The sequence below is a fragment of the Salipiger pallidus genome (genome assembly GCF_014643635.1).
GTDB classification, from domain to species: domain Bacteria; phylum Pseudomonadota; class Alphaproteobacteria; order Rhodobacterales; family Rhodobacteraceae; genus Salipiger; species Salipiger pallidus.
In genome coordinates this window covers 56830-112231 of sequence record NZ_BMJV01000001.1, presented here as the reverse complement: position 1 = coordinate 112231, position 55402 = coordinate 56830, and the positions used below count along the sequence as shown (strand labels likewise).

The 55402-nt window shown below is 64.8% G+C and carries 54 protein-coding genes (2 of these 54 running past the window's edge); 26 read left to right on the top strand and 28 right to left on the bottom strand.

The window, feature by feature from the left end; all coding sequences use genetic code 11:
• The 4 genes from IEX41_RS00525 to IEX41_RS00510 form a co-directional block, all read left to right on the top strand.
• Positions 1–576, top strand: partial view of a heme lyase CcmF/NrfE family subunit gene (locus tag IEX41_RS00525; RefSeq protein ID WP_188787784.1) — the end only. It extends 1401 nt beyond the left edge of the window; only the last 576 of its 1977 coding nucleotides appear in the window; its start codon lies off the left edge, out of view; its stop codon occupies positions 574–576.
• Positions 576–1046 carry a cytochrome c-type biogenesis protein gene (locus IEX41_RS00520; protein ID WP_188789198.1) on the top strand — a complete coding sequence of 157 codons (471 nt, stop codon included), beginning with the start codon at positions 576–578 and terminating at the stop codon, positions 1044–1046. Before IEX41_RS00525 ends, IEX41_RS00520 begins: the two co-directional genes overlap by 1 nt.
• Before the next feature lie 104 nt (positions 1047–1150).
• Positions 1151–1927: an enoyl-CoA hydratase-related protein gene (locus IEX41_RS00515; protein WP_188787782.1), complete on the top strand. Its 777-nt coding sequence runs from the start codon at positions 1151–1153 to the stop codon at positions 1925–1927.
• Between the two features lie 67 nt (positions 1928–1994).
• Complete coding sequence (locus IEX41_RS00510; protein WP_188787780.1) at positions 1995–2228, top strand: hypothetical protein; 234 nt, start codon at positions 1995–1997, stop codon at positions 2226–2228.
• Positions 2229–2412: 184 nt separating this feature from the next.
• Here the strand turns inward: IEX41_RS00510 and gltA are convergent, their stop codons facing one another.
• The gene (gltA, locus tag IEX41_RS00505) at positions 2413–3711 is read right to left on the bottom strand and encodes a citrate synthase (RefSeq protein ID WP_188787777.1); all 1299 of its coding nucleotides are present in this window, start codon (positions 3709–3711) and stop codon (positions 2413–2415) included.
• A 121-nt stretch (positions 3712–3832) separates the two neighbouring features.
• Positions 3833–5278 (bottom strand): glutamate--tRNA ligase, encoded by a 1446-nt coding sequence (gene gltX / locus IEX41_RS00500; protein ID WP_188787776.1) that lies wholly within the window; start codon positions 5276–5278, stop codon positions 3833–3835.
• 188 nt (positions 5279–5466) lie between these two features.
• On the opposite strand from gltX, the gene IEX41_RS00495 reads away from it, so the two are divergent.
• Complete coding sequence (locus IEX41_RS00495; RefSeq protein WP_188787774.1) at positions 5467–7626, top strand: ComEC/Rec2 family competence protein; 2160 nt, start codon at positions 5467–5469, stop codon at positions 7624–7626.
• Here the strand turns inward: IEX41_RS00495 and lexA are convergent.
• The 7 genes from lexA to IEX41_RS00460 all read right to left on the bottom strand — a co-directional run bounded on the left by lexA (position 7583) and on the right by IEX41_RS00460 (position 13051).
• Complete coding sequence (lexA, locus tag IEX41_RS00490) at positions 7583–8278, bottom strand: transcriptional repressor LexA (RefSeq protein WP_188787772.1); 696 nt, start codon at positions 8276–8278, stop codon at positions 7583–7585. The two genes, IEX41_RS00495 and lexA, sit on opposite strands and share 44 nt — an antisense overlap.
• An 83-nt stretch (positions 8279–8361) precedes the next feature.
• Positions 8362–9528, bottom strand: coding sequence for a molybdopterin molybdotransferase MoeA (locus IEX41_RS00485; RefSeq protein ID WP_188787770.1), 1167 nt, complete (start codon positions 9526–9528; stop codon positions 8362–8364).
• On the bottom strand, positions 9525–10001 hold the full coding sequence (gene moaC / locus IEX41_RS00480; protein ID WP_188787768.1) for a cyclic pyranopterin monophosphate synthase MoaC: 477 nt from the start codon (positions 9999–10001) through the stop codon (positions 9525–9527). The genes IEX41_RS00485 and moaC overlap by 4 nt, the downstream gene beginning before the upstream one ends.
• The gene (gene trpC, locus IEX41_RS00475; protein WP_188787766.1) at positions 9998–10801 is read right to left on the bottom strand and encodes an indole-3-glycerol phosphate synthase TrpC; all 804 of its coding nucleotides are present in this window, start codon (positions 10799–10801) and stop codon (positions 9998–10000) included. Before trpC ends, moaC begins: the two co-directional genes overlap by 4 nt.
• A complete protein-coding gene (locus tag IEX41_RS00470) occupies positions 10798–11454 on the bottom strand; it encodes a uracil-DNA glycosylase (protein ID WP_188787764.1) in 657 nt (218 codons plus the stop codon). The genes trpC and IEX41_RS00470 overlap by 4 nt, the downstream gene beginning before the upstream one ends.
• The gene (gene trpD / locus IEX41_RS00465) at positions 11451–12473 is read right to left on the bottom strand and encodes an anthranilate phosphoribosyltransferase (RefSeq protein ID WP_188787762.1); all 1023 of its coding nucleotides are present in this window, start codon (positions 12471–12473) and stop codon (positions 11451–11453) included. Before trpD ends, IEX41_RS00470 begins: the two co-directional genes overlap by 4 nt.
• On the bottom strand, positions 12470–13051 hold the full coding sequence (locus tag IEX41_RS00460) for an anthranilate synthase component II (RefSeq protein WP_188787760.1): 582 nt from the start codon (positions 13049–13051) through the stop codon (positions 12470–12472). Before IEX41_RS00460 ends, trpD begins: the two co-directional genes overlap by 4 nt.
• A gap of 191 nt (positions 13052–13242) precedes the next feature.
• On the opposite strand from IEX41_RS00460, the gene IEX41_RS00455 reads away from it, so the two are divergent.
• The gene (locus IEX41_RS00455) at positions 13243–14874 is read left to right on the top strand and encodes a polysaccharide deacteylase family 2 protein (protein WP_188787758.1); all 1632 of its coding nucleotides are present in this window, start codon (positions 13243–13245) and stop codon (positions 14872–14874) included.
• 97 nt (positions 14875–14971) lie between these two features.
• Here IEX41_RS00455 and IEX41_RS00450 read toward each other — a convergent pair whose 3' ends face one another.
• The 3 genes from IEX41_RS00450 to IEX41_RS00440 form a co-directional block, all read right to left on the bottom strand.
• Positions 14972–15652 carry a DUF1638 domain-containing protein gene (locus tag IEX41_RS00450; RefSeq protein WP_373285598.1) on the bottom strand — a complete coding sequence of 227 codons (681 nt, stop codon included), beginning with the start codon at positions 15650–15652 and terminating at the stop codon, positions 14972–14974.
• A 64-nt stretch (positions 15653–15716) separates the two neighbouring features.
• Positions 15717–15890 (bottom strand): hypothetical protein, encoded by a 174-nt coding sequence (locus tag IEX41_RS00445; RefSeq protein ID WP_188787756.1) that lies wholly within the window; start codon positions 15888–15890, stop codon positions 15717–15719.
• Positions 15891–16052: 162 nt separating this feature from the next.
• Positions 16053–16757, bottom strand: a complete 705-nt coding sequence (locus tag IEX41_RS00440) for a cobalamin B12-binding domain-containing protein (RefSeq protein WP_188787754.1) — start codon at positions 16755–16757, stop codon at positions 16053–16055.
• A gap of 178 nt (positions 16758–16935) precedes the next feature.
• Between IEX41_RS00440 and IEX41_RS00435 the strand changes: the two genes are divergently transcribed.
• Entirely contained in the window at positions 16936–18009 is a 1074-nt protein-coding gene (locus IEX41_RS00435) for a PA0069 family radical SAM protein (RefSeq protein WP_229672850.1), read from the top strand.
• Between the two features lie 61 nt (positions 18010–18070).
• Here IEX41_RS00435 and IEX41_RS00430 read toward each other — a convergent pair whose 3' ends face one another.
• The 6 genes from IEX41_RS00430 to IEX41_RS00405 form a co-directional block, all read right to left on the bottom strand.
• Positions 18071–18301 carry an N-(5'-phosphoribosyl)anthranilate isomerase gene (locus IEX41_RS00430; RefSeq protein WP_188787752.1) on the bottom strand — a complete coding sequence of 77 codons (231 nt, stop codon included), beginning with the start codon at positions 18299–18301 and terminating at the stop codon, positions 18071–18073.
• Between the two features lie 45 nt (positions 18302–18346).
• The gene (gene bmt / locus IEX41_RS00425) at positions 18347–19363 is read right to left on the bottom strand and encodes a betaine--homocysteine S-methyltransferase (RefSeq protein WP_188787749.1); all 1017 of its coding nucleotides are present in this window, start codon (positions 19361–19363) and stop codon (positions 18347–18349) included.
• 184 nt (positions 19364–19547) lie between these two features.
• On the bottom strand, positions 19548–20600 hold the full coding sequence (locus IEX41_RS00420) for a methyltetrahydrofolate cobalamin methyltransferase (protein ID WP_188787748.1): 1053 nt from the start codon (positions 20598–20600) through the stop codon (positions 19548–19550).
• A 6-nt stretch (positions 20601–20606) separates the two neighbouring features.
• A complete protein-coding gene (locus IEX41_RS00415) occupies positions 20607–21254 on the bottom strand; it encodes an HAD family hydrolase (protein WP_188787746.1) in 648 nt (215 codons plus the stop codon).
• 19 nt (positions 21255–21273) lie between these two features.
• Complete coding sequence (locus tag IEX41_RS00410; RefSeq protein ID WP_188789195.1) at positions 21274–22197, bottom strand: methylenetetrahydrofolate reductase; 924 nt, start codon at positions 22195–22197, stop codon at positions 21274–21276.
• 17 nt (positions 22198–22214) lie between these two features.
• Positions 22215–22520, bottom strand: coding sequence for a virulence factor (locus IEX41_RS00405; RefSeq protein WP_188787744.1), 306 nt, complete (start codon positions 22518–22520; stop codon positions 22215–22217).
• A 934-nt stretch (positions 22521–23454) separates the two neighbouring features.
• Here IEX41_RS00405 and IEX41_RS00400 point away from each other — a divergent pair.
• Complete coding sequence (locus IEX41_RS00400; RefSeq protein WP_188787742.1) at positions 23455–24567, top strand: Ppx/GppA phosphatase family protein; 1113 nt, start codon at positions 23455–23457, stop codon at positions 24565–24567.
• Positions 24568–24654: 87 nt separating this feature from the next.
• Here IEX41_RS00400 and ssb read toward each other — a convergent pair whose 3' ends face one another.
• Positions 24655–25203, bottom strand: coding sequence for a single-stranded DNA-binding protein (gene ssb / locus IEX41_RS00395; protein ID WP_188787740.1), 549 nt, complete (start codon positions 25201–25203; stop codon positions 24655–24657).
• Between the two features lie 264 nt (positions 25204–25467).
• Between ssb and IEX41_RS00390 the strand changes: the two genes are divergently transcribed.
• Together IEX41_RS00390 and IEX41_RS00385 are read left to right on the top strand one after the other, a co-directional pair.
• The gene (locus tag IEX41_RS00390) at positions 25468–26085 is read left to right on the top strand and encodes a lytic transglycosylase domain-containing protein (RefSeq protein WP_188789194.1); all 618 of its coding nucleotides are present in this window, start codon (positions 25468–25470) and stop codon (positions 26083–26085) included.
• 85 nt (positions 26086–26170) lie between these two features.
• Positions 26171–27319, top strand: a complete 1149-nt coding sequence (locus tag IEX41_RS00385; protein WP_188787738.1) for a cytochrome-c peroxidase — start codon at positions 26171–26173, stop codon at positions 27317–27319.
• A gap of 5 nt (positions 27320–27324) precedes the next feature.
• Here IEX41_RS00385 and IEX41_RS00380 read toward each other — a convergent pair whose 3' ends face one another.
• Entirely contained in the window at positions 27325–29007 is a 1683-nt protein-coding gene (locus tag IEX41_RS00380) for an ABC transporter substrate-binding protein (RefSeq protein WP_188787737.1), read from the bottom strand.
• Between the two features lie 665 nt (positions 29008–29672).
• Entirely contained in the window at positions 29673–30569 is an 897-nt protein-coding gene (gene miaA / locus IEX41_RS00375) for a tRNA (adenosine(37)-N6)-dimethylallyltransferase MiaA (protein WP_188787735.1), read from the bottom strand.
• Between the two features lie 113 nt (positions 30570–30682).
• Between miaA and pyrH the strand changes: the two genes are divergently transcribed.
• The 13 genes from pyrH (at position 30683) to lpxB (ending at position 43166) form a co-directional block, all read left to right on the top strand.
• Complete coding sequence (gene pyrH, locus IEX41_RS00370; RefSeq protein WP_188787733.1) at positions 30683–31420, top strand: UMP kinase; 738 nt, start codon at positions 30683–30685, stop codon at positions 31418–31420.
• 166 nt (positions 31421–31586) lie between these two features.
• A complete protein-coding gene (frr, locus tag IEX41_RS00365; protein WP_188787731.1) occupies positions 31587–32150 on the top strand; it encodes a ribosome recycling factor in 564 nt (187 codons plus the stop codon).
• Between the two features lie 143 nt (positions 32151–32293).
• Positions 32294–33019 (top strand): undecaprenyl pyrophosphate synthase, encoded by a 726-nt coding sequence (gene uppS / locus IEX41_RS00360; RefSeq protein ID WP_188787729.1) that lies wholly within the window; start codon positions 32294–32296, stop codon positions 33017–33019.
• Positions 33016–33801 (top strand): phosphatidate cytidylyltransferase, encoded by a 786-nt coding sequence (locus tag IEX41_RS00355; RefSeq protein WP_188787727.1) that lies wholly within the window; start codon positions 33016–33018, stop codon positions 33799–33801. The genes uppS and IEX41_RS00355 overlap by 4 nt, the downstream gene beginning before the upstream one ends.
• Before the next feature lie 21 nt (positions 33802–33822).
• Positions 33823–34998, top strand: a complete 1176-nt coding sequence (gene dxr / locus IEX41_RS00350; protein ID WP_188787725.1) for a 1-deoxy-D-xylulose-5-phosphate reductoisomerase — start codon at positions 33823–33825, stop codon at positions 34996–34998.
• Between the two features lie 76 nt (positions 34999–35074).
• Positions 35075–36418, top strand: coding sequence for an RIP metalloprotease RseP (rseP, locus tag IEX41_RS00345; protein WP_188787723.1), 1344 nt, complete (start codon positions 35075–35077; stop codon positions 36416–36418).
• Between the two features lie 243 nt (positions 36419–36661).
• Positions 36662–36787 carry a hypothetical protein gene (locus IEX41_RS21665; RefSeq protein WP_277874154.1) on the top strand — a complete coding sequence of 42 codons (126 nt, stop codon included), beginning with the start codon at positions 36662–36664 and terminating at the stop codon, positions 36785–36787.
• Between the two features lie 92 nt (positions 36788–36879).
• Positions 36880–39240 carry an outer membrane protein assembly factor BamA gene (gene bamA, locus IEX41_RS00340; RefSeq protein WP_188787721.1) on the top strand — a complete coding sequence of 787 codons (2361 nt, stop codon included), beginning with the start codon at positions 36880–36882 and terminating at the stop codon, positions 39238–39240.
• A 1-nt stretch (position 39241) separates the two neighbouring features.
• Positions 39242–39856 carry an OmpH/Skp family outer membrane protein gene (locus tag IEX41_RS00335; protein ID WP_188787719.1) on the top strand — a complete coding sequence of 205 codons (615 nt, stop codon included), beginning with the start codon at positions 39242–39244 and terminating at the stop codon, positions 39854–39856.
• Positions 39857–39958: 102 nt separating this feature from the next.
• Positions 39959–40420, top strand: coding sequence for a 3-hydroxyacyl-ACP dehydratase FabZ (gene fabZ, locus IEX41_RS00330; RefSeq protein WP_188787718.1), 462 nt, complete (start codon positions 39959–39961; stop codon positions 40418–40420).
• Positions 40417–41202 carry an acyl-ACP--UDP-N-acetylglucosamine O-acyltransferase gene (lpxA, locus tag IEX41_RS00325; protein WP_188787716.1) on the top strand — a complete coding sequence of 262 codons (786 nt, stop codon included), beginning with the start codon at positions 40417–40419 and terminating at the stop codon, positions 41200–41202. The genes fabZ and lpxA overlap by 4 nt, the downstream gene beginning before the upstream one ends.
• 6 nt (positions 41203–41208) lie before the next feature.
• Complete coding sequence (locus IEX41_RS00320) at positions 41209–41997, top strand: LpxI family protein (protein WP_188787712.1); 789 nt, start codon at positions 41209–41211, stop codon at positions 41995–41997.
• Entirely contained in the window at positions 41997–43166 is a 1170-nt protein-coding gene (lpxB, locus tag IEX41_RS00315) for a lipid-A-disaccharide synthase (RefSeq protein WP_188787710.1), read from the top strand. The genes IEX41_RS00320 and lpxB overlap by 1 nt, the downstream gene beginning before the upstream one ends.
• A 92-nt stretch (positions 43167–43258) precedes the next feature.
• On the opposite strand, the gene IEX41_RS00310 is transcribed toward lpxB, so the two are convergent.
• Positions 43259–43957 (bottom strand): invasion associated locus B family protein, encoded by a 699-nt coding sequence (locus tag IEX41_RS00310; RefSeq protein ID WP_188787708.1) that lies wholly within the window; start codon positions 43955–43957, stop codon positions 43259–43261.
• A gap of 373 nt (positions 43958–44330) precedes the next feature.
• Between IEX41_RS00310 and IEX41_RS00305 the strand changes: the two genes are divergently transcribed.
• Positions 44331–45911, top strand: a complete 1581-nt coding sequence (locus tag IEX41_RS00305) for a helicase HerA-like domain-containing protein (protein WP_373285597.1) — start codon at positions 44331–44333, stop codon at positions 45909–45911.
• A 14-nt stretch (positions 45912–45925) separates the two neighbouring features.
• Here IEX41_RS00305 and IEX41_RS00300 read toward each other — a convergent pair whose 3' ends face one another.
• From IEX41_RS00300 to IEX41_RS00280, 5 genes are all read right to left on the bottom strand, one after another.
• Positions 45926–48142: a hybrid sensor histidine kinase/response regulator gene (locus IEX41_RS00300; RefSeq protein ID WP_188787704.1), complete on the bottom strand. Its 2217-nt coding sequence runs from the start codon at positions 48140–48142 to the stop codon at positions 45926–45928.
• Complete coding sequence (locus IEX41_RS00295) at positions 48133–49341, bottom strand: FIST N-terminal domain-containing protein (RefSeq protein ID WP_229672848.1); 1209 nt, start codon at positions 49339–49341, stop codon at positions 48133–48135. The genes IEX41_RS00300 and IEX41_RS00295 overlap by 10 nt, the downstream gene beginning before the upstream one ends.
• Before the next feature lie 35 nt (positions 49342–49376).
• Entirely contained in the window at positions 49377–50078 is a 702-nt protein-coding gene (locus IEX41_RS00290; protein WP_188787702.1) for a response regulator, read from the bottom strand.
• Between the two features lie 175 nt (positions 50079–50253).
• The gene (locus IEX41_RS00285; protein WP_188787700.1) at positions 50254–50373 is read right to left on the bottom strand and encodes an entericidin EcnA/B family protein; all 120 of its coding nucleotides are present in this window, start codon (positions 50371–50373) and stop codon (positions 50254–50256) included.
• Positions 50374–50517: 144 nt separating this feature from the next.
• Positions 50518–52338 (bottom strand): extracellular solute-binding protein, encoded by a 1821-nt coding sequence (locus IEX41_RS00280; RefSeq protein ID WP_188787698.1) that lies wholly within the window; start codon positions 52336–52338, stop codon positions 50518–50520.
• A gap of 388 nt (positions 52339–52726) precedes the next feature.
• Between IEX41_RS00280 and IEX41_RS00275 the strand changes: the two genes are divergently transcribed.
• Entirely contained in the window at positions 52727–53500 is a 774-nt protein-coding gene (locus IEX41_RS00275) for a 3-hydroxybutyrate dehydrogenase (protein WP_188787696.1), read from the top strand.
• A gap of 93 nt (positions 53501–53593) precedes the next feature.
• Positions 53594–54625, top strand: a complete 1032-nt coding sequence (locus tag IEX41_RS00270) for a patatin-like phospholipase family protein (protein ID WP_188787694.1) — start codon at positions 53594–53596, stop codon at positions 54623–54625.
• 679 nt (positions 54626–55304) lie between these two features.
• On the opposite strand, the gene IEX41_RS00265 is transcribed toward IEX41_RS00270, so the two are convergent.
• On the bottom strand, positions 55305–55402 hold the 3' portion of the coding sequence (locus IEX41_RS00265; RefSeq protein ID WP_188787692.1) for a DUF502 domain-containing protein. The gene runs 598 nt beyond the window's last position; the window shows 98 of its 696 coding nt (coding positions 599–696); its start codon lies off the right edge, out of view; the stop codon is at positions 55305–55307.

Genomic DNA, 55402 nt, shown 5'->3' with positions numbered 1-55402 from the left:
ATCCTGTCGAAGCTTGGGCAGTCGCGGGACCTGCGCCGGCTTGCTCGGCTGCCGCGCGCTGACTGGGGCCGCGTCGTCGCCCATGCGGGCCTCGGGGTGACCATGGCGGGGATCGCCGGGCTCATGGCGTGGCAGGAGGAAGACATCCGCGCCGCGTCCCTGAACGAGCCGTTCACCGTGGGCGCTTACGAAATCACCCTTCTGGATGTGCAACGCATTCAGGGGCCGAACTGGTTCGCCGATCAGGGCGAGGTGTCGGTACGCAAGGCAGACGGGCAGGGCGGCGAGATCGCGCATCTCTACCCGCAAAAGCGCACCTATCCCGTGGCCAAGATGCCCACGACCGAGGCCGCCATCGACTACCGCTTCTTGCGTGACATCTATGTGGTGCTTGGCGACCGGCAGCAGGATGGCGGCTGGACCATGCGGGTCTATGTGAAGCCGCTTGCCAACTGGATCTGGGGGGGTGCGTTCCTGATGGCCCTCGGCGGCGCGCTGAGCCTGTCGGACCGTCGTTTCCGCGTTGCCGCGGGCGCGCGCAAGGCGGCCCCGGCAAAGGGAGTGCCCGCAGAATGATGCGCCGTCTCGTCACCGCCCTTGCGCTTGCCGCAAGCCTCAGCGGTCCGGTGTTCGCCGTGCAGCCCGACGAGATCCTCGACGATCCCGCGCTCGAGGCGCGGGCGCGCGAGCTGTCGAAGGGGCTGCGCTGCCTTGTCTGCCAGAACGAGAACATCGACGACAGCAATGCCGCGCTGGCGCGCGATTTGCGCCTGCTGGTGCGCGAACGGCTTGTGGCCGGGGACAGTGACGAAGAGGTGATCGCCTATCTCGTGGATCGTTATGGCGAATTTGTGCTGCTGTCGCCCACCACCGGCGGCTGGAACTGGCTGCTCTGGGCGGCCGGGCCACTGCTGTTCGTCGCGGCGGCTGGGGGCGGTGCGGTGTACCTGCGGGGCCGCGCAAGGGCCGATGCCCCCACCGAGGCGCGGCTCGATGCGGACGAGGAACGGCGCCTGCGCGAGATCCTCGATCGGTCCGACCGCTAGGCCTGACGTCATATCCTGACTTGCGAGCTGTGACGCCGCGTTTGGCTTTGTCCGGGCGCGTCGGCGGTGTTTCATGCCCCAACACGAGAGGCAGGAGACCCCCGATGAGCTATTCGACCATTCGCTATGACCTCACAGATGGCGTGGCGCAGATCACTCTCGCGCGGCCCGACGTGATGAACGCGCTCGACACCACCATGCGGGCTGAGATCACTGATGCCGTCAGCCGGGGTGGCCGCGAGGCGCGGGTGGTGGTGCTGACCGGCGACGGCCGGGCATTCTGCTCGGGGCAGGATCTGGGTGACCGGGACGCGGTGGCGAAGCTCGATCTCGAGGCAGTGCTGCGCGAGGAATACGAGCCGATGCTGAAGGCCATCGTGGACTGCCCGGTGCCGACCATTGCTGCGGTGAACGGCGCGGCGGCGGGGGCCGGCGCGAACCTTGCGTTGGTGCATGACGTGGTGATTGCTTCGGAAGACGCGTTCTTCATGCAGGCCTTCACGCGGATCGGCCTTATCCCCGACGCGGGCGGCACATGGGCCCTGCCGCGCCAGATGGGTCTTGCCAAGGCCATGGGTGCGGCGCTTTTCGCTGACCGCATTCCGGCGCGCAAGGCCGAAGCCTGGGGTATGATCTGGGAAGCGGTTCCCTCCGAAGAGTTCGACGCTGCATGGAAGGCACGCGCCGCACAGCTGGCGAGCGGGCCCACCGAAGCCTATGCCCGCATTAAGACCGCCCTTCGCGGCGCCTTCGAGAATGACCTTGCGGGCCAGCTTGCGCTGGAAGCGCAGTTGCAGGGGGACTGCGGCAGGACGCAGGATTTTCGCGAAGGGGTCGAGGCCTTCCTCGACAAGCGCGCCCCGCAGTTCGAAGGCCGCTGAGCCGCCTCGGGGTTTACCGCCCGTGCCAGCGGGCCTATCTCAATAGAAGCTCAGGAAAAGGTGCGCCATGCTGCAGGAAAAGAAATCCGAAACCGATGCCGAACGGCAGAAGGTGATCCTCACCCGGATGGTCGAGGAGCTGAGCCGCGAACAGCCCGACCTTTATTACCAGTCGACCAGCCAGATCGCTCAAACGATCCAAGCCCGCGTGGCCGAAGGCAAGACCCTCAACGGCGACGAGCGCAAATTGATGGACGGGCTGACGGCGCGGGACATCTCGGTGATCCTCAGCCTACACTGAGAAGAGGTGCTGCCCGGCGAAGTGGCTTGGCAGGGTGCCTTGCGGGCTTCGGGACCTGATCTATTGCATTGCCGGGCGGATGCAATGCCACCGCTTCGACGCAAGGCCCGATCACGCCATGTCGCACCCATAAAAAAGGCCGCCCAGTTAAGGGCGGCCTTTCATGTCCTTGGAAAACCGGAACTCAACGGTTCTCGATGTCGGTGTAGTCGCGGGTGGTGCTGCCGAGGTACAGCTGGCGCGGACGACCGATCTTGTTCTGCGGATCGTTCAGCATTTCCTTCCACTGCGACACCCAGCCGACAGTGCGCGACAGCGCGAAGATCGGCGTGAACATCGAAGTCGGGAAGCCCATCGCCTCGAGGATGATGCCCGAGTAGAAGTCGACGTTCGGGAACAGCTTCTTCTCGGCGAAGTAGTCGTCCTTGAGCGCGGCCTCTTCCAGCGCCTTAGCGGTGGCGAGGATCGGGTTGTTCTCGACCCCGAGCAGGTCCAGTACCTCGTCCGCGGACTTCTTCATCACCGTCGCGCGAGGGTCGTGGTTCTTGTAGACGCGGTGGCCGAAGCCCATGAGGCGGAACGGATCGTTCTTGTCCTTGGCGCGGGCGATGTACTCGGGGATCTTGTCGGGGGTGCCGATTTCCTTGAGCATCTCGAGGCAAGCCTGGTTGGCGCCGCCATGTGCCGGGCCCCAGAGGCAGGCGATGCCAGCCGCGATGCAGGCGAACGGGTTCGCGCCCGAGGACGATGCCAGACGCACCGTCGAAGTCGAAGCGTTCTGCTCGTGATCCGCGTGCAGGGTGAAGATCCGGTCCATGGCGCGGCTCAGGATCGGATCGACGTGGTAATCCTCGGCCGGAACGCTGAAGCACATGTGCAGGAAGTTTGCCGCATAGCTCAGATCGTTGCGCGGGTACACGAAAGGCTGGCCGATCGAGTACTTGTAGGCCCATGCCGCGATGGTCGGCATCTTGGCAATGAGGCGGTGCGACGCGATCTCGCGCTGGTGCGGATCGGCGATGTCGGTGCTGTCATGGTAGAACGCCGACATGGCACCGACCACGCCCACCATGGTCGCCATCGGGTGCGCGTCACGGCGAAAGCCACGGAAGAAATACTGCATCTGTTCGTGCAGCATGGTGTGGCGGGTGATGGTGTTTTCGAATTTCTCAAGCTCGGCAGCCGACGGCAGCTCGCCGTAAAGCAGCAGATAGCAGACCTCGAGGTAATGCGACTTTTCCGCCAGCTGGTCGATCGGGTAGCCCCGGTGCAGCAGCTCGCCCTTGTCACCGTCGATGAACGTGATGGTGCTGTCGCAGCTCGCGGTCGAGGTGAAGCCCGGATCGTAGGTGAACACGCCCGCCTGGCCATAGAGCTTGCGGATGTCGAGAACATCCGGCCCTGCTGTGGGCGAGTAGATCGGCAGATCGAAGCTCTTGTCGTCGATTGTCAGCTTTGCGGTCTTGGTCGGGGTGTCAGCCATGCTTTCGTCGTTCCTTTCGAAAAGGCCTGGGCGCAGCGAGCTGCGCCTGGGCGATCATTCTGCACATGGCCTTGCGGTCCGCTAGGTTAGCGCCGTCAGGCCCATTCCCCGACCGTCGCCGTCAGCTGGCGGCCGGGGTTGCTGCCTGCTCAATGCGAAGGATTGTCTCCTCCTTGCCGAGCACCAGCATCATGTCGAATACACTAGGGGTCACGGCACGGCCGGCAAGCGCGGCACGCAGGGGGGCGGCAAGCTTGCCGAACTTCGTCCCCTGTGCTTCGGCAAACGCCGCCATCAACCCCTCAAGTTCATCCCGCGACCAGCTAGCACTTTGCAGCTGCGGCGTCAATGTCGCCAGTATACCACGGGATACATCATCCAACGCCTTTTGCGCCTTCTCGTCCGGCTGCAGCGGCGCTTTCGCCAGAACGAACTCAGCCTTTTCAAGCAGTTCCGGGATCGTTTTCGCGCGCTCTTTCAGGCAATACATGCCGCGCGTCAGGCCGTCACGTTGCGTCGCATCAAGTGCCGGCTGATCGGTGACGTCAAGAAATGCCTCGATTTCATGCAGCAGTGCAGCATCGTCCGCGGCGGCGATGTGCTGTCCGCAGACGTGATCGAGCTTCTTGAAATCCAGCCGTGCAGGGGCCTTGCCGATTCCGCCAAGATCGAACCATTCCATCGCCTGCTCATCGGTGAAGAATTCGTCGTCGCCGTGGCTCCAGCCGAGGCGGGCCAGGTAGTTGCGCATGCCCGCGGCGGGGTAGCCGATCTTCTGGTATTCATCGACCCCGAGGGCGCCGTGGCGCTTCGACAGCTTCTTGCCGTCGGGGCCGTGGATCAGCGGGATGTGGGCATAGACCGGCAGCGGCCAGCCCATGGCGGTGTAGATGCCCATCTGCCGTGCCGCGTTGTTCAGGTGATCGTCCCCCCGGATCACATGGGTCACGCCCATGTCGTGGTCGTCCACGACCACCGCCAGCATATACACCGGAGTGCCATCCGAGCGTAACAGGATCATGTCGTCAAGCTGATCGTTGCGGATCGCGACGCGGCCCTGAACTTCGTCGTTGATGACGGTCTCGCCATCCTCGGCGGTGCGCAGGCGGATCACGTAAGGCGCATCGGGGTGGGTCGCCGGATCGGCATCGCGCCACGGGCTGCGGAACAGGGTGCTGCGGCCCTCGGCGCGGGCAGCTTCGCGGAAGGCCTCGATTTCCTCTTGGGTCGAGAAGCACTTGTAGGCCTGACCCTTGGCCAGCAGTTCGTTGACCACCTCAGCGTGACGGGCAGCGCCTTCGAACTGGCTCACCACCTCGCCGTCATGATCGAGGCCAAGCCACGCCAAGCCCTTGAGGATTGCCGCCGTTGCCTCGGGGGTCGAACGCGCACGGTCCGTGTCCTCGATGCGCAGCAGGAAACGGCCACCGCGGCCGCGTGCGTAGAGCCAGTTGAACAGGGCGGTGCGGGCGCCGCCGATGTGCAGGTAGCCGGTGGGCGACGGGGCGAAACGGGTGACAACCGGGCGGTCGGTGGACGGGGTGTCGGCGGAGGATGCGGCGGACATGCGGTACCTTCTTCAGTGGCCTTGAGCCGTCACGGTCCGCGGTGTTGGCATTAACGGCCCGGTAACCATGACGGAGCTACGGTCTTAGGGCGTTCCTTACCCACCGGACGGGTCAGGGGCAAGTACGGGGCCGGGCGGCAGGACCAGAAGACGGAAGCTGGCGTCCGGGCCGAAGAGCGGGGATAAGTATGCGGCAGATCGCGGCACGGCTTCAGGAGGGGTTGACCGGTCAGCGGGGACACCTGTTTCCCTGGGTGCCTGTGGCGCTGGCCGGCGGGATCGGGCTGTATTTCTCGCTGTCAACCGAACCACCGCCTTGGGCGCTTGTCCTGTCGGGGGCGCTCGGGCTGGTGGCGGTGGCCTTGGCGCGGCGACTTTGGGTGGGGCACGCACCCCTCGTCGTCGCGGCCGGGCTGATCGGGCTGGGACTCGCCCTCGCCGGGCTTCGGGCGCACATGGTGGCCGGCCCGCAACTGGATTTCCGCTATTACGGCCCCATTGAGGGCCGCGTGGTCAAGATCGACCGCTCTGCCTCTGACGCGGTCCGGCTGACACTCGACCGCGTGGTTCTGAGGCGCATGGCACCTGATGACACGCCGGCGCAGGTGCGGGTATCGCTGCATGGCGACCAGGGATTCCTTGACCCGAAGCCGGGTCAGGTGGTGATAACCACCGGCCATTTGTCTGCCCCCGGGGGCGCTGCAGAACCCGGGGGCTTCGATTTCCGCCGACACGCATGGTTCCTCGGGCTCGGGGCCGTCGGCTACACCCGCACGCCTCTGCTTTTGCTGGAGCCTCCAGCAAGTGGGCAATGGATCTCCAAGACGCGCATGTGGCTGTCGGCCCGGGTCCAGCGACTACTGCCGGGCGAGACGGGCGCCTTTGCCGCAGCCATCATGACCGGCGATCGCTCGGGGATGGGACAGGAGACGCTCGAGGCGCTGCGACACAGCAACCTCGCGCATCTGCTGGCGATTTCGGGCCTGCACATGGGGCTGCTCGCGGGCTTCGTCTTTGGCGCGGCCCGGTTGGGGTTCCTGCTGCATACCCACAGTCGCCACCGTTGGCCCGGCAAGAAGCTGGCCGCAGGGGTGGCGCTGGTGGCCGCCTCCGGGTATCTCGCCCTATCGGGAGGCAACGTCGCGACCGAACGGGCCTTCGTGATGGTGTCGGTGATGCTGCTCGCTGTGATCTTCGACCGCCGCGCGCTGTCGCTGAGGGCGGTGGCGCTGGCGGCGCTCGTCGTGCTGGTGCTGCGCCCCGAGGCATTGCTGGGCCCCGGGTTCCAGATGTCCTTCGCCGCGACTGTCGCGCTGGTGGTGGTCTTCGGGTGGCTGCGGGAGGCGCGCCTTGAAAGCGGCGCGCCGGGATGGGCACGCCCGGGGGTGTCGCTGTTGGTGTCATCCATCACCGCGTCCCTGGCGACAGCACCGGTTGCCATGGCCCATTTCAACCTGATGTCCCACTACGGGTTGGTTGCGAATCTGGTTTCGGTGCCAGTGATGGGCGTGCTCGTGGTGCCTATGGCAGTGGTGGCGGCGCTGCTGATGCCGCTGGGCCTCGACTGGCTGGCGCTCCGGGTCATGGAGATCGGTCTTTGGTGGATCCTGACCGTCGCGCGGACAGTGTCGGGCTGGGACGGATCCGTCGGGCGCATCGTGGCCCCCGATGGCACGGTATTGCCGCTGCTGGCCCTCGGGGCGCTGTTCATCGCCCTCTGGCATGGCCGGACCCGCTGGGCAGGCTTTGTCCCGATGCTGGTGGCGGCCATCCTGTGGAGCAGTGCGAGCCGGCCCGACCTGCTCATCGCCGACACCGGCACCCTCGTGGGAGCCATGACCGAACGGGGTCGCGCCTTGTCGCGGGACCGGGGTGCAAGCTTCGTTGCGGGGATATGGCTCGAAAATGACGGAGACAGCCGCGATCAGGCGGGAGCTGCCGCGCTATGGCCCGGTGGGGCCCCGGAGCGTCAGGCGCGCATCCATTTCGCGGGGCTGGAGGTCACACACCTGCAAGGCAAGCGCGCAGCGGAAAGCTTCGAAGGTTGTCAGACGCCCGGGCTGGTGGTCTCCAGCGTGGACCTGCCGGACCATCCCAATTGTGACATCTACGACCCGAAGCGTCTCCGGAAGACCGGATCAGTCGCCGTCTGGCTGGTGCCAGAGGGGCCGCGCTTTGAAACTGCCGCGGGGGCGCGATTGTGGCACCGGGCGGACCGGAACAATTGGCCCGAGGTCAGAGACTGGCTTGTTCTTGCTTCGGCATGGCTGGAGCGCCTCGCGCCCCAGCCGCCGGAACAGACGTTCAGTAGGTCCGGATCAATCCGACGAGACGGCCCTGAACCTTGACCGATCCGGACGGCAGCACACGCGGCTCGTAAGCCGGGTTGGCCGCTTCGAGAACGATGGTGTCACCCTTCTTTCGGAACCGTTTGAGCGTTGCTTCGTAACCATCGACCTGCGCCACCACGATATCGCCGTTGTCGGCCGATCCGGATTCGCGGATGATCACGACATCGCCATCGTTGATCCCTGCGCCAATCATGGAATCGCCTTTGACTTCAAGAGCGTAGTGCTTGGCGTTCGAGCTGAGCATGGCGCCCGGAACAGCAATGTTCGGCGGATTGTCGGAAATGCTTTGGATCGGCACGCCGGCGGCGATGCGGCCCAGCACCGGCAGCTCCATTGCCTCGATATTGCTGATGGGCTGCGCATTGGCAGGGCGCCCATCGGGGCGGTCGCCGTCGATGACCTCGGGGGAAAAACCCTGCGGCTTGCCGCCAAGGCTTTCGGGCAGCTTCACGATCTCGATGGCGCGGGCACGGTGGGCCAACCGACGGATGAAGCCCCGCTCCTCGAGCGCGGTGATCAGGCGATGGATCCCGGATTTCGACCTAAGATCAAGCGCTTCCTTCATTTCATCAAAGCTGGGGGGAACACCGTCGCGCTGCAGTCGCTTGTTGATGAAATCAAGAAGATCCAGTTGTTTTCTGGTCAGCATGTCGCGTGTTCCCGCTGTTGTTGGTTCCTTTTGTTCTAGCCATGTTCTCGTTTTGTGTCAACGCCATGCCATGCGGATTTCGCTTAGAGGCGAACGATTTGCACGATGTCGCCGGTGTTCCTTGGGGGATCGTGCGGGGGCCGCACGATCAATGCGTCGGCTTCGCCGAGGATGCTGAGCAACGAGCTGTCCTGCCTGTCGAACGCGGACACTCCGTCGGGGCCGAGCCGGGCGCGCATGTAGTGCTCGCGCAGGCCGTTGGCCTCGAGCGGCGCGACCAGTGGCGCCGTGGTGCGGGAAACGGCTTCGCGGCCAAGCCCTTGCATCGCGCGGATGACGGGGGCGATGAAAACATACCCACAAACCATTGCAGAAACGGGATTTCCGGGCAGGCCGATCATCATGGCATTGCCCAGCCGTCCCGACATGAGGGGCTTGCCCGGGCGCATTGCCACTTTGTGGAAGGCTCGATCAAGGCCCATGTCTCCGGCCACCTTGGCCACGAGGTCATGATCCCCGACAGAAGCCCCGCCAATGGTCACCACGAGGTCCGCATCATCCACCATGCCGAACACGTTGCGCAGGGACGTTTCGGTGTCACGGGCGATTGGCATCAGCCTTGGCTCGGCGCCCAGGTCGCGCAGAAGGGCATGCAGACCGAAGGTGTTCGAAGCGATGATCTGATCCGGCCCCGGCTGCTCTCCGGGCATCACCAGTTCATCCCCGGTGGAGATCAGCGCCACTTTCGGACGACGGATCACCGGAACTCTGGCGATGTTCATGGACGCCATCAAGGCGATGTCCTGTGGGCCCAGCCGACGAGGTGCATCGATGCGGTCACCCTTGCGGAAATCCCCTGCAGCGGGGCGTATATGGTCGCCGCGGCTGAAGCGGTCGGTGATGGTGATGCGCCCGCCGTCGCGATCAATATCCTCCTGGATGACCACGGTGGTGGCGCCTTCGGGTACCGGCGCACCGGTGAAGATCCGGACCGCCTGTCCGGCGCCGACAAGACCGTCGAACCGCGCCCCCGCTGCGGCTTCGCCGATCACGTCAAAGCTCATGCCCGGACGGGCGTCTGTCACGGCATAGCCATCCATGGCCGAGGCGGCAAAGGGCGGCTGATCGCGCATTGCCTCAACCGGGGCGGCAAGCACCCGGCCGGAGGCCCCCAACAGCGGAACCTCTTCGATTCCGAGCGGCTCCACCAGTGAGAACAGTCGGTCGAGCGCTTCGGATACGGTGATCATGTCGCCTCGTATCTTCCTGATTTTCCACCGTCTTTCAGAACCACGCGAAGGCCGCCAATCACCATGGCGCGATCAACGGCCTTAGCCATGTCATAGACCGTGAGCGCCGCGGTGGAAGCGGCGGTCAGGGCCTCCATCTCCACGCCGGTCTGGCCGGTGGTCTTGACCGTCGCCTCGATCCGCAGGCCCGGAAGTTCCGGGTCCGGGATCAGGTCAACCGAGACCTTGGACACGGGGAGCGGGTGGCACAGCGGGATGAGATCCGGCGTCTTCTTCGCACCCATGATGCCCGCAAGCCGGGCAATGCCGATCACGTCACCTTTTTTGGCCCGACCTTCAGTAATGATATCAAAGGTTTCAGGAGCCATCTTGACGTAGGCTTCCGCCGTCGCGATGCGGGCAGTCACTGCCTTTTCCGAGACATCGACCATGTGGGCATCGCCCTTGGCGTCAAAATGGGTAAGGCCGCTCATGCGGGCACCGGATTGCGCAGCAGATCGCGCGTGGCCTGCTCGACGTCTTCCTTGCGCATGAGACTTTCTCCGATGAGGAACGTCCGCGCCCCGCAAGATGCCATATCCGCAAGGTCTTCAGGCGTGTTCAGACCCGATTCAGAGATCAGAAGGCGATCATCGCCGACACCCTTCGACAGTTCACGCGAAGTATCAAGCGTGGTCTCGAAGGTCTTGAGATTGCGATTGTTTATGCCGATCAGTGGGGACTTCAGGCGAAGGGCTCTTTCCAGTTCGCTGGCGTCGTGCACCTCGATCAGGGCGTCCATACCCCAGCCAAGGGCGGCATCCTCGAGCTCGGCCGCCTGCGCGTCCGAGACGCTTGCCATGATGATGAGGATGCAGTCACCGCCAAGGGCGCGGGCTTCGGCCACCTGGTAGGTGTCGTACATGAAATCCTTGCGCAGCGCTGGCAGTGACGTCGCCGCACGTGCCTCGGTCAGGAAAGGCTTGGCGCCCTGGAAAGATGGCGTATCGGTAAGCACCGACAGGCAGGTGGCACCGCCACGCTCATAAGCGGCTGCGAGTGTCGCGGGATGAAAATCTTCGCGGATCAGTCCCTTGGACGGCGACGCTTTCTTGACCTCGGCAATCAGGCCATAGCCTGTGGCCGATGCCTTACGAAGCGCTTCTGCAAAGGGACGCACCGGAGAAGCCGCGCGCGCAGCGGCCTCAACCTCGGCGTAGGGCACGGCGGCCTTGTCAGCGGCGACCTCTTCGAGCTTGTAGGCCTTGATCTTGTCGAGGATCGTCTGTGTCATCGGGCCTCCGGCGTGGTCCAGTTGATCGGGGGTTCGCCCCTTGCATTAAGCCACTCGTTCACGCGGGAAAAGGGGCGCGAGCCGAAAAAGCCGCGTCTTGCGGACAGCGGAGACGGGTGGGCTGATGTCAGCACAAGGTGTTCATCCCCGTGAATGTGTTTGGCAAAGCTCTGCGCATGGTTTCCCCAGAGGATGAAGGCACGGGGGCGTTCCGACAGGGTTTCAAGCACTTGCGACGTAAGTTTCGACCAGCCAAGCCGGGCATGGGCCCCAGCGTTCCGGGCAGGCACCGACAGCGCGGTGTTGAGCAAAAGCACCCCTTGGGCGGCCCAGAACCGGAGGTCTCCGTTCGGCGGCACCGCGCCGAATTCGGCGTCGAGCTCCTTGAAGATGTTGCCCAGAGAGCGCGGCAAAGGCCGCACATCCGGTTCGACCGAGAAGGCCAGCCCATGGGCGTGGCCGGGCGTCGGGTAGGGGTCCTGCCCAAGGATTACCACGCGCACATCATCGGGCGCGGCGGCCTCGAGCGCCGCGAAGCGCTGATGTTCTGGCGGCAGGACGTCCGCCACGCCTGAAAGCGAGGCGTCGATGCGGGGCAGATCCTCGGTGAAGAACGGCAGATGCGCCCAGTTGGGCGGGACAAGGGCGCTCATGCGGCCTTCTGCGAGGCCTCTGCCAGAGCCGTGACCTTGGCCAGTGCCGCGCCGCTGTCGATGCTTGCGCGCGCCATGTCGGCCCCGGCACGCAGATCGTCCGCGGCTCCGGCGACCACCAACGCGGCGGCGGAGTTTAGCAACACTGCGTCGCGGTAAGCGGTCTTTGTGCCGTTCAGCAGGGCGCGGAAGGCCTCGGCGTTCTCGGCCGGGGTGCCGCCCACGATCTCCTCGAAGGGATGGACCGGCAGGCCCGCATCCTCGGGGTGGATCTCACTTTCGCGCACGGTGCCGTCCTCTTCGAGCGCGGCAAGCCAGCTCATTCCGGAAATCGCCAGCTCGTCCGTTCCGTCCGAGCCGTGCACCAGCCAGGCCCGCTCCGACCCAAGCGCGGCGAGGGTCTCGGCCATTGGGCGGATCATCTCACGGGAAAAGGCGCCGGTGAGCTGGCGCTTGACCCCGGCGGGATTTGTGAGCGGCCCCAGTATGTTGAAGATCGTTCTTGTCCCAAGTTCCATGCGCACCGGGGCAACATGCTTCATCGCCGGATGGTGCATGGGGGCCATCATGAAGCAGATGCCCACGTCACGCAGGATGGGGGCGATGGCTGTAGCGGGCAGCATCACCTCGATGCCCATCTGGGCGATGGCATCGGCTGAGCCCGACTTCGACGACAGGTTGCGGTTGCCGTGCTTTGCAACAGTCACGCCAGCGCCGGCGACCACGAAGGCCGTCGCAGTCGAGATGTTCAGCGTGCCCTTGCCATCACCGCCAGTGCCGACGATGTCGATGGCGCCCGCGGGCCCATCGACTTTGTGACCCTTCGAGCGCATGACGCTGGCGGCGGCGGCATATTCTTCCACCGTTTCGCCACGGGTCCGCAGGGCCATGAGAAAGCCACCCATCTGGGCCGGGGTCGCTTCACCCTCGAACAGCACGTCAAAGGCGGTCTCGGCCTCCTCGCGCGTGAGCGGACGGGTGGCGGCGGTGCCGATCAACGGCTTGAGGCGGTCGCTCATGCAGGGACTTTCATGGTCTTCAGGAAGTTCTGGATCAGGGCGTGCCCATGCTCCGAGGCGATGCTCTCGGGGTGGAACTGCACGCCGTGGATAGGCAGGTCGCGGTGGCGCAGGCCCATGATGGTGCCGTCCTCCAGCCACGCATTGGGGACAAGGCAATCGGGCAGGCTCTCACGCTCTACCACCAGCGAATGGTAGCGGGTTGCCTCATAAGGGCTGGGCAGGCCGGCAAACACGCCGGTGTCGTCGTGATGCATGGTGCCCATCTTGCCGTGCACGATCTCGGAATGCTGGACCACCTTGCCACCAAAGCTCTGGCCGATGGTCTGGTGCCCAAGGCAGACGCCGAAGAGCGGCGTGCGGGTTTCGGCGGCGGCTTCGGTCAGGGCAAGGCAGATGCCTGCCTGGTCGGGATCACAGGGGCCAGGGCTCAGCAGGATGCCCGCGGGGTTCATCGCAATGGCGTCCTGCACGGTCAGAGCATCGTTGCGGACCACCCTCACATCGGTGCCCAGCTCGCCCACGTAGTGCACGAGGTTCCAGGTGAAGCTGTCATAGTTGTCGATGAGCAGAAGCATGGGGCAATCTCGGCTGGAAGGCAGGGTCGTGTTGGGGGTATACATGCGCCCGAGGACGGTGCAGCGTCAAGGGGATGCGCCGTCAAAGGGTTCGGGACAGGACCCGCCCATCAGCGCGCCGGTCAAGGTGCGGAGCGCAAGGCAACAGGCGGGGCGGATCGCCCTTGCGAGGCAAGGCAGAGGCACAGGTGATGTCGAAGGGTTTTGTGGCTGGGATCGTGATCGGCTCCGTGGTGTCTGTGGCCGGGGCCGGGGTGCTGGCCATCGCGGTAGGGCCGCCGGACCGGCAGATTGCCGAACGGACCGCTCCGGATCCAAAAGGCTCAGATAGCGTCATGCCGGGCGCTATGCAGCAGGAGCCCGTGGTCACGTCCGAAGAGCCTGCCTCGGACCTCGAGCCATTGCCCCCCTCCGAGCCGCCTGTGACCGAAACCCAAGAGCCGCAGATGGCGATGCAGTCTCCGCAGCCTGATGCCGCTGCACCGGTCATGCCCGCCCAAGGCATGGAATCGGACGGCACAGCAGGCCGCCCCGAGGCCCCGGCGCTGCCGGACACCGCGTCCAGCGCGCCCGCCGACAGTGTTCCGTCCGGTGCCGCGGACAACGATACCCCGCCAGAGGCGACAACGCAGATCACGCCACTGCCCGAGCAGCCCGCCGAGTCGGAAGCGCCTCGCGCCAACGCCGGGGTCTCCGACCCGGAAGCGCGCCTTGAGGAGCTTCCCGACGCACCGCAGACGCCCGGGCCGGACACCACCCCCGAGATCGACACGGCCTCTGCCGAACCTATACTGGGCCTTGATCCGGAGCCGGAGGCCGCCCCTGCGCCCGCCGATGATCGGGCCGAAACTGCAGCCATCGAGGCGGACCCGGCTGACGCTCCTGTTGAGGCTGCGGAGGCCCCGGAGCAAATGGCCCAGGTGCAGCCGCGCGTGATGCCACAGATCACGCCCGAGGCCGACCCGGAAGTAGCCGAAGCCCCTGAAGCTGCCACGGACACCGATGACAGCGACGCGCCGCGTGAAATCATCGGCACCCGTGCCGGCACATTGATCAACCGCAACGGCAGCGCATCGTCCAGCCGCCTACCGAGCATTGGCGGAGACAGCGCCGCGCCAAACTCCGATGCCGAGGTCGATGACAGTCGGCCCATTCGCCGCTTTGCCGCAGCATTTGATGCAGCGCCCGAGGATCCGTGGATGTCGATCGTCCTGATCGACGATGGCAGCGGGCCGCTGGGGCCGGACTCCGTGGGGGAATTTCCGTTCCCGGTCAGCTTCGCGATCTCACCGTCGCATCCCGACGCTGCCGCGACCGCCGCAGCCTACCGCGCGGAGGGGTTTGAGGTTTTGACCATCGCCGGCGCGCCAGAGGGGGCGCAGGCTTCGGATCTCGAGGTGGCGCTCGAAGGGGCGCTTGGGGCCGTGCCCGAAGCGGTGGCCGTGATGGAGGATCCCGTCATGGGACTGCAGGCGGGCCGCGCCATGACCGAGCAGGCGGCAGGCTACCTGTCGCAGTCCGGCCATGGGCTGCTGCTGCAACCCAGAGGGTTCAACACCGGACAAACCCTCGCGCAGCGCGAAGGCGTACCCGCCATCAGTGTGTTCCGCGATTTTGACGGGCAAGGGCAGGATCCACGCGTGATGCGCCGCTTCCTCGACCAGGCCGCGTTCAAGGCGCGGCAGGAAGAGGGCGTCGTGATGCTTGGACGGCTGCGGGCCGACACAGTGTCGGCGCTGCTGCTCTGGGGGCTTCAGGACCGCGCCAGCAGCGTGGCTATGGTGCCGGTTTCGGCGCTGCTGCGACGTACCACGGGCGGCTGAGCCGGGGACTTGGGTCTGAAGCGCTTGGGGACTGGCTTGAAGCAACCAGCTTGTCAGTCACCGGCCTTCGGTCACTGAGCGCCCCTATTGGAGCGCGTCAGTCCCTGACCCAGTCACGAAGCGCGGCCCCGAGATCCCCGTAGCCGGTAAGTCTGCGTTCGTAGCGTAGCCCCAGCCTGTCGGCGCAGATGCGCGCACGCACGTCCAGCTCCGGATCATCGGTCTGTGCTTGGTAGACCAGTGACCTGTAATTGCCGAAATACATATCCCGCAGCTCGGGGTGGCGGTCGAGGCCCAGCGGCTTCCACACGAAGGCATCGAACTGCCGGACAAGGAAATCGGTGAGGTAAAAGCTGGTGGCGTCGTCGCGCTCGGCGAACTGGGTCAGCCCCTCGTAGAAGGCGTAGCAATGGGGGCCGTCGATCATCTCGACCCCGAGACGGTCACAGGCGGTCCTGAGCTGTCCTCCGGTGCCGCAGTCGGCGTAGGCGACGAAGATCCGGGCGTGGCTGCCTTTGTGCTTCTGCACGGCGTCTTCCACCGCGCCTGTGATCCGGTCCGGATGGTTGTGAAGGATGGCGGGGAGGCAGGTCAGATCGATATGCGACAAGCCGGATGCGTCGCGAATGGCTATGATCTCACGCGCAAGAGCGCCACAGGCGATCACCAGAAGGCGCTCGGCCTCGGGCACCATGCCAGGCCTCGTGTCTGCCTCTGTATCGGGCGCAGCGTCAAAGCCTTTCTCGGTCAGGGTCTGATCGTCGGGGATCGTTGCCACAACCCTTGTGTGGCTTCTGGTACGGCTGGCCAAGGTCGGTGCGACTGCAACCGGAACCGGGCGGTCAGGCGTGTCCATCGTCAAGCTTGACGGGCGACATGGCCCAGCGAAGTGCAAGCCCTGCGGCCAGAAGCAGCGGAACCACCGTACCGGCGCCCCAGGACAGGAACGCCCAGAGGGTCAGCCCAGAAAGTGCAAGAACTGCAACGATCATGGTCACGAAATGGGTCACCGGCATGCTGCACTCCTCTGCACATCAGATCGGGTCTTTTCACGAATATAAGCCGAATTTCCCAGCTTTCAACGACTGTTGGCGTAAACCATGAACCTTCCGTTAGGTTGCCATGTCAGGGCGCATCATTGGGGCGGCGCCGGGCAAGGGCTGCCCGGCGCGGCTGGTTCAGGCCATGCCGGCCTGGTTGTGGCGGCGAGCCATGAGCGACTTGGCGGTTTCCACCGCGACCGCAGCGTCGCGGCAATAGGCGTCGGCACCGATGGCCTTGCCGAACTCCTCGTTGAGCGGTGCGCCGCCCACGAGCACAACGTAATCGTCGCGGATGCCCTGTTCCTTCATCGTGTCGATGACCACCTTCATGTAGGGCATGGTGGTGGTCAGAAGAGCGGACATGCCGATGATGTCGGCCTTCTCGGCGGCGGCCTTGTCGATGTAGTTCTCGACCGGGTTGTTGATCCCGAGGTCGATCACCTCGAAGCCCGCGCCCTCCATCATCATCGCCACGAGGTTCTTGCCGATGTCGTGGATGTCGCCCTTGACAGTGCCGATGACCATCTTGCCGATGGTCGGCGCGCCGGTTTCGGCCAGCAGAGGCTTGAGGATCCCCATGCCGCCCTTCATGGCGTTTGCGGCCAGAAGCACCTCGGGTACGAAGAGGATACCGTCGCGGAAGTCGTTGCCGACCACGGTCATGCCGCCGACCAGCGCCTTGGTGAGGATGTCGTAGGGCTGCCATCCGCGTTCAAGCAGGATGTTCACGCCTTCGACGATCTCGTCCTTCATGCCGTCGTAGAGGTCATCGAACATCTGTTCGACAAGCTCGTCGTCGTCGAGTTCGCTCAGGATGATGTCGTCTTCTTCATCGGACATGGGCGTCTTCCCGGGTTCTGGCGTGGCTTTGCACGCGGGGGTGGTCATCTTCCTGCCTGACGCCGAGGAGCGACAGACGCTTGAATATTTGCGACACGCGCGGGCGCGTCAACGACGCATGAGGGCCGCTGTTGCGGATGTTCCGCATACGTTCTATGGTCGTGCCATGCAGGACGGCATGCGCTTTATCCCCTCCGAACGGCGCCGCGGGCGGGGCGCGGCGACCAGCGACAGCGGTCGGTTCGAACGCCATGCCCGGGAGGCAGTGGACGATGGATGGGACCGCAACGATGATCTGCCGCCCCTGCGCACCGAGGTCAGCGAGGAACGGCCCCGCAGCCTGATCAACTACGTGCGTTCGCCGGACATCCCCTTCGACCGCACCATCAACCCCTACAGGGGGTGCGAGCATGGCTGCATCTACTGCTTTGCGCGGCCAAGTCATGCCTACCTCGGTCTGTCGCCGGGGCTTGATTTCGAAACGCGGCTGGTGGCCCGACCGGACGCACCGGAGGTGCTCGCGCGCGAGCTGCGTGCGCAGCGTTACGTGCCGGAGGCAGTGGCCATCGGCACCAACACCGATCCGTACCAGCCCATCGAGCGGGACCGGGGCATCATGCGCGGCTGTCTCGAAGTGCTGCGCGCTTTCCGGCATCCGGTGGGCATCGTCACCAAGGGCACGCTGATCGAGCGCGACATCGACATACTGTCGGACATGGCCGCGCGTGGTCTGGCCCGGGTCGGTATCTCCATCACCACGCTCGACGCCGGGCTGAGCCGCAAAATGGAGCCGCGCGTTCCGCCCCCAAAGCGTCGACTCGAGACCATACGGCGCCTGAGCGCTGCAGGCATAGAGGTCCGGCTCATGGTCTCCCCGGTGGTGCCGGGGCTGACCGATCACGAGGTCGAACGCCTCCTCGAAGCCGGGGCAGAGGCGGGGGCTTCGGCGGCAAGCTGGATTATGCTGCGACTGCCGCGCGAGGTGGCCCCGCTGTGGCAGGACTGGTTGGCCGAGCATTACCCGGACCGCGCCGCGCGGGTCATGGCCCGGCTGCGCGAAATGCACGGGGGCGAGGTCTACAGCAGCCAGTGGCATCACCGGATGCGCGGCGATGGGCCGCATGCGGAGCTGATCGGCAAGCGGTTTGCACGGGCGGCGCGGCGCCTCGGCCTCGACCGCAGGCTGCCGCCGCTGCGCACGGATCTCTTCGCGCCGCCGCCACGGGCCGGAGACCAGCTGAGCCTGTTCTGAGCCTGCGCGCCGGGACCGCAAATTCCTTGCAAGGAATTTGCCCAGCCTCGCCGCAGCGCGGTCATCGCAGGACATGCGCCGGCTCACGGTTGCAGAACACGATGGTCTGCCCTCCGTTCTGCACGGCCCGAAAGCCGTGCCTGTCCAGTTCCGCCATGAAACGCTCATGTCCGACAATCCGTTCGATATCCCGTGTCTTGCGCCGCACCACGCCGCCCGTCGCAGCGGTACGCGATGCGAAAAGCTGCGTGAGCCAAAGATCCGGCGAGATGGGCAGGGGCGCAGGTTGCATGCGCTCGAGTCTGTCACCGGGGTGGTTAAGTTTTCGCCAACGGCGTCAGCTGCGACGACGCCCGCGCCGCTCGCGCTTTGGCGCGTCCGACATATCGCCGGTGCCGTCGTTGTCCGAGCTGAACCCGCCAAGCACTTCGGCCACCTGTTCCAGCGTCGGGCGCGGCTCGCGCGGCTGGGTTTCCAGCGCCGCGCGCATGGCACTCAGGTGTTCCGGCATGGTGCCGCAGCAGCCGCCGATGATCTTCGCGCCGGCATCGCGGGCAAGGCAGGCATATTGCGCCATCAGTTCGGGCGTGCCGTTATAGTGGATATGGCCATCCTCGTAGCGCGGAATGCCGGCGTTGCCCTTGGCGATCACCGGGCGTTCGGTGCCCGTGGCGGTAAAGCCCAGTACCGTGCGCATCAGGTCCGACGCGCCCACGCCGCAGTTGGCGCCGAAGGCCAGCGGCGGGTTGGGCAGCTCGTCCACGAGGCCCACGAAGTCCTGGCTGGTCACGCCCATCATGGTGCGCCCAGCGGTGTCGAAGCTCATGGTGCCGCACCAGGGCATGCCGACATTGGCAAAGGCCTCGGCCGCGGCGCGGAATTCCTCGGGGGCCGAGATCGTCTCGACCCAGAGCACATCCGCGCCACCATCCTTGAGGCCCTGCGCGGTTTCCTCGAACATCTCCACGGCGCTTTCGTGGCTGAGCGTGCCGACGGCGCCCATGATCTCGCCGGTGGGGCCGACCGAGCCCGCGACGACCACCTTGCGGCCGGAGGCATCGGCCACGTCACGGCCCAGTTCGGCCGAAATGCGGCTCAGTTCGTGGGCGCGGTGGGCGGCGTCGTGCAGTTTCAGCCGCGAGGCGTTGCCGCCGAAGCTGTTGGTGAGGAAGATGTCCGAGCCAGCGTCCACGGCGCCCTTGTAGAGCGCGCGAATGCGATCAGGGTGATCCACGTTCCAGAACTCCGGCGCATCGCCCGAGCTGAGACCCATGTTGAAAAGATTCGTGCCGGTCGCGCCATCGGCCAGAAGCCAGTCGCGTGTGGCAAGAAGTTCGGAAAGAGCGTCGGACATCAGTGGTCAGCCTTTGTATCTGGTGGCTGGTTTTCCATAACGGCGCCGGTGAAGCAAATTCATAATCCTCACAATGATTATGAAACCGCCCCCGTGAACAGCGCCTGAAAACCGAAAGACGGGGCACCCTTATGGCACCCCGCCTGCGTGTTCAACGTGCGTGTTTTATCAAGTAAGGCGTGGTTCAGCCGCGCCGACGACGACCGCCACCCCGGCGTCCACTGGTCGGCCCGCCTTGGTCGCCGGCCTTGTTGAAGGCAATCCACGACCCGCCGTGCGGATCCTGGTTGTTGAGCAGGTTGGCGGCGCGGATCGCCTCCATCTCCTTGCCGGCCCTCGAGGTGGTGGATCCAAGGCCGAAGAGGCTCACGAAGGTCTCGTCATCCATGCCTTCCGGCAGGACGATACCGGCGGCCTCCACGGCGGCCTTCTTCTCGGCGATGGCCTTTTGTGTGACCGGCAGGGCCACGGGGTTCATGATGGCCGAGGTCATGCCGGCGCCGATTGCCATGGGCAGGAAAGCGTTGTTGATGCCGTGACGGTTGGGCAGGCCGAAGCTGATGTTCGACGCGCCGCAGGTGGTGTTCACTCCAAGCTCGTCGCGCAGGCGGCGCACGAGGGCGAACACCTGCTGGCCCGCGGTTGCCATGGCGCCGATGGGCATCACCAGCGGATCGACCACGATGTCATGGGCGGGAATGCCGAAATCGGCAGCGCGCTCCACGATCTTCTTGGCCACGGCAAAGCGCACGTCGGGGTCTTCGGAAATCCCGGTGTCGTCGTTCGAGATCGCCACGACCGGCACGTTGTATTTCTTGACCAGCGGCAGGACCAGCTCGAGACGCTCTTCCTCGCCGGTGACCGAGTTCAGCAGCGGGCGGCCATTGGCAGCCTCGAGCCCGGCCTCGAGCGCGCCTGGCACGGAGCTGTCGATGCACAGGGGCACGTCCACGAGGCCCTGCACCAGCTCGACGATGGAACGCATGAGGGGCGGCTCGGTCTCGTTGGGGTTGGGGTTCGAGTTGTAGACCACGCCCGCGTTGATATCGAGCACCGCGGCCCCGGCCGCCACCTGCGCGATGGCGTCATTTTCGACGGTCGAGTAGTCACCGGCCTCAAGTTCGGCTGCGAGCTTCTTGCGGCCGGTGGGGTTGATGCGCTCGCCGATCACGCAGAACGGCTCGTCGAAGCCGATGGTGACGGTCTTGCTCTGGGACTCGATAACGGTCCTGGTCATGTCTTCTTACTCCTCAAGGCGCGCAAGGATGGCTTGCAGCGCGTCGTCTTCGTAATCTTCGATGGCGGCCTTTGCGCCCGCCTCGAACAGCCGGTCGGGCGCCAGACCCGAACAGATGCCCACCGGGTAGGCCCCGGACCGGGCGGCGGCGCGCATGCCGCTCTGGCTGTCCTCGAAGGCAATGCAATCCTGCGGGCGTACGCCCAGCTGGCGCATCGCCTCGAGATAGGGTTCGGGATCGGGCTTGCCCTTGGCACATTCGTCGCCGATCACCAGCACCTCGAAATCGTCCCGCAGGCCGATGGCCTTCAGCATGTGCTCGGCGTTGATGCGTGGCGCATTGGTGACCACCGCCAGCGCCCAGCCCTTGTCCCGGGCCAGATCCAGCAACGCCCGCGCGCCGGCCATGGGCGGGGTGCCCGTGGTCAGCCGCTCGCGAAAGCGCGCTTCCTTTTCCTCGGCCAGCGCCTCGGGGTCTTCGCCCGGGAACAGCTTTGGGAAGATGTCGGCATTGTGCGAGCCGTGGATCTGGCGCTCATAGAACTCCTCGGAAAACTCCATGTCCCGTTCGGCGAAGAGATCCCCAAACACCGCGATGTGCAGCGGGTCGGAGATCAACAGGGTTCCGTCAAGATCGAAGAGCAGGGCTTTCATGAAGGTCCGTTCCGGGTGTTCAGACCGCCGAGGCGGCCGGTTGCGTTGCCGCGCCGCCATGTTCGGTTGCCCATGCGGCGCAGGTCTTGATACCGCCAAGCGGGAAGAGATGCACCTGCTCTACAGGAAAATCATTGGCTTGCGCCTTCCGAGCGGCCAGTTCCACAGCAATCTCGGTGGGCTCGTAGGGCATCACCAGCTTGCTCACGTCAAGCGCGCGCTTCTGGAGGACCTTCAGCGACGGGCCGACACCGCAGGCGATCGCGAACTTGATCAGCGTCTGAAGCTTGGCCGGCCCCGCAAGCCCGATGTGCACCGGCAGGTCCACACCGCCGTCCCGCAGCCGCTGCGCCCAGTCCAACACCGGGCCCGCCTCGAAGGCGAACTGGGTGACCATGGCCATCTGCGCATCGGTACGTTCGGAGAACGCTTGCTTCCAGCGGGCCGCTTCCATCACCGACGTGTCGCCGCCGTCCATGTCGATGTCGCGGTTGCCCTCGGGGTGGCCGGCCACGTGCAGCCGCTCAAAGCCCGCGCGGTCGAAGGCGCCGGTTTCCAGCAGCTGCATGGAGCTGTGGAATTCGCCCTCGGGCTCGGAGACACCGCCCGCGAGGACCAACGCCTGCTTCACACCTGCTTCGCCTTGGTAGCGGGCGATCCAGTCCGTTAGCGTGGCCTCATCCTTGATGATGCGGGCGGGAAAATGCGGCATGACATCAAAGCCTTCGCCGGCGATGCGCGCAGCGGTGGCGACCATGTCCTCGATCGGGGTGCCCTGAATGTGGGCGATGTAGACGCGGGTGCCTTTCGGCAGGATGGCGCGGAAATCCTCGACCTTCTCGGCGGTGCGCGGCATCACCTCGATGGAGTAGCCGCCCAGCAGATCGTCAAGACCGCCATGTGCGGGGGTCGCTTTCGGTTTGCGGAAGTTCAGAAGACCCATCAGCCAATCCTTCGTGCTCATTCGGGCGGCGCCCATCCATCGTTTGCGATCAGCGCCTTGATACGGGCCTGATCGTATTCGGCATCGATGCGGGCGGCTTCGGCATCCGCCGCGGCCTGTGCATCTCCGTCCACCGGGTAGGGTTCGCCCTTACGCCATTCGGCAAGATAGGCGTCCGTGTCCGCTGCCCCGACCTTCATCGCCGCCCGGTCGATCGCCTGTTCGAAGCGTTCGGGCAGGGGCGCCTTGGCGCCGCGTCGGCCGCGGCCGACGATGATCTGCGCGGGAATGTCCCGCCAATAGACGATGGTGACGTCGGGCATGGTAGCGTCTCCGGGTCCGGTAAGGACGATAGTAGCGTGAGGTAAGCGCGCCGCAGGTTCCGGTTCCGACACAAGCGGCGCGATGAGCGACGCCTTCCTACGCCAGCCCGGCGCGCGGCGCCATATGAGCGGAACTGAAAATTTTCCATAGAAACTATGAAAGTTCCTCATGTTACCCGCGTGGTGGCAGCGCTGTCCGGCGCTTATGGGCAGGGCGTGTATGGTGATGGCCACGCATAAATGCCGGGTCGCCTACAGGGCTGTGCCGAAGTCCGGATGATCGGCGGTCAAGGCCGCGCTGGCTCGGATTGCCCCCGCGGTTCCGCTTCCGGGTGAGGCGGAGCAGCGTCTGGACTGCGGCACCGCCTCTGTCGCTCCCGGCTCTGGGAAAGGTGCGAAGGCTGGCGGCGGCTCTGCGCCACCCACGACCCGCTGAAACGCATGCTGTCGGCCTGCACCCGCCCGGTGATTGAGCTGCACGAGCCTCGCAACAGCCGCACGCTGCGGGGCGGGGTGGTGAACCTGCCCATGGACCCCGATCCCGACGTCTTCTTCTGGCATCAAGAGGGGCAATCGGGCCGCTTCGCTCATCCGGCATCACGTCCTTCGGATATGGCTTGTCACCAGCCCGGACCTTGGGCGCCTTGACCGGGTGCGCCGTAGCTCCGAGCCGGGCACCTTAAGCGACGACCTTGCCGCACAGACCGGGCCGCCGGTGCGGCTTAGACTGAAAAAATCCGAGCAGTCACAGGGTTTTGATCGATGACCTTCAGCCCGCTACACGCGATGCCCTGCGACACTTGGAGGTCCCGGAAAACGACTTCTCGATGACATTTTTCGACAATCCTTTCGGGGCGTAGGCCCATGGTGCTTGCGCCACCGGGACACGCCGCGTATCCTGATCCCAACTTAAAATTCGGAAAGGCGCTCAGACATGGCGCCAAGGCGTCCCAGAGGTGCGGACGTTTTCCCAAAGCCGGTAGAGAACTCCGCGCCCCAACCGCCCGATCCGAGCGCGCTTTATGCCGCTCTGGATCTGGGTACAAATTCGTGCCGCATGCTGATTGCCCAGCCAAAGGGCAGCCAGTTCCATGTGGTGGACTCGTTTTCCAAGTCGGTCCAGCTCGGGCACGGCCTCGAAAGGAGCGGGCGGCTGTCGCGTGCCTCCATGCAACGCACCATCGGTGCCTTGCGGGTGTGTCAGCAAAAGATCCGCCGTCACGGGGTGGAACGCATGCGGCTCGTGGCCACCGAGGCCTGCCGCCGTGCGGTCAATGCCCGCGATTTCATGCGTCAAGTGAAGCGCGAAACCGGCCTCCAACTCGAGATCATCCAGCCAGAGGAAGAAGCCCGGCTGGCCGTGATTTCCTGTGCGCCGCTGGTTTCAACGCGGACCGAACAGCTACTGGTTGTGGATATCGGCGGCGGCTCGACCGAGCTTGTGTGGATCGACCTCAACTCCGTCCCCCGGCGCGACCGGCCTGCGGCGATCATGCGGTTGCATGCGGGGTTCCATCCGCCCGAAAGCCCGTTTCCCGCCGCCAAGGTGGTCGACTGGATTTCCGTGCCCCTCGGGGTGGCCACGCTCCGCGACCAGTTCTCGGACGTGGAGGACGACGCGGCCCGCTATGCCTTGATGAGCTGGTTCTTCGAAGAAAACCTCGCGGAATTCGCGCCCTACAAGGATGCGCAGGCACGCGAGGGGTTCCAGATCGTCGGCACCAGCGGCACGGTGACCACGGTGGCGGCGTCTCATCTGGGGCTGCGGCGGTATGACCGGACCAAGGTGGACGGGCTGCGCATGACCTCGGACCAGATCGAAACGGTGATCGCCCGCTACCTCGAGATGGGGCCGGCAGGGCGGCGCAAGGATCCACGCATCGGGGAGGACCGGCAGGCTCTTATCATGTCCGGGGCGGCGATTTTGCAGGCGCTTTTGCGGATCTGGCCCACGGACCGGCTGTCCGTTGCAGACCGTGGCCTGCGCGAAGGGCTGCTTTACGCGCAGATGTCGGCGGACGGTGTGCTCGAGGACGGACCTCTCTGAAAAGCGAGCCCCAACCGCCTGATCCAGAATGAAGAACGGCCCGCCAATCTGGCGGGCCGTTTGGATGTGCAATGGGGCGCTGGCGCCTTAGAACGGGATTTCGTCGTCCAGATCGCGCGATGGGGCGCGACCGCCACCACCGCCGGAGCCGCCGCTGGACCCGCCGCCGTAGCCTCCACCGGAGCCGCCGCCGTAATCGCCGCCGCCACCGCTGTAGTCACCACCGCCGCCGCCATAGTTGCCGCCGCCCGAGCCACCACCGAAGTCGCCGCCACCGCCGCCTTGGCGGCTGTCCAGAAGCGTCAGTTCGCCACGGTAGGGGCGCAGCACAACTTCGGTGCTGTAGCGGTCCGCGCCGGACTGGTCCTGCCACTTGCGGGTTTCCAGCTGGCCTTCGATGTAGACCTTGGAGCCCTTGCGCAGGTATTGCTCGGCGATGCGCGCCAGCGGCTCCGAGAAGATCGCGACCGAATGCCATTCGGTCCGCTCGCGGCGCTCGCCGGTGTTGCGGTCCTTCCAGTTCTCAGAGGTCGCGATGCGCAGGTTGCAGACCTTGCCCCCGTTCTGGAAGGTGCGCGTCTCGGGGTCCGCCCCGAGATTGCCCACCAGGATCACCTTGTTCACCGATCCGGCCATGTCGTCCTCATGTCTTTGTTCCGATTCTTCCCCGATGGGGTTGGCCGTCAGGTTTACACGTCCCCCCGGGGGGACGCCACCGGCGAACGGCCCTCGCGGCGCATTCCATCATGACGCGACATAGTTAATGATTTCCTGCCCAAACAGGGGGCTCTGCTGGCGCATCGGCGGGTGTCTGCGCGCTGCATGGCCCGGGGGTGGCGAAAATCGGCGTGATCCGTATAGTGCGCCTCAGGGATAGTGAAGACCAGGACAGGGTGATTGATGCGAGGTTTGGCGAAGCGGGTTCTGCCCGTGCTTGTGTGTGCTGCGCTGGGGGCGACGTCCGCCTCGGCCGACGGCCTGTTTTCCAGCAACCGGATGCAATTCCGCCAGCAGACCGGGGTGCTTGAAAAGCGCGCCTACGAAGAAAAGCGCAGCAAGGTCCGCCTTGCCGCACCATCGGTGGTGACGCCGACGAAGTGGGGCCCCATGGGCGGTGACGAGGCGGCGAGCCAGCCGGTCTACCGCGGTGCGTACAATGGCGCCTATGCTGATCTCGCGCGCGGGGCCGCACGGCGCAACGGCATCCCGGAGGATCTGTTCCTGCGCCTCGTGAAGCAGGAATCGAACTTCAATCCCCGCGCCCTTTCGCACAAGGGGGCCATCGGGCTTGCCCAGCTGATGCCGTTCACCGCCCGCCAGCTTGGTGTCGACCCGCACGATCCGGCGCAGAACCTCGAGGGCGGAGCGCGTTATCTCAAGCAGCAGTATCAGGCCTTCGGCTCGTGGCGGCTAGCGCTGGCTGCCTACAACGCCGGCCCCGGGGCGGTGGTCAAGCACGGCGGCGTGCCGCCTTACCGCGAGACAAGAAATTACGTGAAAACCATCTGGGGCAGTTGAGCCTTTCCGACTAAAACCATCGGAAATTGACGCTGGCCGGGCAGGGCGCTAGACAGGCGGAAAATCCCGTGCGCAGGAGCCTGCCATGCGATCCGCCCCGATCTACAGTTTAGCCGTTGCCGCCGCGCTTGTCGCGGGGCTTGCCGCGTCGGCGGTGCGCTCCACCGCGCCCGAGGTGCCGCAGACCGCCGAAGCGCTGGGGCGAGCGCTGTTCTTCGACGTGAACCTGTCGCGCAACCGCACACAAAGCTGCGCCACCTGCCATGATCCCGAATATGGCTTTGCCGACCCGCGCGGTGCGGCGTCCATTGGTGACGATGGGGCCTCGGTCGGGGATCGCAATGCGCCCACCGCCACCTATGCCGCCTATATCCCCGGCTTTGGCCGGGCCGAGGATGGCGAATGGGTCGGCGGGTTGTTCCACGATGGCCGGGCCGGCACGCTCGAAGAGCAGGCAGGCGGGCCTCCGCTCAACCCACTCGAGATGGGGATGGACGGGCGCGAGGCCATCGCCGCCCGCCTGCGCGACGATCCCGCCTATGCGCAGGCCTTCCCGGCATTGTACGGGGCCGGGGTTCTGGACGATCCGGACAGCGCCTATGACGCGATGACCAGCGCCATCGCTGCCTTCGAGCGCGGCGCGGAGTTCGCCACCTTCGATTCCCGCTACGACCGCTTCCTGCGCGGCGAGGTAGAGCTGACCAAGCAGGAAGAGCTTGGGCGGCTGCTGTTCTTCTCCCAGCAGTTCACCAACTGCAACCAGTGCCACCAGCTGCAGGCAAGCGCCATTGACCCCGAAGAGACGTTTTCTGACTATCGCTATTACAACCTCGGCGTTCCCGAGAACCGCCTACTGCGCGAGCGTAACGCGGTGACGGTCAAGGATGGCGGGCTTCATGGCAACGCCGGCACCGGAGCGCCGCCCGAGACCATGGGGCGCTACCGGACGCCCACCTTGCGCAACGTTGCTGTGACTGCGCCCTACATGCATAACGGCATTTTCGAGGATCTGCGCACGGTGATCCTGTTCTACAACACCTACAACACGCGCAACGAGGCCCGGAAAATCAACCCCGAAACCGGCGCCCCCTTCGGTCCGCCAGAAGTGGCGGAGAACATCGCCATGGACGAGTTGACCATCGGCCCCGCGCTTGATGATCAGCGCATCGATGCGCTGGTGGCCTTTCTCAAGACCCTGACCGACAAGCGGTACGAGCCTCTTTTGGAGGACTGAGGCGCCTAGCCGTCGAGGCCCAGCTTATAAAGGTGGATCTCGAAAGACGGGTGGATCTCGGCTCCGGTGACGCCGCGGCGTGCGTGACGGTAAAGCGAGCGCCAGAAGGGCTGTACGATGACGCCGTCCTCCTGCAACATGCGTTCTAGCTTTGCCATGGTGTCCTTGCGCGCCTCTGCGTCGGCGATGGTCAACGCCTCGGCCACAAGCGCGTCGAAGTCGGGGTTGGCGTAGGCGCTTTCATTCCATGGCTCACCAGACCGGTAGGCCAGCGCCAGCACCTGTATCCCGAGGGGGCGGTGGTTCCATTCGGTGATCGACAGCGGGTAGCTTTGCCACTCCGACCAGAAGCGTGACCCGGGCAGGACCGTGCGGGTCACTGTGAAGCCCGCATCGCGCAGCATCGCCGCAGCCGCATCGCCGGCGCGCATGGCCAGCCCGTCATCAAGGGTGACGAGGTCGTGCTCGAACTCCGTCATTCCGGCCTCTTCCATCATCACCCGTGCCTGCGCGGGGTCGAAAGGCGTGGGGCCGATATCTGCGTAATCTGGGTGCACCGGCGCGACGTGGTGGTTCTGCGCCACGAGCCCAAGGCCGGCATGACCGAGCTCGAGCATGATCTCGTTGTCGATGGCCAGCTGCAAGGCTCGTCGCACGCGCAGGTCGGCGTATGGCATCGTGGCGCCGACCCGGGCCTGCTGGTTGCCGCGCAGCACCACCGTCGAGCCGGTGACCACCTCGGAACGCTGCCAGCCGATGTCATCAGCCAGCGCGATGAAATCGCCGATGTTCTCGTATAGCATGTCGATGTCGCCAGCCTTGGCGGCGGCAAGCCAGCTTGCCGGATCGGTGCCATAATCAATGAACTCGATCCGTTCGATAGTGGCGCCGCCCCAGCCTTCGGCGGTGTCGCCCCACCAGTCATGATCGTGGTTGCGCTGCAGCACCGCGCGGTTTGCGGGATCTAGAAGCTGTGGAAGATAAGGGCCTGTTCCAACGGGGTTTTCCAGCATCGTTTCGGGATCGTGGCTGGCATGGACCAGAGCGGCAGGATAGTCGGACAGGCCGACCATCAGGGTGACATCCGGAGCGGGCAGCAGCAATTCCACGGTGAGGTCATCGAGGGCCGTCACCGCGCCCTCGGCCAGCATGCCGGTTTCGGGGTCCACGAGAACCGCAAGGCGGCCAGCCATGGAATTGCCCTCGGCGCTGCGGTCGCACCAGTAGGCGAACATTCGGGTGACATCGGCGGCGGTGAAGGCGTCGCCATTGTTCCAGCGCACCTCGGGGCGCAGATGCAGCAGGTAGCGGGTGGCGTCGTCGCTGACCTCCCAATCTTCTAGAAGCATGCCGCGCACGGTGCCGTCGCGCTCGTACTCCACGAGATACTCAAGCCAGCCGCGGTAGATGTTGGCGATCTCGGACCAGTCGGCGCGGCGCGGGTCACGCAGCGGACGAACCTCCATCTGGATGCGCAAGGTGTCGCGCGTGTCCGCCATCGCCTCGTCCGAGGTCTGTGCCACGGCCGGACTGCCAAGGCCGCCAAGCGCATAGGCCGTGGCCGCCGACAGGCCAAGGCCCGTGGTCCGAGTGAGGAATTCGCGACGGTCGATCTGCCCCGCCGACAGCTCCCTTGCATGGGCGAGAGCTGCCGGGTGGATCTCGCCGGGCTTGCGATACTGTGTCATGCCCTGTCCTTGCTGTGCCGTTCCGTACGCGACGGAGTGCGCCTTACAGGAAAACTATAGCAGATCCTGGCCCCGCACCATGCAAGGTCTATCACGACTGCGGTTATCATCGTGCAAAGCCGCTTCGGCGCGGGCCGGGCTTGACACGATGCCGGATCTCGGTCGGGGAGGTCGGTGTTATTGCGGGTAAAGCGGGCGAAAAGGTCGCGCTGTAAAACCCGAGGTTTTCTGCAATGCGGTTCACGGGTGCCTGTGGCTGCGCCAAAAGGTCCTGCGCCGCGTGCAGCCTGCGCCCAGCAAGCCGGTCAGCTTGCCCGGTGCCTTGCCGTCACGCACCCAAAATACGCAGGGCATGTCGGGCCAGAGTTCGCCCATCACCGGTGGAGAATGCAGGACAAGGCCAAGGCTGCGCGCACCGGAGCCAATTAAATACAAAACGCTTGCCGGGAGATAGAGCGCGATACAGGCGCCCAGCCCCCATGCGCAGACCGTTTAGGATGGCGCGACCCTGTCCCCGGGTCAGCCAGACCAGCGTGTGGTCCGGCCGGTCATGCAGAAGGCGGTAGTGTCAGTTCGCCAGCTGGCCCAGCGATCCGGTGCGCCCCGTGCCAGCGGTGTGCCCCGCGTGTCCGTGCCGGAGACGGCGCCGGAAGCGCGGGAGCTGCTCACGCTGGCAGTTCTGCGGTCGAGATCACCGGCCAGCCGGCCATGCGTGCCCGGAACCAGCTTCGCTGCCGCTTGGCAAATTGCCGGGTGAGGATGGTTGCACGCTCCGACGCGTCCTCGAGGCTCATCTCGCCACGCAGATGCGCGATGAGCTCGGCGGCGCCGATGGCCTTGGCCGAGGGCAGATCGGGCCGCCAACCGTCCAGGTTGGCCCGCGCCTCGTCCAGTGCGCCGCCCGCGATCATCGCCGCAAAGCGCCGTTCGATGCGGGGGGTGAGCCAGTCCTTGGGCGCATCAAAGAGAATCGGCTGCACTTCGGTCAGCGGCAGCAGCGGCGGCGGCGTGTCATCCTGCCATGCTGCGATGCCGCGCCCGGTGGCCTGAAGCACCTCCCAAGCGCGCTGCACCCGCATGGGGTTGGCAAGGTCGATCCGGGCGCGGCTCTCGGGGTCAAGCTCAGCTGCCATGCCGTCATGACCTTCGGCCTCGATCCGCGTCATTGCCCGCGCGCGCAGCGGCGCAGGCGTGGCAGGGATCTCGGCCAGCCCCTCGGTGAGCGCGGTGAAATACAGCCCGGTGCCACCGGTGATGATAAGCCGCTCACCGCCCGCCACCAACGGCTGGAGATCGCGCAGCCATTGCCCGACGGAATAGGCCTGTGTGCCCGGCACGTGACCATACAGCGCGTGGGGCGCCTGCGCCTCTTCCTCGGGCGAGGGGCGGGCCGACAGCACGCGCCAGTCGTCGAACACCTGCAGCGCGTCGGCATTGACCACGATACCGCCGTCGCGCGCCGCGATCTCAAGCGCCAGCGCCGACTTGCCGCTGGCGGTGGGGCCTGCAATCAGCACATGCCGGTGGCGATCCGGCGCAAGGCTGGTCAGTCTGTCGGCCAAGCGGTCTCTCCTTGGGGTCGGTGCGTCATCGGGTTGCTATCGGGCGCATTCACGGCATTGCGGGCGGGCGCATTTTCCGCCACATATGGCCCCGATCCTAGACCCCAGCAGCCATGGAGCGCAACATGACCGAGATCCCGCAGACCACCTACAAGCGCGTGCTGCTGAAAATCTCGGGAGAGGCGCTCATGGGCGACCAAGGCTATGGGTTGCATCCGCCAACGGTCGAGCGCATCGCCCGTGAGATCAAGTCGGTGCACGACATGGGTGTCGAGATCTGCATGGTCATCGGTGGCGGCAACATCTTCCGCGGGCTTGCGGGCTCGGCGCAGGGGATGGAGCGGACCACCGCCGATTACATGGGGATGCTGGCCACCGTGATGAACGCACTGGCGATGCAGTCGTCGCTCGAAGAGCTGGGCGTCTTCACCCGCGTCATCAGCGCGATCCGCATGGACGAGGTGGCCGAGCCCTACATCCGCCGCCGCGCCGTGCGCCATCTCGAGAAGAAGCGGGTGTGCATCTTTGCCGCGGGCACCGGCAATCCCTATTTCACCACCGACACCGCCTCGGCGCTGCGGGCCAACGAAATGGCCTGCGAGGCGCTGTTCATGGGCAAGAATGGCACCGACGGGGTCTACGACAGCGACCCGCGCACCAACCCCAATGCCAAGCGTTATGACAGCGTGAGCTACGACGACGTTCTGGTGAAGAACCTCAAGGTCATGGACGCATCTGCCATCGCGCTGTCGCGGGACAACAACCTGCCGATCATCGTCTTCCCGCTGGACGAGCCGGGCGGCTTCCGCGGCATCCTTGCAGGGCAGGGCACCTACACCAAGGTCGGCTGAGAGGGCATGGCCGAGGGGGCTCTGCCCCCGCCTTCGCCCCCCCCCGGCGTATTTTTCCAAGAGAAGAAGCAGGGGTCCACGCTTTCGAGGCGAGGCTATACATCCGGGCGACGCTGCTCTAGAACGTGGCCCGAATAGAGAACCATCTGAGCGGGCAAGATTTATCATGGCTGAAGAATTCGAACTGGACACGGACGACCTCAAGCGCCGCATGGACGGCGCCATGGCAAACCTGCGTACGGAATTCGCATCGCTCCGTACGGGCCGCGCCTCGGCCTCCATGCTGGAGCCGGTGCAGGTCGAGGCTTACGGGCAGATGACCCCGATCAACCAAGTCGGCACGGTCAACGTCCCCGAGCCGCGCATGGTCACCATCAATGTCTGGGACAAGTCGATGGTGAACAAGGTCGAGAAGGCGATCCGCGAGAGCGGGCTGGGCATCAACCCCCAAATGAACGGCACCATCATCATGCTGCCGATCCCCGAGCTGAACGAAGAGCGCCGCCGCGAGCTGACGAAGGTGGCCGGCCAGTACGCCGAGCATGCCCGGGTCTCGATCCGCAACGTGCGGCGCGACGGCATGGACCAGATCAAGAAGGCCAAGGGCGACGGCATGGCCGAGGACGACCAGAAGTTCTGGGAATCCGAGGTGCAGGACCTGACCGACACCTACATCAAGAAGGTGGACAGCGCCCTGGAGACCAAGCAGGAAGAGATTATGCAGGTTTGAGCCTGCGGATCTTTTCGCGCGCGGCAAAGATGTCCGGCCCATCCGGGCGGGCATCGGACACGCCGGGTCACGAGACGGAACATGCCGGGTCACCGGGGCTGGAGAACCGGTCCACGACCGGGCCGCAGGGAGGACGCAGTCGCATGGGCAAACCGATCCGCGAGGGCGCCGGGCCGCGTCATGTCGCCGTCATCATGGATGGCAATGGCCGCTGGGCGCAGGCGCGCGGGCGGCCAAGGCTCTTTGGTCACCACGCCGGCGCCAAGCGCGTTCGCGAGATCGTCCAGGCCTGTCCTGATGTAGGCGTCAAGTATCTGACGATCTTCGCTTTTTCGACCGAGAACTGGAAGCGCACCCAGTCCGAGGTGGCCGGTCTCATGAGCCTGTTCCGGCGCTACATCACCAAGGAGGCGAGGGCGCTCAAGGCCGAGAACGTGCAGGTGCGCTTCATCGGCGACCGGGTGCGGCTCGACCACAAGCTGGTGCGCCTCATGGACGAGCTAGAGCAGATGACCGTGGACTGCACCGGGGTGAACCTGACCATCGCCATCAATTATGGCGGCCGTGATGAGGTGGCCCGCGCCACACGCCGGCTGGCCGAGGACGTCGCGGCGGGCAAGCTCGATCCAGCCTCGGTGGACGAGGAGACGCTGCCGCGCTACCTCGACACCTGCGTGCTGCCGGACCCGGATCTTGTCATCCGGACCTCCGGCGAGGCGCGCATCTCGAACTTTCTGCTGTGGCAGTCGGCCTATGCGGAATACGAGTTCGTCGACACGCTCTGGCCCGATTTCGGGGCCGAGGAATTTTCCCGTCTCGTGTCCGCCTATGGCACGCGGGACAGACGCTATGGAGGCGTCCGGGCATGACATCTTCCCGTTGGAACGATCTGAAGCCGCGGATGATCTCTGCGGCGATCCTCATCGCCATCGCGCTGGTCACCGTGTGGATCGGCGGTATCGCGTGGCGCCTGTTCATCTCGGCAGCCTGCGGCATCATGGTGTGGGAACTGGTGCGCATGGTCGACACCAACCGCGACAAGTCAGCCAACCTGCTGGGCGGGCTGGCGGGGGGCTGCGCATTGGCCTCGATCTACCTGCCCGCGTCCTTTGCGCTGCCGCTGCTGCTGCTACCGTCAATGGCCGGTTTTGGCCGGATGGAGCGGGGCGGCGTGACCTACGCGGTGTTCACCGCGATGATCCTTCTGGCGGGCTATGGTTTCATGTCCGTGCGTGCCGAGCTCGGAATCGTCTGGATGCTGTGGCTGACCTGCGTGGTCGTCATCACCGACGTGGGCGGATATTTCGCCGGGCGCATCTTTGGCGGGCCGAAGCTCTGGCCGCGTGTGTCGCCCAAGAAGACATGGTCCGGGGCCATCGCCGGTTGGATCGGCGCGGCCATCGTCGGTCTGCTGTTCGCTGGCACCACCTATGCTGGCTTCGGCCTCATGGGCATTTCCATCGCCATTTCCATGGCGAGCCAGATCGGTGACATGGCCGAAAGCACCATCAAGCGGCGGGCAGGGGTCAAGGATAGCTCGAACCTGCTGCCGGGGCATGGCGGCCTGCTGGACCGGTTTGACGGCATGCTGGGCGCGGCGCTGTTCCTGCTCATCGCGGGGCAAATCATCGACTTCCCCCCGGGACTGTGACCGCGCTCTGAAGGGGCTGTGATGCGACGTATTTCCGTATTCGGGGCCACCGGCTCCATCGGGCAGAACACGCTCGACCTGGTGAGGCGTGACCGCGAGGCATACCGCGTCGTTGCTCTGACGGGCGCTGGCAACATCGAACGGCTGGCCCGCGATGCCATCGAGTTTGACGCCGAAGTGGCAGTGACCGCCGACCCCGAGCGTCTGGCGGACCTGCGCGATGCGCTTGCCGGAAGCGGTGTCGAGGCGGCCGCGGGTGAATCGGCGCTGATCGAGGCGGCGCAGCGACCGGCAGACTGGGTGATGTCGGCCATCGTCGGCGCGGCGGGCTTGGCCCCAGGCCTGCACGCGCTGGAGCAGGGTGCGAGCCTTGCGCTGGCCAACAAGGAAAGCATGGTCTGCGCCGGCCCTCTGATGATGGAGACCGCGCGCGCCACTAGTGCCAAAATCCTGCCCGTGGACAGCGAGCATTCCGCTGTCTTCCAGGCCCTCATCGGCGAGGACTTGGCCGCGGTTGAGCGGGTGATTATCACCGCCAGTGGCGGAGCGTTCCGCGATTGGCCACTTGAACAGCTGGCGCAAGCCACGCCTGAGCAGGCTGCGACCCATCCCAACTGGGCGATGGGGCAGCGGATCACGATTGATTCCGCCTCCATGTTCAACAAGGCGCTGGAACTCATTGAGACCAAGGAATTCTTTGGGATCGAGCCGGGAATGATAGAGGTCGTTGTTCATCCTGAATCGATGATACACGCTCTGGTGGGGTTCCGGGACGGAGCCCTCATGGCCCATGTGGGGCCAGCCGACATGCGCCACGCCATCGGCTTTGCGCTGCACCACCCGGCCCGGCAGGCGCTGCCGGTCGAGCGGCTTGATCTCGTGAAGCTGGGCCAGTTCACCTTCCGCGAGGCGTCCGAGACGCGCTGGCCCGCGCTGCGGCTAGCACGCGAGGTGATGCAGGCGGGCGGGCTTACGGGCGCGGTGTTCAACGCTGCCAAGGAGCGCGCGCTCGATGCGTTCATCGACCGGCGGATCGGGTTCAACGACATGGCGCGTGTCGTGGAGGAAACACTAACCTGTGTTTCGGCCCAAGACAGCCTCATTCATGCCGGGTTCACACTTGATAACGTGCGCTCTGCCGACCATCTCGCCCGTATCACCGCGGACGAAATCATGGGCATGCAAGCCGCAAGCTGATAGGGTGCCGGAGGCCTCCGGCACCGGAACGACCGTCCGACCGGACGATGACGAAACGATAAAGAGGCGACAGGTTTTGGATATTTCGACGTTGATCCCGCAATTCGGAGGTCTTCTCTACACCCTCGCCTTCTTCGTGATCGCCCTTTCGATCATCGTCGCCATCCATGAATATGGACATTACATCGTTGGCCGCTGGTCGGGAATCGATGCAGACGTGTTCAGCCTTGGCTTCGGACCGGTGCTGGTGTCGCGCTATGACAAGCGCGGCACGAAATGGCAGATCGCCGCGCTGCCGTTTGGCGGCTACGTCAAGTTCAAAGGCGATGCCAATGCCAGTGGAGGGGCCGACGAGGACGCCCTGGCCGAGCTCAGCCCCGAGGAACGCCGCCGCACCATGAACGGCGCGCCGCTCTGGGCACGGTCGGCCACGGTGGCCGCCGGGCCTGTGTTCAACTTCATCCTGACCATCGTGATCTTCACCTGTCTTTTCATGGTGCAGGGCAGGGTGGCCGACCCCTTCACCGTTGGAGAGCTACGGGCACTGCCCACCGCTCAGGAACTGCGCCAGGGGGACGTGATCCTGACCATTGACGGCCAGACCATGCCGTCCTTCGACGATGGCGCTGGGTTTGAGGCCTTCATGCAGGCGCTGCCGGAAGAGCCGGTGCTGCCTTATGTTGTGGAACGCGACGGCAGCGAAATGACCGTGGACGGGCCCTATGTCTATCCGCCCATCGCCACCCAGGTGGTGCCGCGTTCGGCAGCCTTCGAGGCGGGGATCGAGCCCGGCGATATCATTACCTCCATCGGCGGAGAGCCGGCCTATGCCTTCCAGCAGCTGAAGGACAAGGTCGAAGGCTCAGAAGGTGCGCCGCTCGACCTGGTGGTCTGGCGTGACGGGACCGAGATCCCGCTGTCCATGACCCCCAAGCGGACCGATGAGCCGCTGCCGGAAGGCGGTTATCAGGCCGTGTACCGCATCGGCATCGTCGGCGGGCTTGCCTTCGAGCCGGCCACTGGTTTCGTCGGGCCCGTCGAGGCCTTCACCGGCGGAGTGGAGCGCACCTGGGACATCGTCACAGGATCGCTGTCGGGCCTGTGGCACATGGCTGTGGGTAAGATCTCGTCGTGCAACCTGTCTGGGCCGATCAGCATAGCGCAGACATCCGGGGCCATGGCAAGCCAGGGCGGGCAGAGCTTCATCACCTTTATCGCGGTGCTCTCCACCGCCGTGGGTCTGCTGAACCTGTTCCCGGTTCCGGTGCTCGATGGTGGGCACCTTGTGTTCCATGCTTGGGAAGGCGTCACCGGCAAACCGCCGTCGGACCGGGCGCTGAACGTGCTCATGTCGGTGGGCCTGTTCCTGATCCTTGCGTTGATGACCTTTGCCCTGACCAACGATCTGTTCTGCCCCTGACCATGGTGCCTGCGGCAACGGCGGGCGCTGCCCCTCGTTGTCCTTGGAAGACTTGTGGCAAAGGGAGCAGGGACGGCGTGCGATTTGGCCGTGAAGAGGGGCACTGCCGGTCTGTAGCTGCGGCGCAGCATCCGATCGGTGCCCGGGCGGCCGCCCAAGTTCAGCCATATTATTGAACTAGACCTTCCGGCAATTCACCCATGGCGCGGCCCGGGCCGCGCCCAATCTATCGGGCAATCTACCATGCATACCCTCCAGTCCGGCTATCGCGGCCTCAGCCTTCTGTTCCAGATCAACTGGGATCGCCTACTGTGTATCGGCTTCATCGTTGGCGCGCTGTACCTTGGGGCATTCCTGGGATCTCTCTAAGACGGTCACCGAAAAGCCGCTTCGGCTTTTGACAAGGTTCCCCAATCTAGGTACTCACGTAAAAAAAGATTATGGCGGAACGGATTGGCGGTATGACCTACGGGCTAACGGGGCAAAAGCCCCGGCGCTTTGTGCGCATCTTCAGGACAAGTGCTTCTCTCGCAGCACTTTCAGTCGCGATTTCAGTCGCTTTGACCGCGGCACCGAAGCCGGTCATGGCGCAAACCTTCTCGTTCAGCAACGTGTCCATCGAGGGCAACCAGCGGATTGAGCAGGGAACCATCCTCAGCTACGCGGGAATCGCACGCGGCGCCCCGGTCAGTGGGGCCGAGCTGAACGACGCCTACCAGAGGCTTGTGGCCTCGGGGCTGTTCGAGCGGGTCGAGATCGTGCCGCAGGGCAACACGCTTGTGATCAGCGTGACCGAATATCCCACCGTCAACGCGGTCGCCTTCGAGGGCAACAGCCGCATTGACGACGAGGATCTTGCCCCGCTTGTGCGCTCGCAGTCGCGCCGGGTCTACAATCCCACCATCGCTGAAGAGGACGCTGCGACCATCGCCGCAGCCTACACCGAGCAGGGGCGCATTTCCGCACGGGTGACGCCAAAGCTCATCCGGCGGTCCGATAACCGTGTCGACCTGGTCTACGAGATCTTCGAAGGCGGCGTCACCGAGGTCGAGCGCATCGGCTTCGTGGGCAACAGCGCCTATTCCGACCGTCGCCTGCGCCGCGTGCTCGAGACCACGCAGGCCGGCTTCCTGCGGGCGCTTATCCGGAGCGACACCTTCATCGAGGAGCGCATCGCCTTCGACCGGCAGCTGCTGCAGGATTTCTATGCGTCGCGGGGCTATGTCGACTTCCGCATCACGGGCGTGAATTCCGAGCTGAGCGCCGAGCGGGATGCTTACTTCATCACCTTCAACGTTGAGGAAGGGCAGCAGTTCAACTTCGGCAACATCACCGTCGGATCGGACCTGCCAGAGGTCAATGTCGCCTCCTTCCAGAACGCGCTGACCGCCAGCCCTGGCGGTGTCTATTCGCCGTCGATCGTCGAGAACCAGATCGCCCGGCTGGAGCGGCTTGCAGTCCGGCAGGGGCTGAACTTCGTGCGTGTCGAGCCGGTGGTCACCCGCAACGAGCGCGACCTCACCCTTGACGTCGAATTCCAGCTGACCCGCGGCCGCCGCGTGTTCGTTGAGCGCATCGACATCGAGGGCAACACCACCACGCTGGACCGCGTGGTCCGGCGCCAGTTCGACACTGCCGAGGGCGACCCCTTCAACCCGCGCGCCATCCGGCAGGCGGCAGAGCGCATCCGTGCGCTTGGCTACTTTGCCAATGCCGATGTCGAGGCGCGCGAGGGGTCGACCCCGCAGCAGGTCATCGTGGACGTGAACGTGGAAGAGGCGCCTACCGGCTCGCTCGGCTTCGGCGGGTCCTACTCGACCTCCAGTGGTTTCGGCCTTGCGCTGTCCTTCGCGGAACAGAACTTCCTCGGGCGCGGGCAGCAGTTGTCCTTCGGCATCAACACCGCGTCGAGCGCGTCTGCCTACAACTTCAACTTTGCCGAACCTGCCTTCCTTGGCCGGGATCTGCGGCTCGGGATTGCGCTGAACTATACCGAGACCGATCAGCAGTATTCCGAGTACGACACCACCACTGGCTCGTTTACCCCGAGCCTGACTTTCCCGGTGTCCGAAACCACGCGGATGACCCTGCGCTACAGCGCGCGCTACACGGATATCCAGAACGCCTATGAGAACGACGCCGGCCAGATCATCCGGGCGGAAGAGGACGAAGGCTCGCGCATCGACCACAGCCTGACCTACCTGCTGAGCTATGACACCCGGCGCACCGGGCTGAACCCGAACGCGGGCGTCCTGCTGGAATTCGGGCAGGAGTTCGGCGTTGGCGGCGACAGCAACTTCGTCAAGACGAACCTGCGTGCGGTTGCCCAGACCCGTGTCCTCAACGAGGAAGTCACGCTGCGTGCCACCTTCGATGCCGGCGCGCTGCATTACAGCAAGGGTGAAAGCCGCGTCACCGACCGTTACCTGCTGAACGATTCCACCTTCCGTGGCTTTGAATACGGCGGCCTCGGCCCGCGTGAATACGACAGTGCGTCGGACGTGGATGACAGCCTTGGCGGCAACTACTTTGCCGTGGCGCGGTTCGAAGCAGAGTTCCCGCTGGGTCTGCCAGAGGAATACGGCATCACCGGTGGCGTCTTCTATGACGTCGGGTCGGTCTGGGGCCTGTCCGATTACACCAGCTCGAACACCACCAATGAAGTGCTTTACGAGGACTTCTCGGCCCGCCACGTGCTGGGCGTCTCGGTGTTCTGGGATTCGGCGCTTGGTCCGCTTCGCCTCAACTTCTCGCGCGCCGTGCAGAAGGAAGAGCGGGACAAGGATCAGAACTTCAGCTTCTCGATCTCGACCAAGTTCTGACATGGTCGGCGATCTTCGCAAATGTGCCGCCGCGGTCCTGTCCATCGGGATCGCGGCGGCTGCCGTTCCGGCGACCGCCCAGCAGGAGCTGTTGCAGCAAGGGGCCACCGTCAGCCCAATCCTGACGGTGGATTTCGACCGGATGTTTTCGGAAAGCGCCTACGGGGAGGCTGTCACCGCAGCCCTTGAAGAGCGCGGCGCGGCCATCGCCGCCGAGAACCGCCGCATCGAAGCCGAGTTGACCGCCGAAGAACGGGCACTGACCGAAAAGCGCCGGACCATGGAGCAGGCTGACTTTCGCGAGCTGGCCAATGCCTTCGACGAAAAGGTGCAGGAGCTGCGGCGCGAACAGGATGCCAAGGCCCGCGCGCTTGGCAACGCCTCGGAAAGCCGACGGAGGCTGTTCCTTGCCACGGTTGAGCCGGTGATCGGACAGATCATGCGTGAATCCGGTGCCTTGGTGGTGCTGGACAAGCGTCAGGTGCTGATGTCGGTGGATGCGGTGGACATCACCGACACCGCCATCGACCACGTGGATGCCGCCGTCGAAGATGGTTCTATCGACGTTGACGACATCGCCGGAAGCATCGCTGACGCGGTGAACGACACCCCCTGAACCGTGCCGCGGCGTTCCGCCGCCGCGCCGCGCGCCCGGCTTGCCCTGCCGCCAGCGGGTTGCTAGGGACAGACCCAACAATCGGACAGGAAAAGGCCCACCATGACAGAGACGCTGCTTACCGCGGACATCCAGCTGATTCAGCGCATCCTGCCGCATCGCTACCCGTTCCTGCTGGTGGATCGTGTGGTCGACATCGACGGCATCAAATCCGCCGTCGGGATCAAGAACGTCACCATGAACGAGCCGCATTTCCAGGGCCATTTTCCCGGAAACCCGATCATGCCCGGCGTCACAATCGTCGAGGCGATGGCGCAGACCGCAGCGGTGATGGTGGGCACGGCTCTTGATCTCGCGGACAAGGAGCTCAAGGTCTATTTCATGGCCATCGACAACTGCAAGTTCCGCCGCATGGTGGTGCCTGGCGACCAGCTGCGCATGGAGCTGACCACCGTACGTGGCAAGCCGGGCGGTAAGGTCTGGAAGTTCAGGGGGGTCGCCACCGTTGACGGCGACATGGCTGCCGAGGCCGATTTCACCGCGATGATGGACCTGCCGGTATGACCACGCAGATTCACCCTTCCGCCGTCGTGGAGGACGGGGCCAGCATCGGGGAAGGCTGCATCATTGGCCCGTTCTGCCACGTCGGACCCGAGGCCGTCCTTGGCCCCCGGGTCGAGCTGAAATCCCATGTCGTCATTACCGGCGACACGGAGATCGGCGAGGACACCGTCGTGTTCTCGTTCGCGGTGATCGGAGAGATCCCGCAGGATCTCAAGTTCAAGGGCGAGGACAGCCGGCTGATCGTCGGCAAACGCAACCGTATCCGTGAACATGTCACCATGAACTGCGGCACCGAGGGCGGTGGCGGCGTCACCCGTGTGGGCGATGACGGTCTGTTCATGGCAGGCTGCCACGTGGCTCATGACGTGCAGATCGGCAACCGTGTGATCCTGGTCAACAACAGCGCCATCGCGGGCCATTGCGTGATCGAAGATGACGTCATCGTCGGGGGCCTTTCGGGTGTGCACCAGTGGGTGCGCATCGGCCACGGCGCTATCATCGGAGCGGTCACCATGGTGACCAACGATGTCATCCCCTATGGCCTGGTGCAGGCCCCGCGCGGCAAGCTTGATGGGCTGAACCTCGTGGGTCTCAAGCGCCGCGGTGTCAGCCGTGCAGACATCACCGCACTGCGCGCCGCGTTCCAGATGCTGGCCCAGGGCGAGGGCGCCTTTGCCGATCGTGCCCGGCGGCTCGGGGACGAGACGCAAAGCGACTATGTTAAGGAAATCGTTACCTTCATCCTGGGTGACAGCGACCGCCATTTCCTGACGCCGGGCTGACCGGGGATGCTGGCGCTCATCGCGGGACAGGGCGGCCTTCCGGGCGCGGTATTCTCTAGCTGTCGGCAGACACCGATCGTCTGCGCTCTGGAACATATGCCGCCTGATAGCCTGTCTGCGGACATGACCTTCCGGCTCGAGACGCTGGGAACCCTTGTGTCGCGTTTGGTGGAACGTGGCGTGGACCGATTGTGCATGTGCGGGACGATCCGTCGACCGGACATCGACCCCGCCGTCATCGACGCGGCCACCGCGCCGCTGGTGCCCCGCATTGCCGCCGCTCTTGAGCTGGGTGATGACGGCGCCCTGCGTGCCATCATCGAGATCTTCGAAGAGGCGGGGATCACCGTTATCGGCGCCCACGAGGCTGCACCGCGTCTTTTGCCGCCCGCCGGGGTACTGACCCACGCGCGCCCACGACACGGCGACGAGCAGGCCGCGAAGATCGGTGATCTCGTCAGCCGCGAACAGGGAAAGCGCGATCTTGGCCAATCCTGCGTTGTCGATGCCTCCAGCGTGCGCGCTCGTGAGGATGACGCGGGTACCGACGCCATGCTCGACGGCCTCGAAGCAGGCGGCGGCGCGATCCTTTACAAGGCCGAGAAACCGGGTCAGGACCGCCGTGCCGACCTCCCGGTGATCGGACCTCAGACCATTGAAAAGGTGGTGGAGAAAGGACTTACGGGCATCGTGCTGTCCCATGAAGGGGTCATGGTGCTTGATCTCGACCGCGTCGTGGCGCAGCTCGACGCTGCGGGGCGGTTCCTCTGGATCAGGAACAGGGACGGGGCCTGATGGAGATTTTCGTCATCGCGGGAGAGCCATCTGGCGACAAGCTGGGCGCGGCTTTGATGGAAGGTCTGTCGGACCTCGTGCCCGACGTCAGCTTTACCGGCATTGGTGGGGAACGCATGATCGCGCGGGGCCTGCAGAGCCTGTTTCCGATGGAAGAGATCAGCGTCATGGGGATCACCGAGATCCTGCGCCAGTACAGCGCGCTCAAACGGCGCATCCGTGAGACAGCCGATGCCATCGTTGCGGCGAAGCCCGATGTTCTGGTGACCATAGATTTGCCCGAGTTCAATCTTCGCGTTGCGGAACTTGTTAAGAAGAACAGTGATATACGCGTCGTTCATTACGTAGCTCCCACGGTCTGGGCATGGCGTCCGGGTCGCGCCGCAAAGATGGCGCCGCATGTGGACCAGGTGCTTGCGTTGCTGCCTTTCGAGCCGCCTTACATGCAGGCGGCGGGGATGGAATGCGATTTCGTGGGTCACCCGGTGGTCACTGACCCGCAGGCCGATGCGGGCGATGCGCTTGCCTGGCGACAGTCCGCTGGCATCGGCGATGCGCCCATGGCGCTGGTCCTGCCGGGCTCACGCCGGTCCGAGGTGACGCGGCTCGCCCCGGTGTTTGGTGCGGTCGCAGAGCGCCTGACGCGGGACCGCCCGGACCTGCGGCTGGTGATCCCTGCTGCGGCGCCCGTAGCGGATCTGGTCAAGGAACTGTGTGGCAAATGGCCCGGTGATCCGCTGATCCTCGATGCGCGCGACAGCGGAGTTGATGCCGCCGCCCGCAAGCGTGCCGCTTTCGCAGCGGCAGACGTGGCGCTAGCGGCCTCTGGGACCGTATCGCTGGAACTGGCGGCGGCGGGAACACCCATGGTCATCGCCTATGACATGGGCTGGTTGTCTCGGCAGATCATAGGGCGAATGCTTCGCGTAGACAGCGTGACACTGGTCAACCTCGTGTCCGAAACCCGCGCCGTGCCCGAGTTTATCGGCAAGGCCTGCCGGCCCGGCCCCATTGCCGCCGCCTTGCTTCAGGTGCTGGATCATCCGCAGCAACAGGCCGAGGCGATGCAGATGACCATGGATCGGCTGGGGTTTGGGGGTGAACATCCCGGGCTGCGCGCTGCGCGGGCTGTCCTGCGTGGCCTCGGTCGCCCCGAAGCGGGCGCCTGATCCCGCCATCACCGCATGAAAAAGGCCGCCCAGCATGCGCCGGGCGGCCTTTTCCGTATATGTCACCGGCTAAGAAGGGCCGGTGTCTGCGATCACTGGCGCAGGGCCGTGGTTTCGTCATATGCGGCGGTAAACCCGGACAGGGACATGGTCAGCTCGACCGTCTGGTCCGGTGCGAGCGCCGGAATGATCCGGATGGTGCTTTCCGCGCCGCCCTTGAACCGTGCGATGTCCTCTTGGGAAAAGCCGACACGCGCGTAGCAGCCGATGCGGGTGCAGAACGAGAAATCATAGCGCTTGGCCTGACCACCATCGACCGAAATCGCCAGCTTCTGAGTCAGCAGGGTTTCCAGCGGGACCACGAAAGTGCCGCCACCGGAGACCTGGCCACCGTTCGACAGGCGGAACATGCTGACTTCGGCAACGTTGTTGCCTTCGGAATCCTTGAGCAGCTGGTACATCTGGCAGGGATCTTCCGCATCGCTCCCCTCGGGCACGCGCAGGCACTGCAGCTGCCAATCGCCGTGGGTTTCCTTGATGTAGCTCTCGGGACCACCCTTGGCTGCGCCGGTGTTACCCTCGGCCTCGCCCATGGAGAGCGGCCCGCCGATGTTGCTGCCGCCTGCAGGCGCTTCCGTGCCGCCGCTTTCGGGAGCTTCCGTGTCGCCGCTTGCGGGCGCTTCGGTGGTGGCGCCCTCTGCGCCTTCGGTCGCGTCCTGTGCCAGCGCAGGTGCGGCACCCAGGCTTGCCATCAGCGGCAGCGCCCAGAGCATGTTCAGCCTTCTGCTCATGGAAAATTCCTCTTTGACTATGTTCATACGTCAGGGCCCAAGTAGCATGGCCGAAACGTGCTGTCAGGGGGGAAAAACCTTGCCTTCACGGCTCGGCGATCTGTCGCAAGGGCGCTTTACAAAAGAGAAAAGGGACCTCGCGGCCCCTTTCCCCTTGCTCCCTGTCGGACTGGCCGACTTTGTCATTGCCCGGACGCTACGAAACTCTCATGCGGTGGTCAACTCCCATTATCGCCCGGCCACGTTGAGCGCGCAGCAAAAAAGGCCGCACCCGTAGGCGCGGCCAGTCTGACAGGGAGGAAGTCAGTCCAAGGCAGGAGAGGACATGTTGCCTTGGACAAAAAGGATACTGGCATCAAATGGTTAAGAATGTATGCTCAACATCGTGCAGACTTGGGGGGCGGCCGTGGGCAGTGATGTTTTTATAGGCGGTGGTGGCGAAAACTACCGGGAAAAGCAGTTCCTTTCATTGAACTACGGCAACCGCCACGGGCTGATCGCCGGAGCGACCGGCACCGGCAAGACGGTGACGTTGCAGATCCTTGCGGAGGGGTTTTCCAACGCCGGTGTTCCGGTGTTCCTGTCCGACGTTAAGGGCGATCTGTCCGGTCTCGCCCGGGCGGGCCGCGACACCGCGCCGCTGCATGGGGCGTTCACGGACCGCAGCGCCACCATCGGCTTCGATGATTACCGATACCATGACACCCCGGCGGTGTTCTGGGATGTCTTCGGACGGCAGGGCCACCCGGTGCGCGCCACCGTGGCCGAGATGGGGCCGTTGCTGCTTGCCCGGCTACTCGAGTTGACCGAAGCGCAGGAGGGCGTTCTCAACATCGCCTTCCGGCTCTCCGACGAGGAGGGGTTGCCGCTTCTGGACCTCAAGGACCTTCGCGCACTGCTGGTCTGGGTGGGCGAGAACCGCGAGGCGTTGTCCCTGCGCTACGGCAATATCTCGACAGCATCGGTGGGCGCGATCCAGCGCCGGCTCCTGGTGCTGGAAAATCAAGGCGCAACGGAATTTTTCGGTGAACCCGCGCTGGCGCTGGAGGATCTCATGCGCACCGCGCCGGACGGCCGTGGGCAGGTCAACATCCTTGCCGCCGATCAGCTCATGGCATCGGCTCGGTTTTACGCCACTTTCCTGCTGTGGCTTCTGTCCGAGCTTTTCGAGGAACTCCCCGAGGTGGGCAACCCAGACAAGCCGAAGCTCGTGTTCTTCTTCGATGAGGCGCACCTGCTGTTCGATGACGCCCCCAAGGCGCTGGTGGACAAGGTCGAACAGGTGGCGCGGCTGATCCGCTCCAAGGGGGTCGGGGTTTTTTTCGTCACGCAAAACCCCGACGACATTCCCGAGGACATCCTCGGGCAGCTGGGCAACCGGGTGCAGCATGCGCTGCGAGCCTTCACCGCGCGCGACAGGAAGGCGCTGCGCCTTGCCGCCGAAACCTACCGCCCGAACCCCGCCTTCGACACGGAAACCGCCATCCGCGAGGTGGGCACTGGTGAGGCGGTGACCTCCATGCTGCAAAAGAAGGGCGTGCCCGGCATCGTACAGCGCACGCTGATCCGCCCACCGTCCACGCAACTGGGCCCGATCACTGAAGACGAGCGCCGCGCGGTGATCGACGCCTCGCCCCTGGCAGGGCGCTATGACACCCCGGTGGACCGCCACAGCGCCTACGAGATGCTACGCGCCCGCGCCAAGACCGCCGCAACGCAAGCCGAGGCGGCCCGGCCGGAGCCTGAAGCCCCCACCGAGCGCGGATACTCCCGTGCCCGCCGTTATGATCCTGCGTCTCGCGCGCAGACCTCGGGCAAATCCACGTCGCGTCGCTACAGTGCGCCGCAGTCAGTGGGCGAAGCGCTGGGGCAGGCGGTGTTGAAGGAGCTGTCAGGCACCACCGGCAAACGTCTGGTGCGGGGCATCCTCGGCTCGCTCTTCAAAGGGCGCTGAACAAAAACCGTGCACTACACTGCCACGATGCCGCCTCGCACGACCGCATCGAAGAAGCGGCCCAGCCGATGCCGATCCACCGGCTTGCTTAGCAGCTCGATCCTGAGGCCGTCGCAGGCCTCTCGCAGGGCAACAGACCGATCGGCCGAGACGATGACGCAAGGAAGCCGCCCCAGCCGCGTGGTGATCTCGCCGAAGAGCTGGGTGCCGGACATGCCCGCGCCAAGCTGGTAGTCAAGCACCAGAGCATCGGGGGTGATCTCCAGATCCTGTAGCAGCTCGAGCGCGCCGTCGGCGTTCTCGGCTTCGATCACGTTGACGCCCCAGCTCTCCATCAGCACCGTCATGGCGCGGCGCAGCTGCGGGTCGTTCTCGACCAGCAGCACGATGAGCCCCGCTTGCGCCAGACCCGCCGGGCGCGCCGGTGTGGGCGAGGCGGCGCGTTTGGGTGCCACGCTGCCCAGCACCGGCAGGCTGACCATGAAGCACGACCCGCGCCCCGGCTCGGACCAGAGACCAAGGGGGTGCCCCAGCCGCGCACAGGCGCGTTCCACGATGGCAAGGCCAAGGCCAAGCCCGTCATTGGCCGACGCCCCTGAATCGAGCCGGTGAAATTCCTCGAAGATAGCGGACTGGTCATCCTCGGCAATGCCGGGGCCAGTGTCGCGGACCTCGATCCGGGCGGCCCCTCCGGCGCGGCGCACCCCCACCAGCACCGTGCCTTCGGCGGTATAGCGGATGGCGTTGCCCACGAGGTTCTGGACCACGCGGCGCAGGTAGGACGGGTCGGTCTCGACCGTCAGGGAGCTGTCCACCATGCGCAGGCGCAGCCCCTTGCGGGCGGCAAGCACCTCCATCTCGTCCCGCAGGGGGCCGAGGATCTCGCGCAGCGCCACAGGGCGGATGTCGAAGTTGAGACCGTCGGATTCCAGCTTTGAGATGTCCAGCAGCGCGTCGATCAGCTGCTCGGCAGAGGTGAGCGCGCTTTCCGCCTTGTCGAGCACCGCCCGGTCGCCGGGTGATTGCGACCGGTCCGACAGCGACGAGATGAAGAGCTTGGCCGCCGACAGGGGCTGCAGCAGATCATGGCTTGCCGCCGCGACAAATCGGGATTTCGAGGCATTGGCTCGCTCGGCCGCCGACAGCGCGTCCTCGAGCTCGAGCGTGCGCTCCATCACCCGCGCCTCGAGCATCTCGTTGACTTCCGTCAGGCGGCGCGCGGCTTCGCGTTCGGCGGTCACATCGGTGGATGAGAACAGAAAACCGCCGTCAGGCATGCCACGGCCAAAGACCTGGATGATCGCACCGGTGTCGCGCATCAGTTCAAAGTGGATAGGCCCGCGATGGCCGCCAAGCGCCGCCCAGGTGATGAATGCCTCGCGGTCACCAGCGTCGGAAAAGCGGAATTCCTGTTCCACACGCTCCAGCAGCCCCGCGAAGGATGCCCCGAGATGCAGGCGTCGGGCGGGCAGGTTCAGCAGCGTGCCGGTCTTTTCGTTCCAGGCCACGAGCCGCCCGTGTTCATCAAAGATGCACACCCCCTGATCGAGATGGTCGAGAGTGGCGCGGATCATCCGCGTCTGCTTGTCCTTGAGCTTCAGCCTCTCTTGCCGTTCCAGCCTTATGAGGTCCGTCACATCGGTCTGAAGCACGACCGTGCCTCCGTTGGCCGTGCGGTGTTCGGACACCTGCAGCCAGCGGTCCTGACCATGGCGCACGTTGAACATTGCCCGCCGGTCCGCGTGCTTACGCAGACGCTCGGCGCACCATTCGGCGGCGCTGATCCCTTCGGGCAGGAACAGGTGTCGCGACCGGCTGACCCGTTCGACGTAATGGGCAAAGGCCAGCCCCGGGCGCAGGTCGCGTACGGTATCGCGGAAATCGCGGCAAAAGCGCGAGTTGCACATCACCAGCCGGTCGTCGCCATCAAACAGCGCAAAGCCCTCGGACACCGTTTCGATGGCGTCGGCGAGGTTGCGGCGGGCATCCTCGGTCTCGTCATTTGCGCGGGCCAGCTGGCTGTTGGATTCGTGCAGCAGGTTGAGCGTGCGCTCAAGCTCGATGGTGCGCTCGCGCACGCGTTTTTCCAGCAGGGCGGCGCGTTCGAACTGGGCATAGGCCTCGCCCGACTGCGCGGTGCCGTGTTCGACGTGGCGCATGAGCGATGCGGCAATGCGGATAAGCTTCTCGTTTTGCCGCTCGAGGCTGTCGGCGGGGTTGATCAGGGACATCCCGCTGCATCCTCTTCACCGTCGGGGGCATAGAATGCGACACCGGTCAGCGTCTGGTTCACATGCAGGGCGCCGAACTGTTCGCCATAGGTGTTGAAGCCCACCACGTTGTGCCGGGTCAGGATTTCCGAGATCTCGCGGGTCTTCTGGAACTGCCCGGCCTCGACCCGGCGCAGCACGCAATCGCAGCCAAGGATCTGAGCTGGTGCCTCGCCGCCGTTCGCAAGTTCTGCCAGTGCCTGTTCGAGATGGCCGGCCATGTCCTGATGCTGAGCAAGGGTCAGCACCATGCCTTCGTTGATGGCCGAGAAGAAAACCATGTTGCCATCGTCATCGAGCCGCTGGATCGAGCGCACATGGTGGCTGTCTCCCAGACGGACAACCACCGGATGCGCCGCAAAGGTGAAGGTATCGAGTAGCCCCGGATCACGCCCCAGCAGGCGGGCGTATTCCTGAGCCGCGGGCTCGGCGTTGATCTCGGTCACCTTGCGGCGGCCGGGATCGGCGGCGGTGACGACCATGCGCACCTCGGTGGGCAGCAGGTGGTCGAAGCTGAACACCTTGACTTGCCAGCGAGAGCGCACCAGCGCCAGAAGCGCGGCGTTGCTGCGGATGCACCCATTGTGCGACAGCCAGGTGGTGCCAAAGGCGGTGCCATCGCCGGTGGACCCGCCGAACAGCGGCATGGGCCCCATGGCCGAGGCCAGAAGCGTGGCGACATTCTCTTCCTGAAGGGACAGGCCGTCGACCATGAGGAAGGCGAATTCCGACGCCATGTCAGGGGCTTCGATGCCAAGGGTAAGGCGCCGCTGCATCAGCTGGTCGATCAGCTTGCTGTCATTCACCGAATCCAGCTCGTCAATGACCAGCGCATCGACCTTGAACAGCGACGACGGAAAGGCAACGGCGATGATCTGGCCATCCTCGTAGCCGTTTTCGCCGATCTCTCCGGCGGTGGTGCAGGCAAAGACGTCCGCCGTGCCGAAGGCCGTGCTGGCGGCCCGGTTCAGCGCCGGGAAATCCGCCTGCGGCGAGGCGAAGAGGCAGACCAGTTCGAACGGACCAGGCCCGAGCCGCTGGGCAAGCTCACGCACGGGCGAGCGGATCTCGCAGCCCACCTGCGCAACGCGCAACGCGCCGCCGAATGGGGCGTCTATCAGCATGTCCTCCCCGGTGGGGTGCCCATTGGCTCCGTCCACGACATCGACCCTCCCAAGCGATGTGGTGAAGCAGGTTAAGCGCCAGTGCCTTCCGTTGGCAAGACCCGGTTGAAGTTCGCCTCTTGCGCGATCAGCACTGCCTGCGTGCGGCTGTGGACCCCGAGTTTTCGCATGATCGCAGTGACATGGGCCTTCACCGTCGTTTCCGCGATGGACAGGTCATAGGCGATCTGCTTGTTCAGCTTGCCCTCGCAGATCAGCGACAGGATGCGCGCCTGCTGGTTGGTCAATGTGGCAAGCCGGGACAGCGCGTCGCCGGCGCCGCTGTCACCGGGGCCGTGGGGGTCGATATAGCCGTCGGGGGTAAAGGCCTCGCCCCGGGCCAGCGCCTCGAAGGCGCGGCGGAAGACGGAGCGCTGCGAATGTTTCGGTACGAAGCCATCGGCTCCGGCCTTTATGGCGTGGCTGATCATCCGGTTGTCGGCCATGGACGAGGCAATGAGGATCGCAGCCCCCGGCGCGGCATTGCGCAGCCGCACAAGCCCATCTAGCCCGTTCACGTCCGGCAGGTTGAGATCAAGGATCACCAGATCCGGCTGACCGCCTTGGGCCACCACCTCGAGCGCTTTTTCGAGGGTTCCGGCGGTGCGGATTTCCTCGAAGTCGGCAATGGACTGAAGCGTCAGGGTGAGGGCATCGCAGAACAGCGGGTGGTCATCCACCACGAGGGCACGGTTCTGCCCGGTCTCAGTTAGACGTTGCGCGCGATTGGTCATGATTTGCCTCGATCTCCTCACCCTCCGGGACAGGATAGCCGGAAGGCGCGGGCAAGGAACGTGCCAAAAGGTCTAAGACGTCAAGATTTCGCAATCAAACCCATGGGCAAAACCACCAAAACCCGGCCCATGACGGGCCGGGGCGGAGGGAGCGGCAGGAATGGTGGCAGCGTGGTTAGTAGAACCAGCCCTGAACCATGTGCGAGGCGGAGCTGATGTCCTGCCCGACGCCATCGACGGTGCCACAGCCTGCGACCAGCGTCGCCAGCGCCAGAATGAGATATGCCTGTTTCATCGGTCTGCTCTTGTTGCTTCTTCTTGGTCGGCCGGGTTGGTCGGCTCTGTTCGTTCGGCCAGAATTGTTCGGCCACTTTTGGGGTCATTGTACCGTGCCAGTGCGCGGCGAGATCGCGCGCATCAGCCTTCGGCCTTTACGCCGTCACTCACTCTGCCACCACCATGCATTGGGCATCCAGTCTGTCCAGTCCCCGTAGGCTGGAATCTGCTGAGGATAGGTCAGCTCTGCCACATGGGCGATGTGCGACACGTTCCACTGGTAGATCGGGATCACGTAACGTCCGGCGGTGAGCACGCGGTCGAGCGCTCGGCTGGCGGCAAGGAAATCCTCGCGGCTGGTGGCGTTGAGAAGCGTGTCGATCATCGCGTCCGCGGCGGGGGACTTCATGCCCATGAGATTGCGCGACCCAATCTCGTCCGCCGCGTCCGACCCCCAGTATAGACGCTGCTCGTTGCCCGGCGACAAGGAAATGCCGCGCCGGAAGAATGTCATGTCGAAGTCGAAATTGTTGACCCGCTCGTTGTACTGGGCGGCATCGATGACGGTGACATGCGGTGTAATGCCGATGCGGCGCAGGCCCTGGGCGAAGATGTCGATGATCGACTGTTCCTCGGTATTGCCCTGCGACAGGACGATCTCAAACCGGAAGGGGCGTCCGTCCTCGTCCTTCATGACCCCGTCCTGAATGGTCCAGCCGGCTTCGGCCATGAGGTCCATGGCGGCACCAATGCCGGCGCGGTTGCGGGCGCTGCCGTCGCTGACGGGCAGGGTGTACCCCTCGATCGTGCCGGGCAGCAGGCTGTCCTGGTAGGGCGCCAGAAGCTCGGCCACGCGCCCCGTCGCGGGGCCCTCGAGCATCGCCAGCTCGGAGTTAGAAAAATACGAGGTAATGCGGGGCTGGCGCGAGCCGGTCATCGTCTCGTTGATGTATTCGAAGTTGAAAGCGTGCAGCATGGCATCGCGCACCTGCCAGTCCGAGAACACCTTGCTGCGGGTATTCATCACGAAGCCGGTCATCCCCGAGGGGCGGTCATGCTCGATGTCGGATTTCACCACGTCGCCGGCCTCCACGGCGGGGAAATCATACTGGGTCTGCCATTTTTCTTCGTTGGTTTCGCGGATGGCGTTCAGCTCGCCAGCCTTGAAGGCCTCGAACAGCACTGTGCTGTCGCCGAAGAACTCCATGCGGATCTCGTCGAGATTGGCCTGACCGCGCATGAACGGCAGATCCTTGCCCCAGTAATCGGGGTTGCGGCGCAGCGTGACCTGCCGACCGGCGTCGAAATTGTCGATGACATAGGGCGCGGAGCCGATGGGGAGGGTGCCAAGCCCGCTTTGCGAAAAGTCGATCCCCTCCCACTGCGCCTTTTTCAGGATAGGGCGCATGCCGATGATAAGCGCAAGTTCGCGGTTGTCGGTGTTGAAGGTGAAGCGGACCGAGCGCGGGCCTGTCTGTTCCATGCTGTCCACCTGGCCCCAGGCACCGCGGTAGCGCGGATGCCCTTCGGTGCCGAGGGTCTCGTAGCTCCACATCACGTCCTCGACGGTGACCGGGCTGCCGTCGGAGAACCGCGCTTCGGGGCGCAGGGTGAATTCCACCCATGAGCGGTCCGGCGCGGTGTCAACGGATTCGGCCAGCAGGCCATAGAGCGTGAAGGGTTCGTCCCAGCTGCGGCCCATGAGGCTCTCGTAGGCGAGAAAGCGCAGCTGCCACGGGCTGGTCCCCTTGAGGATATGCGGATTGAGGCTGTCAAAGCTGCCGACTTCGCCCATCACCAGACGTCCGCCGGTGGGCGCATCGGGATTGGTGTAGGGCAGATGATCGTAGTCTGAGGGCAGGGCGGGGTCGCCGTACATGGCGATTCCATGCTGCGGGGCGGCAAAAGAGGGCCCCGACAGCCCGATTCCCAGCGAAACGAGGGTCGCGAGTACCGTACGGCGGTGGAAATAATCGGCCATCATATCTTCAACAATCCCTGACTGCCCTTGTTTTATTGGACCTGAACCGTACCGGGGCTTTTACGCCTTTTCAAACTTTTAGCTTGGACTCTGAATGCAAAGAGCGTATAAAGGGGGCACTGCTCGATAGGTTTCTTGCCTGTATGAAACCTGCCTCAATGACTGGACGCCGGCCTTGTGCCGGCGTTTTTTTTGTTCTGTGGCGGGGGTTGCGTCCTGATCCGCCTACCGGACCGCACCGGCCTTGGGGCCGACTCTCTGCGGGGGGTGAGGCGTTCTCCCTAACCCGCGTGGGCGACGCTTGCCAGCAGGAAAAGCTGCGCCAGATTGTCTCTTATCTTGCAGGTGCAGCATGCTAGGCTGTGTGCATATCAAGAGGAGATTTCACCCCATGTCACTCAAGGGCAAGACCGCCGTCATAACTGGTTCCAACTCGGGCATCGGCCTTGGGGTCGCGCGCGAACTGGCGCGGGCCGGGGCGTCCGTGGTACTCAACAGCTTCACCAATGCGCCCGAAGACCACCAGCTGGCCGAAGACATGGCCCGCGAATTCGGCGTTCCGGTTCGCTACATTCAAGCCGACATGTCCAAGGGTGACGACTGCCGCGCGCTGATTGAAAAGGCCGGCGCGTGCGATATCCTGGTGAACAATGCCGGGATCCAGCACGTGGCGCCGCTGGATGAGTTCCCCGTCGAGAAATGGGACGCGATCATTGCCATCAACATGAGCTCGACCTTCCATTGCACGGCGGCGGCGCTTCCGATGATGCGCACCGCGGGCTGGGGCCGGGTGATCAACATTGCCTCTGCCCATGGCCTGACCGCGTCACCCTACAAATCGGCCTACGTGGCAGCCAAGCACGGCGTCGTGGGCATGACCAAGGTGGTCGCGCTCGAGACCGCCAAGGAGCCGATCACCTGCAACGCCATCTGCCCTGGCTACGTCAGGACGCCGCTGGTGGAGGCGCAGATCCCGGACACCGCCAAGAAGTATGACATGACGGAAGACGAGGTGATCGAGAAAGTGATCCTCGACCGTCAGCCGTCGAAGGAATTCGCCACGGTCGAGCAACTTGGCGGCACGGCGGTGTTCCTGTGCTCCGACGCGGCAGAGCAGATCACCGGCACGACGATCTCGGTGGACGGTGGCTGGACCGCTCTTTGAGACCGGCGGGAGGGGGCTCCGCCCCCTTCGCGAGCCGGGGCTCGCTGACCCCGGGGATATTTGTGGTCAAAGGAAACGGTAAGGGGTGCCCTCATGAGACGGATTTGCCTGGCATTGCAGGGGGGCGGCGCGCATGGCGCCTTTACCTGGGGGGTGCTCGACCGACTGCTTGAGGAGAGCGACATTGAGATCGCTGCCATATCGGGGACGTCTGCGGGTGCGCTCAACGGTGCCGCGCTGAAGGCGGGGCTGGCGCGGGGCGGGCGCGAGGAAGCGCGCGCGACGCTCGACTGGCTGTGGCACGAGGTGGCGGGGCTGCAGGACCACGGAGTGCCGGAATGGATGACCGCATGGCTGCCCGATCCCGGGTTGGTGAGCCGCACGGTGCAGTACTCCGTGGCTTTTGCCGCCGGTGAGGCGGTGGGGCGCATGTTGTCACCCTATGCCTGGGGGCCGCTGTATCGCAATCCTCTGGCAGACATCCTCGAACAGCTTGATTTTGAAAGTGTGTGCTGCGCCGAAGGGCCCGAGCTTTTCGTATCGGCGACCTCCGTGCGTGACGGCAAGGTTCGGGTGTTCGAGCGCGAGCGCCTGTGCCCCGATGCCATCCTTGCCTCGGCGTGCCTGCCGACGCTGTTCCAGGCGGTGGAGATGACGGACCCCGAAACCGGCGAGACAGAGGCTTTCTGGGATGGTGGCTATTCCGGCAACCCGGTGCTGTTTCCCTTGTTCAAGCCATCGTTGCCGGATGATCTGGTCATCGTGAACATCAACCCGCTGGTGCGCGAGGCGCTGCCGGTGACGCCGCAGGAGATCCAGAACCGGATCAACGAGATCAGTTTCAACTCTGCGCTCTTGCGCGAGTTGCGGGCCATCGAGTTCGTGCAGCGCTTGATCGAGGCGGGCTCCGTGAGCCCAGGAGCCATGAAGAAACTGCGGGTGCACATGATCGCCGACGACGCGCTGATGAACAGTTTGTCGGTGGCCACCAAGCTGGTGCCGTTCCCGACCATCGTGACGCAGCTGAAAGAAGCCGGGCGCATAGCTGCCGATGGGTTTCTTGCAGAGCACGGATCAGAGATTGGCATGCGGCAGACCGTGGACTTGCGGGCGATGTTCGCCTGAAGAGGATATACTGCGAAGGCTGCCTGTAGAGTGTGCCTGGCGCATCCACGCGGTTGGGCTGTACCCTGGACTGCTCTCAAAGACCCCAGACCGAAAGGACCTGTTGAGCAGAGCAGAGTGGTGATGCAGCAACATGATTGGCCGTCTTGCCCATGTCGGTGCTCAGCCAAGCGTGACAGGCATTGCGCGGCCAAAGCCCGACAGCGCCCACGTCTAGCTGAGCTTGGCTTTGTTCGGGCCAGCGCAGGTTTCGCGGATGACAGGCTCGATGCTCTCCGAACTTGCGGGATCGACCCGCTGATCTCTGGCGCGCCGGACAGCTTTCCGCCGGGCCGCCAGAGCCGTTTGCATCTCGTCAGTCAGGCGTCGGCCCGGTTGCAGCACAGGGCACCCCAGGGATGATCGGTGGCTTTCTGCGCTCATGCTGCAGCCGTGCAGGGCAACCAATCGCGCAGGACGGTCCGCCAGCGTACTGAGCACGTGGACATAGCCGAACAAGCCTGCGCAATTGCTAGAAAAATCAGAAATTCGATCAAGGCGGGCAGGGCGGCTGGAGGGCTGAGGGCCTGGGCGGTCGCTGCGGCGCGCATGGCAGATCGTGCTTTAGGCAAAGACATGCGGGCCAAAATGGCTGCCGTCACGGGCTCTGCCTCAGATTGGGTGCAGCGCGAGAAGCCCGTCAGGACGCCTTGCGCACCTGCGCCACGTCCGGCTTGGCTCCGGCGCGGTCGGGGGGATAGACGAGGCCGGCCGAGATCACCAGCTTGGCCGCGTCCT

What these genes read in the sequence shown, in the direction of transcription:
- IEX41_RS00280 (WP_188787698.1), bottom strand. Translation starts at nt 52,338, where the DNA reads ATGATGGCCGATTATTTCCACCGCCGTACGGTACTCGCGACCCTCGTT.
- IEX41_RS00305 (WP_373285597.1), top strand. Translation starts at nt 44,331, where the DNA reads ATGCTCAACATCGTGCAGACTTGGGGGGCGGCCGTGGGCAGTGATGTT.
- IEX41_RS00310 (WP_188787708.1), bottom strand. Translation starts at nt 43,957, where the DNA reads ATGAGCAGAAGGCTGAACATGCTCTGGGCGCTGCCGCTGATGGCAAGC.
- IEX41_RS00290 (WP_188787702.1), bottom strand. Translation starts at nt 50,078, where the DNA reads ATGACCAATCGCGCGCAACGTCTAACTGAGACCGGGCAGAACCGTGCC.
- IEX41_RS21665 (WP_277874154.1), top strand. Translation starts at nt 36,662, where the DNA reads ATGCATACCCTCCAGTCCGGCTATCGCGGCCTCAGCCTTCTGTTCCAG.
- IEX41_RS00495 (WP_188787774.1), top strand. Translation starts at nt 5,467, where the DNA reads ATGCGGCAGATCGCGGCACGGCTTCAGGAGGGGTTGACCGGTCAGCGG.
- bmt (WP_188787749.1), bottom strand. Translation starts at nt 19,363, where the DNA reads ATGTCCGACGCTCTTTCCGAACTTCTTGCCACACGCGACTGGCTTCTG.
- IEX41_RS00385 (WP_188787738.1), top strand. Translation starts at nt 26,171, where the DNA reads ATGCGATCCGCCCCGATCTACAGTTTAGCCGTTGCCGCCGCGCTTGTC.
- IEX41_RS00300 (WP_188787704.1), bottom strand. Translation starts at nt 48,142, where the DNA reads ATGTCCCTGATCAACCCCGCCGACAGCCTCGAGCGGCAAAACGAGAAG.
- lexA (WP_188787772.1), bottom strand. Translation starts at nt 8,278, where the DNA reads ATGCTGACCAGAAAACAACTGGATCTTCTTGATTTCATCAACAAGCGA.
- IEX41_RS00410 (WP_188789195.1), bottom strand. Translation starts at nt 22,197, where the DNA reads ATGGGTCTTCTGAACTTCCGCAAACCGAAAGCGACCCCCGCACATGGC.
- lpxA (WP_188787716.1), top strand. Translation starts at nt 40,417, where the DNA reads ATGACCACGCAGATTCACCCTTCCGCCGTCGTGGAGGACGGGGCCAGC.
- gltX (WP_188787776.1), bottom strand. Translation starts at nt 5,278, where the DNA reads ATGTCCGCCGCATCCTCCGCCGACACCCCGTCCACCGACCGCCCGGTT.
- IEX41_RS00435 (WP_229672850.1), top strand. Translation starts at nt 16,936, where the DNA reads ATGCGCTTTATCCCCTCCGAACGGCGCCGCGGGCGGGGCGCGGCGACC.
- IEX41_RS00470 (WP_188787764.1), bottom strand. Translation starts at nt 11,454, where the DNA reads ATGAGCGCCCTTGTCCCGCCCAACTGGGCGCATCTGCCGTTCTTCACC.
- IEX41_RS00400 (WP_188787742.1), top strand. Translation starts at nt 23,455, where the DNA reads ATGGCGCCAAGGCGTCCCAGAGGTGCGGACGTTTTCCCAAAGCCGGTA.
- frr (WP_188787731.1), top strand. Translation starts at nt 31,587, where the DNA reads ATGGCTGAAGAATTCGAACTGGACACGGACGACCTCAAGCGCCGCATG.
- IEX41_RS00445 (WP_188787756.1), bottom strand. Translation starts at nt 15,890, where the DNA reads ATGCCGGTGACCCATTTCGTGACCATGATCGTTGCAGTTCTTGCACTT.
- fabZ (WP_188787718.1), top strand. Translation starts at nt 39,959, where the DNA reads ATGACAGAGACGCTGCTTACCGCGGACATCCAGCTGATTCAGCGCATC.
- gltA (WP_188787777.1), bottom strand. Translation starts at nt 3,711, where the DNA reads ATGGCTGACACCCCGACCAAGACCGCAAAGCTGACAATCGACGACAAG.
- moaC (WP_188787768.1), bottom strand. Translation starts at nt 10,001, where the DNA reads ATGAGCGGCCTTACCCATTTTGACGCCAAGGGCGATGCCCACATGGTC.
- IEX41_RS00440 (WP_188787754.1), bottom strand. Translation starts at nt 16,757, where the DNA reads ATGTCCGATGAAGAAGACGACATCATCCTGAGCGAACTCGACGACGAC.
- IEX41_RS00485 (WP_188787770.1), bottom strand. Translation starts at nt 9,528, where the DNA reads ATGATCACCGTATCCGAAGCGCTCGACCGACTGTTCTCACTGGTGGAG.
- IEX41_RS00355 (WP_188787727.1), top strand. Translation starts at nt 33,016, where the DNA reads ATGACATCTTCCCGTTGGAACGATCTGAAGCCGCGGATGATCTCTGCG.
- dxr (WP_188787725.1), top strand. Translation starts at nt 33,823, where the DNA reads ATGCGACGTATTTCCGTATTCGGGGCCACCGGCTCCATCGGGCAGAAC.
- IEX41_RS00455 (WP_188787758.1), top strand. Translation starts at nt 13,243, where the DNA reads ATGTCGAAGGGTTTTGTGGCTGGGATCGTGATCGGCTCCGTGGTGTCT.
- IEX41_RS00415 (WP_188787746.1), bottom strand. Translation starts at nt 21,254, where the DNA reads ATGAAAGCCCTGCTCTTCGATCTTGACGGAACCCTGTTGATCTCCGAC.
- IEX41_RS00405 (WP_188787744.1), bottom strand. Translation starts at nt 22,520, where the DNA reads ATGCCCGACGTCACCATCGTCTATTGGCGGGACATTCCCGCGCAGATC.
- IEX41_RS00520 (WP_188789198.1), top strand. Translation starts at nt 576, where the DNA reads ATGCGCCGTCTCGTCACCGCCCTTGCGCTTGCCGCAAGCCTCAGCGGT.
- IEX41_RS00380 (WP_188787737.1), bottom strand. Translation starts at nt 29,007, where the DNA reads ATGACACAGTATCGCAAGCCCGGCGAGATCCACCCGGCAGCTCTCGCC.
- IEX41_RS00420 (WP_188787748.1), bottom strand. Translation starts at nt 20,600, where the DNA reads ATGACCAGGACCGTTATCGAGTCCCAGAGCAAGACCGTCACCATCGGC.
- IEX41_RS00285 (WP_188787700.1), bottom strand. Translation starts at nt 50,373, where the DNA reads ATGAAACAGGCATATCTCATTCTGGCGCTGGCGACGCTGGTCGCAGGC.
- bamA (WP_188787721.1), top strand. Translation starts at nt 36,880, where the DNA reads ATGACCTACGGGCTAACGGGGCAAAAGCCCCGGCGCTTTGTGCGCATC.
- IEX41_RS00510 (WP_188787780.1), top strand. Translation starts at nt 1,995, where the DNA reads ATGCTGCAGGAAAAGAAATCCGAAACCGATGCCGAACGGCAGAAGGTG.
- IEX41_RS00390 (WP_188789194.1), top strand. Translation starts at nt 25,468, where the DNA reads ATGCGAGGTTTGGCGAAGCGGGTTCTGCCCGTGCTTGTGTGTGCTGCG.
- trpC (WP_188787766.1), bottom strand. Translation starts at nt 10,801, where the DNA reads ATGACACAGACGATCCTCGACAAGATCAAGGCCTACAAGCTCGAAGAG.
- ssb (WP_188787740.1), bottom strand. Translation starts at nt 25,203, where the DNA reads ATGGCCGGATCGGTGAACAAGGTGATCCTGGTGGGCAATCTCGGGGCG.
- IEX41_RS00460 (WP_188787760.1), bottom strand. Translation starts at nt 13,051, where the DNA reads ATGCTTCTGCTCATCGACAACTATGACAGCTTCACCTGGAACCTCGTG.
- IEX41_RS00270 (WP_188787694.1), top strand. Translation starts at nt 53,594, where the DNA reads ATGAGACGGATTTGCCTGGCATTGCAGGGGGGCGGCGCGCATGGCGCC.
- IEX41_RS00320 (WP_188787712.1), top strand. Translation starts at nt 41,209, where the DNA reads ATGCTGGCGCTCATCGCGGGACAGGGCGGCCTTCCGGGCGCGGTATTC.
- lpxB (WP_188787710.1), top strand. Translation starts at nt 41,997, where the DNA reads ATGGAGATTTTCGTCATCGCGGGAGAGCCATCTGGCGACAAGCTGGGC.
- trpD (WP_188787762.1), bottom strand. Translation starts at nt 12,473, where the DNA reads ATGAGCGACCGCCTCAAGCCGTTGATCGGCACCGCCGCCACCCGTCCG.
- IEX41_RS00515 (WP_188787782.1), top strand. Translation starts at nt 1,151, where the DNA reads ATGAGCTATTCGACCATTCGCTATGACCTCACAGATGGCGTGGCGCAG.
- IEX41_RS00430 (WP_188787752.1), bottom strand. Translation starts at nt 18,301, where the DNA reads ATGCAACCTGCGCCCCTGCCCATCTCGCCGGATCTTTGGCTCACGCAG.
- pyrH (WP_188787733.1), top strand. Translation starts at nt 30,683, where the DNA reads ATGGAGCGCAACATGACCGAGATCCCGCAGACCACCTACAAGCGCGTG.
- IEX41_RS00275 (WP_188787696.1), top strand. Translation starts at nt 52,727, where the DNA reads ATGTCACTCAAGGGCAAGACCGCCGTCATAACTGGTTCCAACTCGGGC.
- IEX41_RS00335 (WP_188787719.1), top strand. Translation starts at nt 39,242, where the DNA reads ATGGTCGGCGATCTTCGCAAATGTGCCGCCGCGGTCCTGTCCATCGGG.
- uppS (WP_188787729.1), top strand. Translation starts at nt 32,294, where the DNA reads ATGGGCAAACCGATCCGCGAGGGCGCCGGGCCGCGTCATGTCGCCGTC.